A 55973-nucleotide genomic window follows, 5' to 3' on the forward strand; every position below is an offset into this window, starting at 1 on the left:
GCGTCGGCCTGAGCCAGACCTGCAATGCCGGTTCGCGGCTCCTCCGCTCCGCTCCGGACCGCTCACGCCGGGATCCCCAGCAGCGCGCGGGCGTCGGACGGGGTCATCGGCGGGCGCTGGGCGAGCCGGGCGAAGGCGGAGGCCCGCGCGACGAGCTGCGCGTTGCTCTCCACCGGCGCGCCCTTGGCGTAGGTGACGGTGTCCTCCATGCCGACCCGCAGGTGCCCGCCCGCCGACAGCGACGCGAGCAGGACCGGCAGCGTGCCGCGGCCGATGCCGGTGGCCGAGAACGTGGTGCCGGACGGCAGGTCGCGCATCGCCTGCACGCAGGCGACCAGGGCCTCGGCGGTGGCGGGCATCCCGCCGGGCACGCCCATGACCAGGTCGAGGTGCACGTGCCCGCCGGCGGGCAGCCCGTGCTTGTCGAGCAGGCGGCGCAGCGTGGTGAGCTGGCCGAGGTCGAAGATCTCGTACTCGGGGACGATCCCCCGGTCACGCATGCGGGTGTGCAGCTCGACGATGAACGACCACCGGTTGAGGAACACGTCGTCGCCGAAGTTGACCGTGCCCATCGTGCAGGAGGCCATGTCGGGCCCGGCGTCGAGGACGCGGAGCCGGTCGGACTCCGGGTCGGTGACCGCGCCGCCGCTGGAGAGCTGGACGATGAGGTCGGTCTCGGCCCGCAGCGCGGCGACTGCGTCCTTCAGCCGGCCGAGGTCGAGGGTCGGCCGGGCGTCGTCGTCGCGCAGGTGCACGTGGATGATCGAGGCGCCCACCGCCTGGCACTCCTTGCCGGTCGTGACCAGCTCGTCCAGGGTCACCGGCAGCGCTGGCACGTCGGCCTTGCTCGATTCGGCGCCGGTGGGCGCCACCGTGATCAACGTCGTTGTTGTCATGGCTCTTTCTACAGCGGGTCGATCGCGGCCGTGGACGGGCCCACCAGCAATTGACCCCCGTCTTCGTTGACGTTCTGCCGGACGACGGCGAGCGCGATCTGGCCGAGCTCGTAGTGGCGGGCGGCGGTGCCGACGAACCCGACCGCCCGGCCGTCCCGAATGACCTCGGTGTGCGGCGCGGGGAGCTCGTCGGTGGCGATGCCGTCCAGGTGCAGCAGCACCAGCTTGCGCGGCGGCCGGCCGAGGTGGTGCACCCGGGAGATCGTCTCCTGCCCCCGGTAGCAGCCCTTCTCCAGGTGCACGGCGTGCGCCGTCCAGCCGACCTCCGCGGGCAGGGTCTTGTGGTCGGTCTCGAAGCCGAACCGGGGGCGCCGCGCCGCGACCCGCAGCGCCTCGTAAGCCCAGATCCCGGCCGGCGGGAGCTGCGCGGCGGCGACCAGGTCGGGCACCGCGGACCGCGGCACGATCAGGTCCGCGCCGCCCTCCACCCGGCGGACCAGCCCGTCGAACGCCGGCAGCGCGGCCGCCGCGTAGCGCGCGGTCGGCCGGGGCGGCACCACCCCGGTCGCGAACTTCGCCGGCGGCACGGGCACCACGTCGGGCGCGGCGAGCGAGACGCCGAGCACCCGCAGGGCCTCGTCGGTGTGCGGGCCGACGATCGACAGCACCGCCCGGTCGGCGGTCACGTCGGCGGGCTCGACCCGCATCATGAAGATCATCCGGGACAGGAACGTCAGCAGGCCCGCGCCGGCGCCCGGCTCCAGGTCCAGCCACGTGGTCGTGCCGTCGTCGACGAGCATCGCGTGGTGCTCCACGTGCCCGTGCGGCGACAGCACGAGCAGCTCCGAGCCGCTCATGGGGTCCAGGCCGGTCAGGTGCTGGGTGGTGAGGCTGTGCAGCCAGGTCAGCCGGTCGGCGCCGGGCACGGCCAGGACGTCGCGGTGCGAGCGGTCGACCAGCCCGGCCCCGGTGTCGAGGATCTTCTGCTCGCGGGCAGGGTCGCCGTAGTGCGCGACCGCGGCACCGTCGGCGGCCGAGGGATCGATGGACGCCACAGTAACTGGCTTCACGGGACTACTCCTCTTTGGAACCGCAGCTGCCGCACACGCCGAACAGGGCCACGTGGCCGATGTCGAGGCGGAAGCCGCGGGTGGTGCGCAGGTCCTCGGCGAGGCCCTCGAGCATGGGTGGCGGCAGCTCCTGCACGTCGCCGCAGCCCCGGCACACGAGGTGGGCGTGCTGGTGCTCGCCGAGCGGGTGGTAGGTGGGCGCGCCGTGCGACAGGTGCGCGTGCGTCACCAGCTGGAGCTCCTCGAGCAGCTCCAGCGTGCGGTAGACGGTGGTGATGTTGACCCCGGCGGCGCGCTCGCTGACGTCTGCGTGGATCTGGTCGGGCGTCGCGTGGCGCAACCGGTAGACCGACTCGAGCACGAGCTGCCGGGGCGCGGTCAGCCGCAGGCCCCGCGACCGGAGCACTGCGGCCAGATCATCGAAACCCACGACGTTCAGATTAACGCGCGACTCAGCCCGCGACGCGCTCCAGGCGGGCGGACAGGTGCGGCTGGAGCGGCTGGCCGACGGCGGCGAGGTCGAACGCGTAGAGCAGCGCCCCCTCGACGATCCCGTAGAGCCGCTTGGCGCCGCGGACCTCCTTGGCGGTCGACGTGCGCACCACCGCGTCGGTGGCCATGTCCCACTGCGTGGTGCCCTTGGCCTGGCCGATGTAGAGCTCCATGATCCCGGTCGGCTGGCTGAGCAGCACCTCGACCTCGTCGGTCGCCTTGCCGTCCGCGAGCACCGGCCGCCACCAGCCGGTCTCCCGGTTGCTGGGCTTGATCGGGTTGCCGTCGACGTCGATCACCCAGGCGCGCGACTCGTAGAACAGGAACGGCCGCCCGTCGTGGCTGAAGCGGATCTCCTGCGCGTAGTGGAAGCCCTCGATCGTCGGGTAGTCGCCCTGGCCGCGCCCGCGCCACACCCCGACCAGCGGCAGCAGCCCCAGCAGCGCGGGATGGAGGTCCGGGCCGACCCGCAGGTCGTGCGTCTCCTCGTACGGGTACTCCCCGACCTGGGCCAACCCGGCCCATGGCGGCTGTTCGTCTGTCACCAACGCCCCCTCGACACCCTCACCGCGAGATAGATCAGCCCGCCTGCGAGGGCGCCCATCCCGGCGACCAGCAAGCTGACGAACCCGATCTCGGTAACCATCCCCCGAATCCTATGCTGCGAGGCATGGCACGCTCTCTGGTCATCAAGACAACCGCCGGCTCGGACGCCCCGGAACGCTGCTCGCAGGCCTTCACGGTGGCCGCGACCGCCCTCGCCGGCGGCGTCGCCACCTCGCTCTGGCTGACCGGGGAGTCCGCGTGGTTCGCGCTGCCCGGCCGGGCGGCGCAGTTCGAGCTGCCGCACGCGGCACCGCTGGCCGACCTGCTGGACGCGGTGCTGGCGGGCGGCACGGTCACGCTGTGCACCCAGTGCGCCGCCCGGCGCGGCATCGGTCCCGACGACGTCATCCCCGGCATCCGCATCGCGGGCGCGGCCGTCTTCGTCGAGGAGGCCCTCGAGGAGGGCGCGCAGGCGCTCGTGTACTGAGGGCTAGCAGCCCGCCGTCGAGGTGATGTGCAGCTCGCTGCCGTCGACGCGCAGGGCGACACCCGCCTCGCCCGCGCGGAAGGCGAAGAGCTTCGGCTCGTCGAGGACGACCGCGGAGGCCGGGACCGTGGTGCGGGACGCGGCGCCGTCGCCGGTGGTGACGGCCTCGACGGTCCACAGGGCGCCGCCGCCGGGGCAGGTGACCCGGTGGGTCCGCCACTGCGACGGGGTCTGCTTGAGGGTGTCGAGGACGGCCTGGACGGGCGCGCGGTTGGCGGTCTGCGACTGCGGGGTCGCCTCCTCGACCGGGGCGTCCTGCACCCGGCAGCCGGTGTCGGCGGTGAAGCGCAGCTGACCCGGCTGGATGACGCTGCCGCGCACCGCGACGAACCCACCGGCGTCGGCGGTCATCGAGTGGCTACTCGGGCCGCTCACGAGGTGGACGTCGTACGACGCGGGCAGGGCCGCCCTGATCCGGTCGAGGACGTCCGGCTCGGTGCCCTTCTTCACGTACACCAGCAACACGCGCTCGAAACGGGTGCCCTCGCGGGCGGAGGTGACCCGGCAGCTGCGGTCGACGCGCGTGTAGCCGCCGAGCACCGGGACGGAGGTGGCCGGGTCGACCGCGGCGGCGATGCGGCCGAGGGCCTGGTCGGCGATGGGCAGGCCCTGCGCGATGGTGGTCTGGTCGCGGGAGGTCGGCGTGCCGTGGCGCGAGGAGTAGTAGGCGAATCCGGCCACCACGAGGGCCCAGGCCACCGTTGCGGCGATGATCCAGCGACGTTTCACGGCGGCAATCCTCGCAGCCCACCACAGTGCCGCCAAATGCCGCCGCCCCCCGGGGTTGGGCCCGGAGGGCGGCGGCACGGTGCGTGCGAAGGTCAGGCGACCGCGACCGCGACCTCGTTGATGCCGCGGGCGGCGGCGAGGCTCGCGTCGCCGTTGCCCTGGCGGGACAGGGCGCGCAGCGTCCAGTTGCCGGGCGTGGCGAAGAACCGGAACTGCCCGGCCGGCGAGGTGACGACCTCGGCGGTGAACTCGCCGGTCGCGTCGAGCAGGCGCACGTAGGCACCGCCGACGGGGCCGTCGCCGGAGCTCACGACGCCCGTGATGACGGTTTCCTTCTCGACGTCGACGGAAGCGGGGATCGGCGCGCTCTGCTCGGGGGCGCCGCAGCTGTCAGCAACACTCATGATGCTCTGCCTTTCACGCGTTGCCGGGCTCGTCGCCGACGGCGACGGGGACACCGACAAGGGAGCCGTACTCGGTCCAGGAACCGTCGTAGTTGCGCACGTCGCTGTGCCCGAGGATCTCCTTGAGGACGAACCAGGTGTGCGAGGAGCGCTCGCCGATGCGGCAGTAGGCGATGGTCGCCTTGCTGTCGTCGAGGCCTGCGGCGGCGTAGATCTCGCGCAGGTCGTCGTCGGACTTGAAGGTGCCGTCCTCGTTGGCCGCCTTGCTCCACGGCACGGACACGGCGGTCGGGATGTGGCCCGGGCGCTGCGCCTGCTCCTGCGGGAGGTGGGCGGGGGCGAGGAGGCGGCCCGCGTACTCGTCGGGCGAGCGGACGTCGACGAGGTTCTGCACGCCGATCGCCTTGACGGCGTCGTCGCGGAACGCGCGGATCGACAGGTCCTGGTCGTGCGCCGCGACGTAGCTGGTGGCGGGGCGGCTGACCTCGTCCTTGGTCAGCGGGCGCCCGTCGAGCTCCCACTTCTTGCGGCCGCCGTCGAGCAGCTTGACGTCGCCGTGGCCGTAGAGCTTGAAGTACCAGTACGCGTACGCGGCGAACCAGTTGTTGTTGCCGCCGTAGAGGACGACCTTGTCGTCGTTGCCGATGCCCTTGCTGGACAGCAGGGCCTCGAACTGCTCCTTGTTGACGAAGTCCCGGCGGACCTGGTCCTGCAGCTCGGTCTTCCAGTTGATCTTGACCGCTCCGGCGATGTGGCCGCCGTCGTAGGCGGCGGTGTCCTCGTCGACCTCGACGAAGACCACGTTGTCGGCACCGATGTTCTGCTCGGCCCAGTCGGCCGTGACCAGTGCGCTCTCGCGACTCATGAGTGTTTTCTCTCCCAGGGACGATTTTGGGGTGGGTCGAGTCGGCACACGGGTCGGGGTGTGCACCACGCCGCGCGCGACCCGAGGGGACGGATCACGGTTTCGGCGATGGGTCTGAGAACTGCCGCGGACTGGGAATCGCCCGCCAGACCCATCGGTCTGGGGCGCCGCTGCCTCGAGCCGTTAGTCGAGCACGCTGCAGGGCCGCACCACTAGGGGCGGCAACACAGGCAGGTGGCCACGCGGCACAGGTCGACCGCGCGCCGTCTGGTGAGCAGCATGCTCATGGTCAGGCAGCCTAGCACCGCTGGAGGTGTCATCCCAGGGTCCGCTTGGTCACTGTCCGCCTGTTGGACCTGATCACTGCCCGGAAGGGGCACGATCACCGGCCGGAAGGAGACCTGATCACTGCTCGGACAGGGGAACGTCCTTCGCGGAGGCGGTGACGCGCAGGCCCGAGTCGGTCGTCTCCGCGGAGTTGATCACCAGGTTGTACGGCAGGCCCGGCAGCTTGACGGTGACCTGGAGCCGGCTCTTGTTGGCCTGGATGAAGTCGTTGACGAGCTTCGGCAGGTTGCCCTGGTCGGTGGTGACCGAGTCGAGCTTGAGCCGGACCTTGCCCGACTCGACGACCATGCTGCCGTTGGCGATGATCGTGACCTTGAACCCCTGGTACACGAACGGGATCCGCATCTCGATCTTGTTGTTGACCACCTTCACGTCGACGGCGGAGGGGTCCACACCCTGCGGCAGGTTGGTGAACTCCAGCAGCTTCCGGACGTTGTCCCAGGTCATGGTGGCCTGGCCGGTGACCTCGCCGGCCACCACCTCGCCCCGGCCGTTGATCAGGTCGCGCGCGTCGGCCTTGACCGACTTGGCGTCGACGTTGAGCGTCTCGAGCTTCACGTTGTCGATCTGCGGCTTGCTCAGGGCGATGCTGATCTTCTCGTACTCCCCCGCGAGCACCTGGGTGAGGAACGGGAAGCCGGCGATCTTCACCGAGGGGTCGCCCTCGTAGGTGACGGAGTTGGCCGCGAGCTGCTTGCGGGTCTCGTCGGTGATGCGGTCCTGGGCGGTGCTGGCCGCGATCCGGTCCGCGACGAAGAGCACTCCGACCAGGATGACCGCCAGCACGACCAGCACGATGCTGACCTTGGCACCTCTGCTCGCCACAGCTCTCCTTCCGCGCCCCGGGGTGGGTGTTACCGGACGTACCCAGCCACCAGGATTTCCTACCCTCGCAACCGCGGGGCCCTACAGCAGTACTAGAGCAGTAACAGCGTGCTGGCGACGTAGGCGGCGGGCGCGGCGAAGGCGAAGGCCCCCATCGGCCCCTGGATGTGGCGGGCGAGGTACATGGCGGGCTCGTCGCCGTCGATGACGCGGCTGGCCTCGGCATATCCGACGGACAGGTCCACCATGACGGCGACGATGGCGGTGGCCAGGCCGGCCAGGGCGCTCGGCAGCGGCGTGATGCCGTCGAGCAGGTTGCCGATCGCGCCGGCGGCGGCGGTGCCGACCATCGCGCCGAGCACGACGCCGGCGCCGCCGCGCGGGACCTGCGGCGCGATGCGGGGCAGCGCGACGATCGCGTCGGTGAGCCGGGCGATCACGATGGCGATGCCGGCGGCGGCGAGGCAGGCGACGATCGCCTGGGTGCCGCGCGGGATCCGGCCGAGGACGATCACGCTGGCGAAGGCCACGACGCCGAGGGTGACCACGAGCGAGGAGCCGAGCGACTCGGTGACCCGCTGGCGCCCCGCGGGGCGGGTGAGCTGGCCGACGACGCCGACGATGAACCCGGCCGCGGTGACATACGCCAGCGGGGCGAGGGACGCCGGGCGGGTGAGCACCGCGGCGACGTCGGTGCCGACGGCGACCGCTATACCGACGGCGGCGACGACGCGCGGGGCCGGCGGCCGGCCGGCGATGATCCACACGCCGACGAACAGGACCTGCACGCCGAAGATCACCACGGCGTAGGACTCGTGCCTGGTCTGCGCGCCGACGACGAGCCCGACGGTCATCAGGGCCGCGAACCCTGCGATGCCGAGGGAGACCATGCGCCGCACCGGGGGGATCTGTCCCGGCGTTTCGGGATTGTCCGGGACGTCGGCCTGCTCCCGGCGCCGGCGCCGGGGCGCCTCGTCGGCGGCCGAAGGCCAGGCGCCGTGGTCCTCGGCGTGGTTCTCGGCGGAGGGCGGGGTAGCGGGCACGCCCCGATGGTGCCAGAACTCCCCTCACCCGACCCCCACCGGGATGACCAAATCGCGCATAGCACGCGGCGGGGAACGGTGGAGTGTGGCTCAGCCGACTGTCCCGATCTGGATTGCCGCTGGTCGCAAACGATGAATACTCCGATATTCTTGGGCTGAGATACCCCCACAACCTCCCGTCAGTGTGGCCGGGACGAAACAGAGCCGCGGAGGTGACTCGTGGAGATCTTGCTGCTGACCGCGGCTCCCGCGGGCCAGGTGGTCTTGCCCGGCCTCGACCTGCTGCCCCACACTGTGCGCACCGCCCCGCGCGATGTCCGCACACTGGTGAACGGTCCGAGCCCCGACGCGGTGATCGTCGACGCCCGCACGGAGCTTGCCGACGCCCGCGCGACCTGCCGGATGCTGCACGCGACCGGCCTGGGTGTGCCCCTGCTGGCGGTGGTGACCGAGGCGGGCCTCGTCGCGCTGCACGCCGACTGGGGCCTCGACGACGTCGTCCTGGCCAGCGCCGGCCCCGCCGAGATCGAGGCCCGGCTGCGGCTGGGCGTCGGCCGGCTCAACTCGGCCGCGGCCGCGAGCGGGGGCATGATCAAGGCCGGCGAGCTGACGATCGACCCCGACACCTACGCGGCGAAGCTCAAGGGCCGCCCGCTCGACCTCACCTACAAGGAGTTCGAGCTGCTCAAGTTCCTCGCCCAGCACCCCGGCCGGGTCTTCACCCGCGACCAGCTGCTGCGCGAGGTCTGGGGCTATGACTACTTCGGCGGCACCCGCACGGTCGACGTGCACGTGCGGCGCCTGCGCGCGAAGCTCGGCTCGGAGTACGAGTCGATGATCGGCACGGTGCGCCAGGTCGGCTACAAGTTCGTGGTCCCGCCGGCCCGCCCGCTGCACGAGTCCGAGCCGGTGCGGGTCTGACCGCCGCACAGGGCCGACACACAGGGCCGACGCACAGGCCGCCGCACGGGCCGATCCCGGTAAGGGTCTGCTCTAGGCTTGGCCCGTGACCGTCGAGCAGCTGGACCGCCTCTCCACCACGCAGGTCGACCAGGTGCTCGCGCTGAGCCAGGCCGCCGGCGACACCGACGGGGCGCTGCCGCTGTCGGAGCACGTGGTGCTGCACCTGCGGCACGGGGGCGAGACGCAGGCGGTGCACCTGCTGGCGCGCGACGCCGCCGGCACCGTCACGGGGTATGCGCACGTCGACACGACCGACGCGGTCGCGGGCGCGTCGGCCGAGCTGGCGGTGCACCCGCAGCACCGGCGGCGCGGGATCGGGCGGGCGCTCGCCGAGGCGGCGATCGCGGTCGCCGACGAGCGCTCCGGCGGCCGGCTGCGGCTGTGGGCGCACGGCGACCACCCGTCGGCCTCCGCCCTCGCGATCCGGCTCGGCTTCGACCGGGCCCGGGTGCTGCTGCAACTGCGGCGGTCACTGTTCGCGCCGCTGGACGAGGTGGCGCTGCCCGACGGGGTGACCCTGCGCGGGTTCCGCCCGGGCGAGGACGAGGCCGCCTGGCTCGCGGTCAACGCGGCCGCCTTCGCCGACCACCCCGAGCAGGGCAGGTGGACCCTCGACGACCTGCGCGTGCGGATTCAAGAGCCCTGGTTCGACCCGGCCGGCTTCCTCCTAGCGTTCCGCCAGGATCCGCCGGAAGAGCTCGTCGGCTTCCACTGGACCAAGATCCACGGCGATCCCGAGGATCGCTCGCACGACCCGATCGGCGAGGTCTACGTGCTGGGCGTCGCGCCCGGCGCGCACGGCGGCGGGCTGGGCCGCGCGCTGACCCTCGCCGGCCTCTGGCACCTGCGCTCCCGCGGGCTTTCGCAGGTCATGCTCTACGTCGACGAGGAGAACCGGCGGGCCGTGTCGCTCTACCAGCGGCTGGGGTTCGTACGCTGGGCGATGGACGTGAGCTTCCAGCGGTCCGGGCCGCGGGACGGCGCCACGACGCGCTGACGCAAAACGGGCACCGGCTATCTCCACTGGGCAGTTCACCCATTGGCAAACTGGCCTCCGACCAGGCGTCACCTTCCCCGAAGCACCTGTTCACCGTGCGTTCACCCGCCTCCGGAGGACCGGTTACCTAGCGCTCTTAGCGTCGCTTTCAGTCGACGACCCCCGTCGGCAGTACCCCGACGAAGGGACCGCAGTGAACTTCAAGCGGCACGGCATCATGGCCGGCATCGCGCTCACCGCGACGCTGGCGCTCACCGCGTGCGGCTCGGATAACAACGAGACCCCCAGCACGCCGGGCACCGGCGGTGGCAGCACCGCGGCGTCCGACATCACCTGCGCCAAGGGCTCGCTGACGGCCCAGGGCTCGTCCGCGCAGAAGAACGCGATGGACGAGTGGATCAAGGCGTACCAGCAGAAGTGCACCGACGCCAAGATCGACTACCAGGGCACCGGTTCCGGTGCCGGTATCACCGCCTTCTCGGGTGGCACGGCCGACTTCGCGGGCTCCGACTCGGCCCTCAAGGACGGCGACGAGACCACCAAGGCCACCGCGCGCTGCGGCGGCAACCCGGCGCTCAACCTGCCGATGGTCACGGGCCCGATCGCGATCGCCTACAACCTCGACGGCGTGAAGGACCTCCAGCTCAAGCCGGAGACCCTCGCCAAGATCTTCGGTGGCTCGATCACCAAGTGGGACGACGCCGCCATCAAGGCCGACAACCCGAGCGCGACGCTCCCGTCGACCCCGATCAACGCCATCCACCGCCAGGAGTCCTCGGGCACCACCGAGAACTTCACGGGCTACCTGGACAAGGCCGCGGCCGGCACCTGGACCTTCGGCAAGGACAAGGTCTGGAAGGCCACCGGCGGCCAGGCCGAGAAGGGCTCCGACGGCGTCGCGGGCGCGATCAAGAAGGCGCCCGGCGCGATCGGCTACGTCGAGTGGTCCTTCGCCAAGGTCAACTCGCTCTCGACCGCCAAGATCTTCAACGGCGCCGGTGAGTACACCGCGCTGACCGGTGCCGCGGCCGGCAAGACCGTCGCGGGCGCCAAGATCACCGGTACCGGTGACGACCTGAAGCTCTCGATCGACTACGCCACCAAGGAGGCCGGGGCCTACCCGATCATCCTGGTGACCTACGAGATCGTCTGCAGCAAGGGCACCCCGGCCGACAAGCTCGACCTGGTCAAGGGCTTCCTCGGCTACACCGTGAGCGCCGCCGGCCAGGCTCAGCTCGAGAAGCTGGGCTACGCCCCGCTGCCCGAGTCGGTCCAGACCAAGGTCGCTGCCTCCATCAAGAACCTGGCCTGACAGGACTCTCCTTGAGCCAGCAGACGCTGCCTGCCACCTCCGCCGGTTCGCCCGGCGGAGGTGGCGGTCTTCCGAGGAAGCGCCGTCTCGGCGCTGACATGATCTTCCGTGGCACCGCGACAGCTGCCGGCTCGATGGTGCTCGTCATCATCGCCGCCATCGCCGTCTTCCTGATCGTCAAGGCCATCCCGGCGATCAACAAGGACACCGAGAACTTCTTCACCTACAAGTCGTGGTTCACCGACGGCGACACCCCGCAGTTCGGTGTCGCGGCGACGGTCTTCGGCACGGTGCTCACCGGTGCGCTCGCGCTGCTGCTGGCGGTGCCGGTGGCCCTCGGCATCGCGCTGTGCCTGTCGCACTACGCGCACCGCCGGGTGGCCACCAGCCTCGGCTTCGTGATCGACCTGCTCGCCGCCGTCCCCAGCGTCGTGTTCGGTCTCTGGGGTCGCGACTACTTCTACGAGCCGATCACCAACTTCTCGAAGTGGCTGCACGACACGCTCGGCTGGCTGCCGATCTTCGGCAGCGAAGGCCCCTACGGCAAGTCGATCCTGCTCGGCTCGATCGTCCTGGCGATCATGGTCCTGCCGATCGTCACCTCGCTCTCCCGCGAGGTCTTCATGCAGACCCCGCCGGAGAACCAGGAGGCCGCGCTCGCGCTCGGCTCCACCAAGTGGGAGATGATCCGCACCGCCGTGCTCCCCTACGGCAAGGCGGGCATCATCGCCTCGGTCATGCTGGGCCTGGGCCGCGCGCTCGGCGAGACGATCGCCCTCGCGCTGACCCTCGGCGGCGTCTACGACATCAAGTGGGACTTCCTCGGCCCCGGCGGTGTCACCATCGCCTCCAACATCGCCAACCGGTTCGGTGAGGCCAACGACACCGGTCGCGGTGCCCTCATCGCCTCCGGTCTGGTGCTGTTCGCCATCACGCTGGTCGTCAACATGGCCGCGCGCGCGATCATCTACCGGCGCCGCGAATTCGTCGGGAGCGCATGATGAGCGTCGAAACCCCTGAGCGCGTCGTCGGGCTGAGCAGCGGCCAGCAGCTGCGCAGCAAGTCCCTGCCGTCGTGGTCGGCCTGGGCGGCGGCCGCCGCCGCGATCGCCGTGGCGTTCGTCCTGATCTACCTGACCTCCGCCGGCGGTCTGGTCCTCACCGGGGTCGTCGCGGCCGTGCTGTTCGTGGCGTTCTTCGCGATCGCCGCCTCGATCGTCGAGGGCGGCCGCGCGGCCCGCAACCGGATCGCCACCACGCTGATCTACGGCGCGTTCATCCTGGCCCTGGCCCCGCTGATGTCGGTGGCCTGGACCCTGGTCAGCAAGGGCACCACCCGCCTCGACGGCAACTTCTTCGGCACGTCGATGAACAACATCGGCGCGTTCGACAGCAACGGCGGCGCCTACCACGCGATCATCGGCACGCTCGAGCAGGCCGGTCTCGCCACGCTGATCACGGTGCCGCTGGGCATCCTCGGCGCGATCTACATCGTGGAGTACGGCCGCGGCTTCCTGGCCAACGCGATCCGCTTCTTCGTCGACGTCATGACGGGCATCCCGTCGATCGTGTCGGGCCTGTTCATCCTGTCGTTCTGGGTCTTCACGGTCACGCCGCTGTTCAACGACGGCCGGGCCGCCTACTCGGGCTTCGCGGCCGCGCTCTCGCTGAGCGTGCTGATGCTGCCGACCATCGTCCGCTCCACCGAGGAGATGCTGCGGCTCGTGCCCAGCGCGCTGCGCGAGGGCGCCTACGCGCTCGGCGTGGCCCGCTGGAAGACGATCGTCAGCATCGTGCTGCCGACGGCACTGCCGGGCATCGTCACCGGCGTCATGCTGGCGGTGGCCCGGGCCGCGGGTGAGACCGCGCCGGTCCTGCTGGTCGCCGGCGGCCTCAACTCGATCAACTTCAACGTGTTCAGCGGCAACCAGTCGTCCCTCTCCCTGTTCGTCTTCGAGCAGGCCGGGGTCGCCTCGGAGTTCGCGCCCGGCCGCGCCTGGACGGCGGCCCTCACGCTGGTCGTCCTCGTCCTGGTCCTTACCGTCGCGGCGAAGCTTCTGGCCCACCGAAACAAGCTCGCCCGATGACCCTCTCTGGAGCGCCCCACATGGCAAAGCGCATCGAAGCCCACGGTGTCACCTCGTACTACGGATCCTTCAAGGCCATCGACGGCGTCTCGATGACGATCGAGCCGAAGTCGGTCACCGCTCTCATCGGGCCGTCCGGCTGCGGCAAGTCGACGTTCCTGCGGTCGATCAACCGGATGCACGAGGTCCTGCCCAACGCCAGGATCGAGGGGCAGCTCCTCATCGACGGGCAGAACATCTACGACAAGGACGTCGACGTCACCGCCGTCCGCCGGATGATCGGCATGGTCTTCCAGCGGCCCAACCCGTTCCCGACCATGTCGATCTTCGACAACGTCGTGGCCGGCCTGCGGCTCAACGGCGTGCGCAAGAAGTCGGTGCTCGAGGAGGTCGCCGAGAAGGCGCTCCGCAGCGCCAACCTGTGGAACGAGGTCAAGGACCGGCTCGGCCGCCCGGGCGCCGGCCTGTCCGGCGGTCAGCAGCAGCGCCTGTGCATCGCCCGCGCCATCGCGGTCGAGCCGCAGGTCGTGCTGATGGACGAGCCCTGCTCGGCGCTCGACCCGATCTCCACGCTCGCGATCGAGGACCTGATCACGGAGCTGAAGAACCAGTACACGATCGTGATCGTCACGCACAACATGCAGCAGGCGGCGCGCGTCTCGGACCGCACCGGCTTCTTCTCGATCGACAAGACCGGCGACCCCGGCCGCCTCATCGAGTACGACGACACCGCGAAGATCTTCACCAACCCGTCGGTGAAGAAGACCGAGGACTACATCACCGGCCGGTTCGGTTAAGCGCGTGGGTCAGACAGGGCGGATGGCGTCGGCCGGGTCACGGTCCGACGCCGCCGCCAGGGCCGCCTCGATGCCGCCCGCCCCAGCCGCCTCCGCCAGCTCGACGAGCGTGTGCATGGTGGGCGGCAGCATCGTGAAGCGGCCGTCGGCGGCCTCGGCCGGCGAGCACCACACCGTGTCGTCGGCCTCGCCGCCGACGTCCCTCGTGACCTGACCCTCCGGCAGGGCGGCGAGGAAGAAGTACGTGTCGAAGCGCCGCGGCTCGAACTCCGGCGTGATCCAGCGCGACCAGGGCGCCAGCAGGTCGGAGCGCAGCACGAGACCGTTGTCCGTGAGGAACTCGGCGAAGCCCAGCTCCCGCTGGATCAGCGCGATCCTGGCCCGCTCCCAGTCGGGCCCGCTCACGTCCCCGACCACGGTGTCCACGTCCGCGCCCGCCAGCAGCACGCCGGACTCCTCGAACACCTCCCGGACCGCCGCGCAGACCACCGAGCGCGCCACGGACTCCGGCAGCCGCAGCCGCGCCGCCCACTCCGCCGGCGACGGGCCGGCCCAGCCGGGCTGCACCGCCGCGTCCCGCGGGTCGACGCCGCCGCCGGGGAACACGTACATCGACGCGGCGAAGGCCATCGTGGGGACCCGGCGCAGCAGGTACACCTCGAACGGCGCCCGCAGGAGCACCACGGTGCTGGCCAGGCGGGGCTCCACCGGTGCAGCACCCGACGCCGCGAACTGACGGGCCTGCTCGGCGAGGGCGGGTGGCAGACGGAACTCGACCATCAGGCCACACTAGGGCCTTGCTCGTGCCCGGGACGGCCGTGGGTGCGGCGCCGCTCCTTCATCTCGGCCTCGTAGAGGTGCCGGCGGCCCTGGACGAGCTCGTCGCGGGCGGTCCGGTCGAGGTCCTTGAAGGTGGCGTAGTAGTCGTCGTCGAAGTCCTCGACGATCTGGAACGTCCAGTGGCCCGCGATGACGTTGCGGCCCACCAGGTCGGTCTGGATCCGTTCGGCGAGCTTCGGGTGGCCGGCCTCGCGGAAGAGCCTGACGGCCTCGTCCAGCATCAGGTCGGCGTGGCCGATCAGCTGGTGCAGGTCGTAGAGGCGCCCGCGGGCTCGCTCGACGCACTCCAGGGCCTCGCTCAACTTGCCCAGCGCCTCGACGGTGGCGTCGGAGACACCGTCTGGCCTGCGGTGCTGCTCATCTGCTCCCACGACGGTCCGGGTACCCCGCCGAGCACTAGATTGAACGCCATGGCCGACCGCATTCGCTGGGGCATCCTGTCCACCGGCAGCATCGCGAGCACGTTCGTCGAAGACCTGCGCCTGCTGCCCGACGCGGAGGTCGCCGCGGTCGGCTCGCGCACCGCGCAGAGCGCCGAGCGGTTCGCGGCCAGGCACGGGATCCCCCGGGCGCACGGCTCCTGGCAGGCGCTGGCCGACGACCCGGAGGTCGACGCGATCTACGTGGCGACGCCGCACACCGCGCACTACGACGCGACGATGCTGTCGCTCGCGGCGGGCAAGGCGACGCTGACGGAGAAGCCCCTCACGCTCGACGTCGCGTCGTCGGAGGCCCTCGTGGCGACCGCCCGCGAGCGCGGCGTGTTCCTCATGGAGGCGATGTGGATGCGCTGCGTCCCCGCCGTCCGGCGGATGGTCGAGCTCGTCGCGGCCGGCGCGATCGGCGACCCGACCGCCGTGCACGCCGACTTCGGCATGGCCGGTCCGTGGGACGAGTCGCACCGGCTGCTGTCCCGGGCGCTCGGCGGCGGTGCGCTGTTCGATGTCGGGATCTACCCGGTGACGTTCGCGCACCTGTTCCTCGGCGCGCCGTCCAGCGTGCAGGCGTGGGCGCGGATGACCGCGGGCGGTGTCGACGAGAACACCGGCATCCTGCTCGGTTACGACTCCGGCGCGCTCGCCGCGCTGACCTGCTCGCTGGTCGGCGACAGCGCCCGCCGGGCGACCGTGACCGGCACGACCGGCCGCATCGAGGTGGCCCGCGAGTTCTTCCACCCGTCCGGCTTCACGATCTGGCGCGGCGGCGAGGCCGAGACGGTCGACCTGCCGTTCGAGGGTGCCGGCTACCACTTCGAGGCCGCCGAGGTGCACCGCTGCATCCGGGAGGGCCGCACCGAGAGCCCGCTGGTCCCGCTGTCGGAGACGCTGGACATTTTGACGGTTTTGGATGTTGTACGGGTAAAGGTCGGTCTTGACTACTCGAGCTGAACGGGGCCATCCGTTCGTCGTGTCACCATTACCGTGCGCGATATGGCGAAGGAGATCCGGGCCGATCCCGGCGCGCTGAGCGACCTGGCCGACGCGAGCCTGGCCGCGGCCGCGCACCTGGGCGACCACTTCCGCGGCGGCTACCGCGACCTGCCGGTCCCGGCGACGGCGTTCGGCAACCTCGGCGGCGGCGCCGCCCTGCACGGCACCTGCACCATGGTCCTGCGGGACGCCCAGTCCGTGATCAGCGGGCTGGTGGCGGTCCTGGAGGGCGACGCCGAGCGCCTGTGGCGCACCGCGTTCGCGTATCACGAGGCCGACCGCCTCGCCGACCAGCGCATGGGCGGCTCCCGCGGAGCGCCGGCATGACGAACGCGGGGCTGGTCATGGACGCGGTCACCGTCGACGACCTGTGGCGGCTCGAGGCGCGGCCCGCGCTGCTCGACGCGGCGGCCGTGGTGTGGCGGCAGGTGGGGCGGGACGCGGACGCGGCGCGCACGGCGCTCGACACGGCGGCGCGGCGGCTGGTCTGGGCGGGCGACGCGGCCGACAGCTTCCAGTCGCACCGGGGCAGGCTAGGCCGGGACCTGGACGCCGTGACGGGGCTGGCGCCCGAGGTCGCCTACCGGTACGAGGCGATGGCGGCGCTGCTGCGGCGGGGCCAGGACCTGCTCGACGACGCGTGGCGGGCGATCGCCGCCGTGCCGCACCGGCGAGGGCTGGACGGGGTCACGTTCAGCCCGGCGGATCCGGTGCAGGCCACCGCGGTCGGGCGGGCCGTCACCGAGGCCGCGACGATCCGGTCGGAGATCGCGCAGGCGCTGGTCGTGCACGACGCCGCGCTTCGATCGGCACGACCGCGGTGGGCGGCGGTGGCGGCCGGTTGGAGCGAGATCGCGGCGGGGCGCGTCGAGGGCTGGCTGGCGGCGGCCGAGGCGTCACACGCCGTCGACGTGATCGTGGCCGGCAGCGTCGTGGTGGACGCCGGCGCCGGCGACGACGTCGTGACGGTGCGCACCGAGGCCGACGGCAGCAGGATCGTGCTGGTCGGCGGGGTGCCGGTGCGCGTGCCGGCGGGTGCGCGGCTGGTCGTGCGGGCCGGGTCGGGCGACGACACCGTCCGCGTGGAGGGCGGCGGCGCGGTCACCGTGCTCGGCGGCTCTGGCGACGACACGCTGGAGGGCGGTGCCGGCGACGACACGCTGCTCGCCGGCGCGGGAGCGGACACGGTGCGCGCGGGCGACGGCGACGACCTGGTGAGCCTGGGACCGTGGCGGGGCGGCGACCAAAAGGCCGAGACGGCCGCGCTCGGCGGCGGCGACGACCGGCTCTGGGGCAGCGGCGGCGTGGCGCGCGTCGACGGCGGCGACGGCGACGACCTGCTCTTCGGCGGCGACGGCGACGACGTGATCAGTGCCGGGGCCGGCGCGGACACCGTCGACGGCGGCGCCGGCGAGGACCGGCTGGCCGGCAACGGCGGCGACGACACGCTCTTCGGCGGCGACTCCGGCGACCACCTCGACGGCGGGGCGGGCGACGACCGGCTCGACGGCGGCGAGGGCGCGGACGTGCTCTACGGGCTCTCCGGCCGGGACATCCTGACCGGCGGCGCCGGCGGCGACTACCTGGAGGGCGGCACCGGCGACGACGTCCTCGACGGTGGCGACGGCCGGGACGTGCTGTCCGGCGGGCAGGGCGACGACACGCTGACCGGCGGGGCGGGCGACGACGTCGTCTACTCCGGTGCCGGCGCCGACGCCGTGCGCGGCGGTGAGGGCGACGACCTGCTCTACGGCCAGGGCGACGACCGGGCCGCCGGGGTCGAGCACATGACCGGGGTCGCGACGGCCATGGACGCGTTCATCCGGATCGACGGCGACGCGGAGTTCGCCGAGCGGGTCCGGACGGACCTGGACCTGCTCGCCGCCTCCCCCGCCGGCCGGCAGATGCTGGCCGCGCTGCAGGCGACCGCGGTGCCGATCACCATCCGGCCGGTGGCGGACGACAACGGCTACGCCGCCGCGGGGCCGTGGCCGGTGATCCGCTACAACCCGGCGTGGGGTGCCCTGCAGGACGGCCGCCCGCCGCTGTCGACGCTGTTCCACGAGCTGGCGCACGTGTACGACTTCACGCACGGGACGGCCGACGAGCACCCGTACAACGGCGCCAGCGGACGCGACGTGGACGGTCTGGGCAACCCGGTGCTCAACCTCGAACGGCAGGCGACCGGGCTGCCCATCGACGATGACGGCGACCCCGCGACCGCCAACCGCATCGACCCGCGGCACCCGATCGAGCTCACCGAGAACGGCCTGCGCACCGAGATGCGCCTGCCGCTCCGGGACACGTACGGCCGCCCCTAGGGCCTATGGGGCTCAGAACATCCAGCGGGAGATCGCGTAGGCGAGGACGGCGATGGCTCCCGCGGCCGGGAAGGTGAGGACCCAGGCGACCAGGATGTTGCCGGCCACGCTCCACCGGACCGCGGAGAGCCGCTTCGTCGCGCCGACGCCCATGATCGCCGAGGTGATCGTGTGGGTCGTCGAGATCGGCACGCCGAGCCACGAGGTGGTGAAGAGCACGCCCGAGGCGACGGTCTCGGCGGCGAAGCCCTGCGGCGGGTCGAGGTCGATGACCTTGCGGCCCAGGGTGCGGATGATCCGCCAGCCGCCGGAGTACGTGCCGAGCGCCAGCATCGTGGAGGAGGTCCAGAACACCCACTCGGGGATGTGGCTGGTGTTGTCCTGGTAGCCGCCGGCGTACAGGGCGAGGACGACGATGCCCATGGTCTTCGCGGCGTCCTGCATGCCGTGGCCGACCGACATCGCCGCGGCCGAGGCGGTCTGCGCGTAGCGGAAGCCCTTGTTGAGCTTGCGGGGGTTGCCGTTCCGGAAGATCCACATGATGGCGATCATCGCGACGCCGCCGAGCGTGAAGCCGACCAGCGGCGAGGCCACCATCGGGATGACGACCTTCTCCACGATGCCGCCCCACAGGACGGTGGCGTCGTCGACGCCGAAGAGCATCGCGCCGAGCGAGGCGCCGACCAGGCCGCCGACCAGAGCGTGCGACGAGGAGGAGGGGATCCCGAAGTACCAGGTGATGAGGTTCCACGCGATGGCGCCGACGACGCCGGCGAACACGATGCCGAGGCCGCTCATCCCGCTCGGCGGGTGGATGATGCCGCTGCCGACGGTCTTGGCGACCTGGCCGCCGAGGTGCGCGCCGGCGAAGTTGCCGAGCGCGGCCATGATCAGGCCCGTGCGCGGGCTGAGCGCGCGGGTGGAGACTGAGGTCGCGATCGCGTTGGCCGCGTCGTGGAACCCGTTGGTGTAGTCGAACACCAGTGCCACGAGAATGACGGCCAGCACCGCGATGAGCTGCGCGCTGATGTCACGACTCCTTGACGACGATGGTCTCGACGGTGTTGGCCACGTGCTCGAAGGCGTCGCACGCGGCCTCGAGCTCGTCGACGACCTCCTTCATCTTGAGCACGGTGAGCGCGTCGTACTCACCGGAGAAGAGCCGCACGAGCAGCATGCGGTAGGCGTTGTCGCCCTCGTTCTCCAGGCGGTTGCACTCGACCCAGTACTCCTCGAGGTTCTTCATCGTCTTCAGCCGCGGCATGGCGTCGGCGGTGAGGCGGGCCTGCTGGTCGAGGACCTTGACGATCTCGTGCAGCTCGCGGGGCAGCGACGGCAGCTTGGTGAGGCCGTACAGGTACAGCAGGCTGCCGACCGCCTCGAGGTGGTCCATCACGTCGTCGAGCAGCGAGCCGAGCCGGTAGATGTCCTCCCGGTCGAACGGCGTGATGAAGCTGGAGTTGATCTTCTTGTACAGCTCGTGCGTGATGGCGTCGCTGTCGTGCTCGACCTCGACCAGTCGCTCGCTGACCGTCTGCACGTCGACACCCGGGAGCGCGAGCTCGGAGAGCAGCTCCGTGCCCTTCACCAGGTTCCCCGCCGCACGGGTGAAGAAGTCGTAGAACGAATCGTCGCTGGGACGCAGCCTCAAACGCACAGCCTGACCTCGAGACGTGAACGAAATCCGCGAGGGCCGGTTGGTCCTCGGCGGGAATGCTAGATCCCGCCACTGAGCTCGGCAGAACCGCAGTCCTGTGACCTTGTGCAGTTCATCTTCCGTTCAGCATTTGTTCATCTTGTACGGCCAGCCGCCGGGGCTCGGCCCGATGCTTTCGCTCGCGATCGACCGGTTTGCGGAGAAACCTTGCGAGTTGGGCCCTGTGACGGCTGGCGATGAGGTCGGCGCCCGCGGCGCGCAGCTCCTGCCAGAACGCCGTGCGGACGTGCCGCGGCTCCTCGGGGACGCCGACGAACCGGATCCGGCGGCCGCCGGCGTGCGCGGCGGCGACCAGCGACCGCAGGATGTGCCGCGCCTCCGCGGGGAACTCGGGCCACTCCTCCTGCGGGTCCCAGCCGATCCGCGCGCCGAGCGCCTCGGTGACCAGCGGCGCGACCGTGACGGGCAGGCCGCCGGGCTCCAGGTCGCTGAAGCGGCCCTCCAGGAACGCGAACCGCTCGTAGGCGCCGAGCAGGTCGGCGCGGGACCAGTACGGGCCGGTGAGCACGACGGTGATCGCGCCGGGCACGACGCGGCCGCCGAGGAACGTGGTGAGCAGCTCGGCGCGCGGGCGCAGGAGGAGGTCGAGGGCCTCGTACTCCGGGCGGGCGGCCTGCAGCAGCAGCGCGGCCCGCTGCTGCGGCGCCGTCATGCGCGGCGGCGGACCCGGCTCCGGGTCGGCGTGGACGAGCAGCAGGAACGGCTCGGCGCGGCGCGGGTGGACCCGGCCGAGCGGGCTCTCGTCGACCAGCGCCGCGAGGGGCTCCAGGACGGCCTGCTCGAAGGTCGGCGCCGGCTCGCCGTCGGGCATGGCGCAGTCCAGGCGCAGGACCGGCGGCGCGGTGTCGGTGTCGAGCCGGACGGCCACCTCGACGCCCGCGAAGCCGGCGCGGACGGCGGCCGCGACGGGGTCGGCGGGGCCGTCGACCGCCACGAGAAGGCCGTCGGCGAGGTACGGCCGGCCGCGCCGCGCCCGCGCCGCGGCCAGTGCGCCCATCGCCGCGAGGCCCACCATGCCGCTGGCGACCGTGGCAAGACCATTGCTCATCCCTAAATGGTATGTAACACGCATATCGCCCGGGTGGGAAACGCCCTGCTTGAATGGGTGTCGTGGTGGATCAGTTCAGCGCGCACCGTGACCATCTCTTCGGCGTGGCGTACCGGATGCTCGGCAGCCGGGCCGATGCCGAGGACGTCGTGCAGGACGCCTGGCTGCGGTACGCCGGGGCGGACACCTCCGGGGTCACCGACCTGCGGGCCTGGCTGACCACCGTCACCGGACGGCTGTGCCTCGACCAGCTGCGGGCCGCGAAGGTGCGCCGGGAGGCCTACGTGGGGCCGTGGCTGCCTTCGCCATTGGTGGAGCGTCTCCCCGACCCGTCGCAGGTCGACCCGGGCGAGCGGGTGTCCTTCCGGGACAGCGTGAGCATCGCGCTGCTGATGGTGCTCGACGCCCTGACCCCCGAGCAGCGGGTGGCGTTCGTGCTGCACGACGTGTTCGCGGTGCCGTTCGCGGAGGTGGCGGCGACCCTCGGTACAACACCCGAGAACGCCAGGCAGTTGGCCTCCCGCGCGCGGAAGGCGGTCGCCGACGGGGAGCGCCGCCACACGACGGACCGGGCGCTGCAGGCTTCGGTGCTGGCCGCCTTCACCGCCGCAGCGGCCGGCGGGGACATGGACGCGCTGCTCAAGCTGCTCGCCCCGGACGTCGTCGCGATCGGCGACGGCGGTGGCGTGGTGTCCGCGGCCCGGCGGCCGATCCTCGGGGCCTCCGCCGTGGCGCGCTTCGTGCTCGGGCTCATCGGCAGGAACGCCGACGCTTCACTGGAGGTGGCGCTCGTCAACGGCGACCCGGGGCTCGTGGTCCGCTTCGGTGATGCCGCCGCCGTCGCCTGCCTGTCGATCAGCCCTTCGGGCCTCGTGACCGCGCTCTACAACCAGCTCAACCCCGCGAAGCTGTCACTGGACGAGGTCTAGCCAGTCGCGGTACTTGTCGCCGAACGGCTCGATGCGCTGCGAGACGGCGCCGAAGAGCCAATCGGCGCTGGCCTGCGCCTCGGCGATCACGTCGGCCGGGTAGGCGTACCTGACCTGGTGCGCGGCGAACTCGTCCTCGTCGAGCAGCTCGACCGCGCCCGTGCGCCGGCGCCGGACGTCGAGGTCCAGGTCGATCATTGTGACCTCCGTCTCCTCCACCCAATGGGGGACGGTGGTGATGTCGCAGTAGATCTCGGTGCGGTGCGGTGCCGCGTTGAAGCACGCGGTCCACCAGGCCTGGCGCGGGAAGAGCAGCACGTGCGGCGCCTCGACCGGGCCGGTCCTCGTCGGTCCGCGGTGCACGATCGTGCCGGTGTCGGCGCCGACCCAGATGCCGTGGTCGTCCTCGCCGAGGATCCTGGTCTCGTAGTTCCAGTGCAGTGAACCGTCGAACTTGCGGTAGACCACCTTTGGCATGCGCCCACAGTACTGATCGTGTTGGTGCCCGCGGGTTTCTGTCGTACCGAGGCGGTAGCTTCTTGGTCGTGACTGCCACGCTTGCGACCGCTGATCTGCTTTCCGCTGCCGTCGGTGCCGTGCCCGGCGGCATGGAGCGGCCGGGGCAGCAGCAGATGGCCGAGGCGATCGCCGCGGCCGTCTCGAGTGAGGAGCATCTGCTCGTCCAGGCCGGCACCGGCACCGGCAAGTCCCTGGCCTATCTCGTGCCGTCCCTGCTGGTCGACGGCCCCGTCGTGGTGTCCACCGCCACCCTCGCGCTGCAGTCGCAGCTCGTCGACCACGACCTGCCCCGGCTCGCCGACGCGGTGGAGCCGCTGCTGCGCCGGCGCCCGACCTTCGCCGTGCTCAAGGGCCGGCACCACTATGTCTGCCTGGCGCGGCTGGAGGGCACCTCCGCCGACGAGCCCGACGACGCGCTCTTCGACGTCGGCGAGGCCCGGCCGACCCGCTGGCTCGGCGAGGCGGGGCGGATCGGCAAGCACATCGAGCGCCTCCGCGACTGGGCGATGGAGACCGAGACCGGCGACCGCGACGAGCTCGACCCGGGCGTCGACGACTCCGCATGGAAGCTGGTCTCGATGCCCGCCCGCGAGTGCGTCGGGGCGGCCCGCTGCCCCTATGGGTCGGAGTGCTTCGCCGAGGCCTCCCGCGCCCGCGCCCGCGAGGCCGACATCGTCGTCACCAACCACAGCCTCCTCGCCGTCGACATGCTCAGCGGCCGCATGATCATCCCGCCGCACAAGCTCCTCGTCGTCGACGAGGCGCACGAGCTCGCCGACCGGGTCAGCTCCGCCTCGCAGGCCGAGCTGACCCCCGAGCTGCTGGAGCGCGCCGCCCGCCGCTGCCGCCCCTATGTCGACGACGACGTCGCCGACCGGCTCATGGAGGCCGGCGACACGCTCACCGTCGCGCTCGCCGACGCCCCCGCGGGCCGCATCACCGACGGCCTGCCCACCACCCTCGGCGAGGCGCTCACGCTCCTCGACGGCGGCGGCCGCAAGGCGGTCGACGCGATCGGCGAGGTCAAGGCCGACGACGCCGACCCCGTCCGCAAGCAGCAGGCCAAGACCATGGTCGCCGACCTCACCAAGATCGCCCAGCGCATCCTCTCCGACTCCGAGCACGACGTCACCTGGATCGAGCGCGACGACCGCGGCCGCCGCGCGGTGGTCGTCGCCCCCCTCTCGGTCGCCGGCACGCTCAACACGCACCTGTTCCACGAGCGCACCGTCGTCGCGACCTCGGCCACCCTGGCGCTCGGCGGGCAGTTCGACACCGTGGCCCGCTCGCTCGGCCTGCCTGTCACGGCCCCGGCGCCGGTCCCGGCTCAGCCCTCGTCGCCGGGGGCCGCCGCCCGCGACGCGGTCATGCGCGCCTCCGCCGCCCGCGACGAGGCCGACCTGGCGTGGAGCTCGCTCGACGTGGGCTCCCCGTTCGACTATGCCAAGCAGGGCATCCTCTATGTCGCCGCGCACCTGCCCCGCCCGCAGACCTCCGGCCTGTCCGAGCCGGCGGCCGACGAGATGGTCGAGCTCGTCCAGTCCCTGGGCGGCCGCGCCCTCGGCCTCTTCTCCTCCCGCAAGGCCGCCGAGCGCGCCGCCGAGGTCCTCCGCGCCCGCGCCCCCGGCATCACGATCCTCCTGCAGGGCGAGGAGGCGCTGCCGATCCTCGTCCGCAAGTTCCGCACCGACCGCAACAGCTGCCTGCTCGGCGTCATGTCCCTCTGGCAGGGCGTCGACGTGCCAGGCGACGCCTGCCAGCTCGTCATCATCGACCGCCTCCCCTTCCCCCGCCCCGACGAGCCCCTCGCCGCCGCCCGCTCCGCCGCCGTCGACTCCGCCGGCGGCTCGGGCTTCGCCGCCGTCAGCGTCCCGATCGCCGCGGTCCGCCTGGCCCAGGGCGTCGGCCGCCTGATCCGAGCCCGCACCGACAAGGGCGTCGTGGCCGTCCTCGACTCCCGCCTGGAGACGGCCCGCGGCTACGGCCCTTACCTGCGCGCCTCCCTCCCCCCGTTCTGGTACACCACAAAGCCCGACGTCGTCCGCGCCGCCCTCCGCCGCCTGTCCACCACCTGACGCACCCTCTCCACCCTCGCCCTCTCGCGGACCGCACCCCCTCCGCCAGTCCCCACCCACCCCCGACAGCGGTCACGTCCGCCACCGCACCGAACCTGCCCTACCGCTCCGCCCACCACCTGGCTGCCCGCTCCGCCCTCTCGGACCGCGCCGCCTCAGCCGGTCGCCAACCCACGAACAGCTCACACCACCCCAACAGCAATCACGTCCGCCACTGCACCGAACCTGCCCTACCGCTCCATCCACCACCTGACCGCCCGCCCCGCCCCCTCTCAGACCGCACCGCCTCAACCGGTCGCCAACCCACGAACAGCTCACACCACCCCAACAGCAATCACGTCCGCCACCGCACCGGTACTGCTTCGTTTCCGGATCGGCCCACGTCCCCGCCGACTGCCGTCCAACCGTCGCCGCTGCCGCCGCACCCTCGACGCGCCCTCGACGCGCCCTCGACGCACCAGCCGAGCCCAACAAACCCAGCCCACCGCACGACACCCACCACTGGCCAACACCGCCGTGCCGACCGGCACAACGCTGATCGAAACGGCCGCCATCCGCCGCCTGACCACCCGCTCCGGGCCTGACCAGCACTGGGACCGGACCGCCTTCGTCGGCCGCCAGTCACACAACCAGTCCCACCGCCAGACTCCCGACAGCAGTCACATCCGCCGCCGCGCCGGACCTGCCTCGCATCCCCGCTCGACCCACGTCCCCGCCGGCTACCGTCCAACCGTCGCCGCTGCCGCCGCACCGCTCGACACACCAGCCGAGCCCAACAACCCAGCCCACCGCACGACACCCACCACCGGCGTGCCGACCCGATACAGCGCCGATCGAAACAGTCGCCATCCGCCGCCTGACCGCCGCTCCAGGCCTCACCAGCACTGGGACCAGACCGCCTCCGTAGGCCGCCGCCAGTCCCACCGCCAGACTCCCGACAGCGGTCACGTCCGCCACCGTGCCGGAACTGCCTCGCATCCCGGATCGGCCCACGTCCCCGCCGACTGCCGTCCAACCATCGCCGCTGCCGCCGCACCGCTCCACACACCAGCCGCGCCCAACAACCCAGCCCACCGCACGACACCCACCACCGGCGTACCGACCCGATACAGCGCCGATCGAAACAGTCGCCATCCGCCGCCTGACCGCCGCTCCAGGCCTCACCAGCACTGGGACCAGACCGCCTCCGTAGGCCGCCGCCAGTCCCACCACCAGACTCCCGACAGCAGTCACGTCCGTCACCCCGCCGGAACTGCCTCGCATCCCGGATCGGCCCACGTCCCCGCCGGCTACCGTCCAACCATCGCCGCTGCCGCCGCACCGCTCGACACCCGCAGAGCCCATTGCACGACACCCACCACCGGCCAGCACCGCCGTGCCAACCCGATACAGCGCCGATCGAAACGGCCGCCATCCGCTGCCTGACCGCCGCTCCGGGCCTGAACAGCACTGAGACCGGACCGCCTTCGTCGGCCGCCAGCCCCACAAACAGGCCCACCGCCGGACTCCCGGCAGCGGTCACGTCCGCCGCACCGCCGGACCTGCCTCGCATCCCGGATCGGCCCACGTCCGCGCCGGCTGTCGTCCAACCATCGCCGCTGCCGTCACGCCGCTCGACACACCAGTCGGGCCAACAAGCCCAGCCCACCGCGCGGCACCCACCACCGGCCAACACCACTGCCCGGTCCAGCGGCACCGCCCACCGCACCTCAGCCCGTCACCGGCCAGCACCGCGCCGTGCCGACCGACACAATGCCGATCGAAACGATTGTCATCCGCCGCCTGGCTGCCCGCTCAGCCTGGCCCCGCTCGGGCCGCGCCGACTTCGTGGGTCACCAGGCCCCCACAACTCCGTCCGCCTTCTGAACGTCTGCTCCGCCCCGACGTCCTCGCAGACCGCACCAACTTCACTCACCGCTGGCCCACGCGCTCGCAGTGGCCTTCTCCTGTGGCTGGTTGATCCATGGACAGGGCTGGCTGTCGGCGCGGCCGGGGCTGGACTTCGATCACCACGTCGACCGGCGTCACCTCGCTGTGGGTGGAGTGCCACCCGGTTGGTGCGCCGGCCTGGTTCGAAGGGCAGGCCTGGCCGGTGGCACGAGCAGGGTCAATCTGCGGAGATGATGACCGAGTCGGGGGGTGGTTCGTGGCGGTGTTGGACCAGGTGGCGGATGCCGGTGTTGAGGACGGCTACCAGGGGGACGGCCACCAGGGCGCCGATGATGCCGGCCAGGACGACGCCGGTGGAGATGGCGACGATGACGGCCAAGGGGTGGACGGAGACGGCGCGGCCCATGATGAGGGGCTGGAGGACGTGGCCTTCGAGTTGTTGGACGGCGATGACGCCGATGAGGACGACCAGGGCGCTGATCGGGCCTTCGTCGACGAGGGCGACGAGGACGGCCACGGCGCCTGAGACGGTGGCGCCGACGATGGGGACGAAGGCGGCCAGGAACACCATTGTCGCCAGGGGGAACCAGAAGTCCACGTCGATGATGACCAGGAGCAGGCCGATGCCGAGGGCGTCGATGAAGGCGACCAGCACCGTCGCGCGGACGTAGGCGACGAGGGTGTGCCAGGCGGCCTCGCCGGCGCGGCGGATGGGGTCGCGGGCGGGGGTGGGCAGGACGCCGGTGAGGAAGAGCCAGATGCGGTGTCCGTCGCGCATGAAGAAGAACGTGACGAAGAGCACCAGCAGGAGCAGCGCGAAGAACTCGATGGTGGCGGTGGCGGTGGAGACGGCGCTGTCGGTGAGGCTGCCGCGGTTGTCCTTGAGCCAGTTGGTGGCGGCGTCGAAGGTGGCGTCGAGCTGGCTGCCGTTGAGGTGCAGCGGGCCGGTGGTGAGCCAGTCCTGGATCTGGTTGACGCCGGCCGAGGCCTTGTCGGCCAGGTTGGGGAAGCCGTCGACGAACTCGGTGATGACCAGCGTGAGCACGCCCGCGACGGCGGCGAGGCCGGTGACGAGCACCAGGAACGCGGCCAGGGACGGCGGGAGCTTCACGCGGCGGCGCAGGAACTCCATCATCGGCGCGAGCAGGGCGGACAGCAGCAGGGCGATGCTCAGCGGGATGAGCACCGTGTCGAGCCGGCTGACCAGCCAGAGCAGGACCGCGAGGGCCGCCACGAGGACCAGCAGGCGCCACGACCAGGCGGCGGCGAGCCGCAGGCCACGCGGGATCTCGGCGTCGTCGCGGCTCATCGTCGACGAGTGGATCACGTCGAGCTCGACCGGCGGTGGAGGCGGCAGCACCTCGGCCTCAGCCACTTCCGCGGCGATCGCCTCGCGTTCGAGGCGGGCGTTTTCGAGACGCTGCTCGTACGCCCGCCGGAGATTGGCGCGCACCTGATCGAACCGGCCCACGAAACCCCCTGTGACTGCCTGCGAACCGACCGGACGCTTCACCGTAGTCCGGGTCCCGCGGCGATCGCACGTACCCAGGCGGTAGCGTCGCAACCGTGACAGCCCAGCCAGCCGCCGGTTACCCGCCGGCCACCACCCCGCCCGTCGTGTCCGATGTGGAAGGGGGCCTGCCGATCCGGTTGCTGCACGACCGGGTCCTCGTCCGGCTCGAAGGGGCCGAGGGCGAGCGCCGGCACGCGTCCGGCATCGTGATCCCGGCCACGGCGTCGGTGGGGCGGCGCCTGTCGTGGGCCACGGCCGTCGGGGTGGGGCCCAGCGTACGGTCGATCGTGGCCGGCGACAGGGTGCTGTTCGACCCGGAGGACCGCTCCGAGGTGGAGCTGCAGGGCCGCGACTACGTGCTGCTGCGCGAGCGGGACGTGCACGCCGTCGCGGCGCGGCGGGTCGAGCCGGACTCGACGGGGCTCTATCTGTAGGTGTACGGGTAGGGGTATCCGGCGTACATCGGCGGCGGGGGCGGAGGCGGCACGACGACCGGGACGGGCACGACCGGGGTGGGCGGAGCGGCGAGCACCCGGACCATCCCATCCGGGAAGGTGATGTGGTACCTGCTGCCGTCCCACACCGCCAGGGGCGCCTGCGGATCGCGCCCGACGAAGACCTGCCGGTAGGCGGCGAGCGCCGTCAGCAGCTGGCGTTCCTCGGCGAGGGCCTCCATCCGGCGGGCCGGCGTGTTGTCCAGGCCGCGGCGCATGCCGTCGCGGAGCAGGGCGAGCTTCGTCGCGTCGAACTGGAAGGCTTTCATCGCCTTGGCACCCGGGTCGCCGGCGACCCGCTTGGCCCACCGGCGGGCGGACAGCCGCCTGCCGAGCGTGCCGAGCGACGCCACCTCCGGCGGGGAGAACCAGCCGGCCCGCGCGTACTCGGTGAGCATCCGCTCGGTCAGCCTGCCCTCGGCCGCGCGCTGCCACAGCGCGAAGCCGACCATGCAGAGGAAGATCGGCATCATGACGGAGAAGTAGCCGTACAGCAGGATGATCGGCTTCGCGGCGGCGATCACCGACATGAGGTTCCACGAGCCGTGCAGCAGCATCGCGAGCAGCAGGCCGGCGAGGGGTGCGAGCCACTTGACCGCCTTCGTCGAGCTGCGCGACGCGGTGCCGAGCCCGATCGCGGTCATCGACGTGAAGAGCGGATGCGCGAACCCGGTCATCAGGATGCGCACGATGAAGATGCCGACGAGCGCCGCCGCGCCCTTCACCGCGCCGCCCTGCTCGGCGGTGTCGGCGTAGCCCTTGTACCCGAGGTACAGGATGTTCTCCACCATCGCGAACCCGGTCGCGGACAGCCCGCAGTAGACGATGCCGTCGATCAGGCCGGAGAACGCCCGGGGGCGGCGCCACAGCAGCAGGACCGGCCCGAGGGCCTTCATGCTCTCCTCGATGAACGGCGCGACCACGACCGCCACGATCGCGTCCGACAGGCCGAGCTTGTCGGCGAGGACCCCGCCGGCGGTGTTGACCACGAGCGCGACGCCGGTGGCCACGCAGGCGCCCCAGCCGAAGACGAAGACGAGATAGCGGACGGGCTCCGGCTCGTACCGGTCGAGCCACAGGAAACAGGAGACCAGCAGCGGCACCGGGATGACGGCCGCGCCGACGCCGATGACGAGGGCGGTCCATCCGCCGCTGAAGCCGAAGAACGCCAGCAGCGCGACGCCGCACGCCGCGATGCCGCCCATGACGCCGATGAGCGTCCAGAGGCGGCGGCGGTCGGAGCGCTTGGCGGGCGGCGCGGCGGCCAGGGCGAGGGCCGCGGTCGGGTAGCGCTGCTCGCCGGTGTCGGGGGCGGCGTCCTCCGTCACGTTGGGCACGACGTCGGCGCCGGCCGCGTCCCACCCCTGCGGCGCGGCCATACCGGCGGCCTGCCCGGCCGTTCCACCAAGATCTCCGCCCGAAGCACCGCCCGAAGCACCGCCGGAAGCACCGGTCGATGCGTCGGGCCCCTTGTCCAGGGCGACCGGCTCGCCGCTGGACGGGACCGGACCGCCGCTCAACGGGGCAGGTGCGGGGATCGGAGCTGCCCAGGGTGACCGTTCCTCGGGCGCGGCAGAGGCGGCCGCTGGTCGTACATCACCCGACGACGGCGACAAGGTGGCGTCACGGTTACCCGGATCCTGAGGCGTCCCAGTCGGCGGGAGATCGGTCATGGGCCAACCATATCCGCGCTACGGTGAGACCAGGTCATGAGTGCCAGCGCTAAAGCCCCGGCTTGCTGGCCGGCAACCCTCGCGTTCGCGGCGGGGTGCCCCGGGTGATGACACGGTCCGGCACGCGGTGTGTCCGGGCAAGCGCGAGCGGAGGACTCTGCCATGTCCACGATCCTGTCCCCCGGTGACGTGAAGCTGCGCGACGGCCGCAGCGTCGACTTCGCCAACCTCGACATCGCCGCGACCGCCCCGTGCCTGCGGGTGGTCGCCGACGCGGTCGCCGAGCTCCTGCCGTTCTACGGCAGCGTCCACCGCGGCGCCGGCGCGCTCTCGGAGCGGTGCACGCGGGAGTACGAGCAGGCCAGAGAGACCGTCGCGGACTTCATCGGCTGCCGCGACGGCGACACGGTCGTCTTCACCCGCAACACCACCGACGCCCTGAACCTGCTGGCCAGGGCGGTGCCCGAGGGCACGACGGTGCTCACGTTCGACGGGGAGCACCACGCCAACCTGCTGCCGTGGCAGCGGAGCCTCCACCTGGACGCGCCGCGCTCGCCGCAGGAGGCGGTGGAATCGCTGGAGTGGGCGCTGCGCCGGCAGCCGTGCGGCCTGGTCAGCGTCACGGCGGCGAGCAACGTGACCGGCGAGGTGTGGCCAGTGGCGGCGCTCGCCGAGGTGGCGCACCGCTACGGGGCCCGGCTGGCGGTCGACGCGGCGCAGCTCGCCCCGCACGCCCCGGTCGACCTGACCGCACTGGGCGCCGACTACGTGGCGTTCTCCGGGCACAAGGTCTACGCGCCGTTCGGGGCCGGGGTGCTGGCCGGACGGGCGGACTGGCTGGACGCCGCCGAGCCGTACCTGGCCGGGGGCGGCGCGAGCGCCAGCGTCGGCGACGACCTCGACGTCCGGTGGGCGACCGGGCCGGCGCGGCACGAGGCCGGCACGCCCAACCTGCTCGGCGCCGTCGCGATCGCGGCCGCGTGCCGGGCGCTCGCCGCCGCCGACCACTCCGCGGAGCGGGCCCTGGTGGCACGGCTGCGGGCGGGCTTGGCGCGGCTGCCGCACGTGGAGGAGCTGCGGCTGTTCGAGGCGGACGCGGAGCGGGTCGGCATCGTGTCGTTCGCGGTGCTGGGCGAGGACCCCGGCGCGCTGGCCACGACGCTCGGCCGGGACCACGGGATCGGGGTGCGGACGGGGCTGTTCTGCGCGCATCCGCTGACCCGGCGGCTGCTGTCGGAAGCGACGGCCAGGATCGCCCCGTCGGCGCCGGTGCCGCCCCAGGCGGTGCGGGCCAGCTTCGGCCTCGGCACCACGGAGGCCCACATCGACCGCCTCCTGGAAGCCCTGCGCCGCTGAGCCACCAGGCCCGCCGCCGCGGTCCCGCGGTACCGACGGCCCGCCGTCACGACCCGGCGGTGGTGCGGTCCAACACGACGGAAGGGGTGAGGTCGGCGATGGTCAGCGCGCCCTCGGCGACCTCGTCCCAGGTCAGCGGGGCCGAGACCGTCGGCAGGGCACCCGCGCGCAACGAGAACGGCGCGACCGTCGTCTTGAAGGCGTTGTTCTGACTCCAGTCGATGAAGACCTTCCCCGGGCGGAGCTGCTTCGCCATCCGGGCCACGATCAGGTCGGGCCGGAGGCGGGCGAGCTCCTCGGCGACGTCCTTGACGTACGCGCTGATCTCGTCGGCGGTCTCCTCGCCGGACAGCTCGGCGGTCAGCTGCATGCCCTTGCGGCCGGAGGTCTTGGCGGCGGGCTCCAGGCCGTCGGCGGCGAGCCGGTCCCGGACCAGCAGGGCCACCTCGTAACAGTCGGCGAGCGTGGCCGGCGGGCCGGGGTCGAGGTCGATGACGAGCAGGTCGGGGTTGAGCGGCGAGCCGTCGGCGGCGACGCGCCACTGCGGGGTGTGCAGCTCGAGCGCGGCGAGATTCGCCAGCCAGACCAGCGTAGCCAGCTCCTCGACGACGATGAAGTCGATGGTCTCGCGGCCGCGGCTGGAGCCGGGCACCGGCAGCCGGACGGTGCGGACCCAGTCGGGCGTGCCGGCCGGCGCGTTCTTCTCGAAGAAGCTGATGCCGTCGACCCCGTTGGGGTAGCGGATGCGGGTCAGGGGCCGGCCGGTGAGGTGCGGCAGGAGGACCGGTGCGATGCGGGTGTAGTAGTCGATGACCTCGCCCTTGGTATAGCCGACCTGCGGGTACAGGACCTTGTCGAGGTTGGTCAGGTCGAGGTGCCGCCCCTCGACCTCGACCCGGACCTTGTCAGGCATCGACGCCGCCCGAAGCAGCGACGTCCGCAGGGGTGAGGTCGGGCCGCAGGCGCAGGAAGCGGGGGAAGCGGAGCCGCCCGTCGCGCGTACGGTGGCTGAACTTCACCTCCACCACCAGCGTCGGCGTGACCCAGGTCGCGCCGCGGGCGTCCTCGCGGGGCACGGTGCCGGCGAAGGGCGGCTGCGGCACCGACAGGTCACGCAGCGCGTCCAGCAGTGCGCGCTCGGCCGCGTTGGAGATCCCCCCGCCGACCCGGCCGCTGAAGGCGAGCAGCCCACCGGCCGCCGGCACCCCGACGAGCAGGGCGCCGAGGGCGCGCTTGCCGGGCCGCCAGCCGCCGACGACGAACTCGCAGCTCTCCTCCAGCTTGACCTTCACCCAGTCCGGCGAGCGGAGGCCGGGGTGGTAGTGCGATCCGGCCCGCTTCGCCACCACGCCTTCGAGGGCGTTGTTGCGGCTGGCGGCGACGGTCGCCGGGCCGTCGTCGAAGCACGGCGGGATCACCGCCCGCGCCCCCAGCGCGAGCCCTTCGAGGATGCGTCGGCGGCTGGTGTACGGCGATGCGAGCACATCCTTGCCCGCGGCCCTCAGCACGTCGAACGCCAGGTAGGACACGGGCAACGCGACCGCCAGCCGCGCGGCCCGGGCCGGCTCGCGCACGTGCATCCGCTCGGCCAGCAGCTGGAAGGACGGCCGGCCGGCCTCGTCCATGGTGACGACCTCACCGTCGAGGACGGTGTCGTCGAGGCCCTCGCCGATCGCCGCGAGCTCCGGATAGGCGGCGGTCACCTCGACCCCGCTGCGCGCGTAGAGGCGGGTGACGCCGGCGGTGACGACGGCGATCGCCCGGATGCCGTCCCACTTGAACTCATACGACCAGCCCGGCCCGGTCGGAAGCGGGCCGGTCGAGGCGAGCATCGGTGCGGGCGGCCCGGTCCCCATCACCCCACGATAGTTCGCCGCCGACTTCCTCGCGTGGAGGTCGATTCGATGCGAAGCTGGTGTTCCGAGGTCAACACGCTGCGGAAAGGGATCCCCTAATGCGCGCGATCTGGAAAGGCGCGGTCTCCTTCGGGCTCGTGTCGATCGCCGTCCGGCTGTATTCGGCGACGGAAGAGAAGGACATCCGCTTCAACCAGGTGCACCGCGACGACGGCGGCCGGATCAAGTACAAGCGGGTGTGCTCGATCGACGGCGAGGAGGTCGCGTATGACGACATCGCCAAGGGGTACGACCTCGGCGGCGGCGAGATGGTGATCCTCACCGACGAGGACTTCGCCGACCTGCCCCTGACCACGAGCAGGGCGATCGAGGTGCTGGAGTTCGTGCCGGCCGAGCAGGTCGACCCGATCCTCTACAACAAGGCGTACTACCTGGAGCCGGACAAGACGGCCGCGAAGCCCTACGCGCTGCTGCGCGACGCGCTCACCAACACGGAGCGGGTCGCGATCGTCAAGGTCGCGCTGCGGCAGCGGGAGCAGCTGGCGACGCTGCGGGTCCGCGAGGACGTGCTGGTCCTCAACACGATGCTGTGGCCCGACGAGATCCGGGCCGCGAAGTTCGACATCCTCGACGAGGACGTGTCGGCGCGCCCGGCGGAGCTGGCGATGGCCGGCTCCCTGATCGAGTCGATGGCCGCGGACTTCGACCCGTCGACGTACACGGACAACTACCGCGAGGCGCTGCAGGAGGTCATCGACGCGAAGGTGGCCGGCCGGGAGGTCGTCCAGCCGGAGGAGACCGAGGAGGCGCCGGCCGCGGCGGTCGACCTGATGGCGGCGCTGCGGGCATCCGTGGAGCGGGCGAAGGCGGCGCGCGGCGAGCCGGCCCCGGCGCCCGCGAAGAAGGCCGCGAAGACCGCCGCCACGAAGGGCACCGCCGCGAAGGACGACGACGTGGCCGAGGCGACCCCGATCAAGCGGGCCCCGGCGAAGAAGGCGCCCGCGGCGAAGAAGGCGACGCCCGCGAAGAAGGTCACCCCAGCGAAGGCGAGGAAGTCCGCCTAGCTGGTGGTACGGGTGAAATAGACCGTCGAGGAGGCCTTGTCGAGCAGCAGGTCGGTGCCGTCGACCCGCAGCCATGCGGCACCGGCGGGCGCGAAGGGGCGGAGGTCCTCCGGCACGTCCGGAGCCTCCGCCGCCGTGGTCGCCGGCAGCGCCTGGGCCCGCTCCGCGGTCAGCACCGCGAACCCGTCCATCGTGTAGTCCATCGGCCCGATCTCCGGGCAGGACCGCGCCCTGGCCTCGTGCTCCTGCCAGTGGACCTGCTGGATCGGCGCGAGCTGCGGCCACTGCTGCTCGATGCGGGTCGTCGAGGTGATGATCCCGGTCTTCGTGGGCTTGTCGAGCTCGTCGCAGCCGGCGAGTCCCGGCACCAGGTCACTCAGTGCCAGGACCACGCCACAGGCCGCGATCACGCAGGCGAGGACGGCGCCGGAGACGACAAGCGCGATCTTCGCCGTGCGGTTCACCCGTTGATCTGTACCACCTCGAGGCCACCATCCGCATAGTCGGCGCGGACGCGCTTCTTGTCGAACTTGCCGACGCTCGTCTTCGGCACCGCCTCGATGAACGACCAGCGCTCCGGCAGCTGCCACCGCGCCACCTTGTCGCCGAGGAAGTCGCGCAGCGTCCCGGCGTCGGCGCTCGCGCCCTCCCTGAGCACGATCGTGGCCAGGGGTCGCTCGCCCCACTTGTCGTCCGGCACGCCGACGACGCACGCCTCGAGCACGGCGGGGTGCGCCATGAGCGCGTTCTCCAGGTCGACGGAGCTGATCCACTCGCCGCCGGACTTGATCACGTCCTTGGCCCGGTCGGTGAGGGTCAGGTAGCCGTTGGGCGAGAGGGTGCCGACGTCGCCGGTACGCAGCCAGCCGTCCTCGAACTTGTCGGGGTCGGGGCCGTCCTCGCCGATGTACTGCGCGGTGATCCACGGGCCGCGGACCTGCAGCTCCCCGACGGCCGTGCCGTCGTTGGGCATGACCTCGCCGGTGGGCCCGACGATGCGGCCCTCGACCCCGGCCGGGAGCCTGCCCTGGGTGTACCGGTAGGCCCACGCCTCGGCGCCGTCGACGCCGGAGGGCTCCCGGGCGACCGAGCCCAGCGGCGACATCTCCGTCATGCCCCAGGCGTGGATGACCTCGATGCCGTGCCGCTCGGAGTACGCGTGCATCAGCGCCGGCGGGCAGGCCGAGCCGCCGATGACGACCTCCTTGAGCGACGAGGTGTCGGTCGGGTTGGCGTCCAGGTACGCCAGCAGGTCGGTGAAGATCGTCGGCACGGCGCCGGCGAACGTCGGCTTCTCCGTGGCGATCATCTGCGCGAGCGGGGCCGCCTGCAGGAAACGGTCGGGCATGATCAGCGAGGCGCCGCTCATCATCGCCGCGTACGGCAGGCCCCACGCCATCGCGTGGAACATCGGCACGATGCACAGGTCGCGCACCTTCGGCCCGAGCCCGAAGCTCTCCGCCATGCAGACCTCCATCGAGTGGAGGTAGATGGAGCGGTGCGAGTAGGCGACGCCCTTCGGGTTGCCCGTGGTGCCGCTGGTGTAGCAGAGCGCGGCGGCGTCGTGCTCGTCGACGGCGGGCCAGTCGTACGTGTCGGGCTTGCCGTCCAGCAGCGCGTCCCAGCGGTGGACCTCGACGCCGTCCTTGCTCAGCTTCGACGCGTCGCCGTCGCCGACGACCACGATGTGGCGGATCGTGGTCAGGTGCGGCAGCACGCCGGCGAGCAGCGGGATCAGCGTCGAGTCGACGATGACGACCCGGTCCTCGGCGTGGTTGGCGATGTAGATCAGCTGCTCGGGGAAGAGCCGCAGGTTGAGCGTGTGCAGCACGGCGCCCATGCTCGGCACCGCCAGGTACGCGATCAGATGCTCGGCGTTGTTCCACATGAGCGTGCCGACGCGCTCGTCGCCGGTGACCCCGAGGTCGTCGTGGAGGGCGTGGGCGAGGCGGGCGGCCTGGCGGCCGACCTCAGCGTATGACGTGTGCCGGCCGTCGGCACCGGTCCAGGTGACCACCTCGGAGTCGCCGTGGACGGTGGCCCCGTGCTGCAGAATTCGGGAGATCAGGAGGGGTGTCTGCATCATCGTGCTGCGCATGTACTGCACGCTAATGTGCGGTGGCTCACAACGGAACCCCGGAGCTACTGGTGAGTAGCTCCGGGGTTCCTGTGTCAGAACGCGGCGGCCTTGGCTTCCATCTCGGCCGCGGCTTCCTCGCTGTCGGTCTGCTGCGGCGCCCCGCCCTGCAGCGGCTTGTCCGGCAGCGCGATCGTGATCACCGTGCCGACGAACGCGACGACCGCCGCGGCGAGGAACACCGGGTGCAGCGCGTTGACGAACACGTGCTCGACCGCCTCCAGGACCTGCGGCGGCAGCTTGCGGACCTCGGCCGGCGCGTTGATCGACACGCCCTTCATGCCGCTGTCGCTCATCTGCGCCGCCAGCTTGTTGTTCATCAGCGCGCCGAGCGCGGCGACGCCGACCGAGCCGCCCAGCGACCGGAAGAACGTGGCGGCACTGGTGCCCGCGCCCATGTCACGCAGGTCGAGCGCGTTCTGCACGGCGAGGATGAGCGGCTGCATGGCCATGCCGAGGCCGACGCCGATCACGGTCATGTAGATGAACGCCTGCCACAGCGGCGTGTCGACCTGCAGCGTCGTGAACAGCAGCAGCCCCGAGCCCATGATCACGGTGCCGGCGACCGGGAACCACTTGTACCGGCCGATCCCGCTGATGACCCGCCCGGCGACGATCGAGGTCACGATGACGCCCGCCATCATCGGCAGCATCAGCAGGCCCGAGCGCGTCGGCGAAGCACCCTTGACGATCTGCAGGTACAGCGGGACGTAGATGATCGAGCCGAACATCGCGAACCCGAGGATGAAGGTCGCGGTGTTGGCGAGGGAGAACGTCGCCCGCTTGAACAGGCGCAGCGGCAGGATCGGCTCCTCGGCGCGGCCCTCGGCGACGATGAACAGCGCGGTCAGCACCGCACCGCCGGCCAGCAGCCCGAGGATGGTGGGCGAGCCCCACGCGTACTCGTTGCCGCCCCACGACAGCGCGAGCAGCCAGGCGCTGACCGCCGCGACCATGAGCGTGGCGCCCAGGTAGTCGATCTTGTGGTCCCGCCGGACGTGCGGGACGAGGCGCAGCACCCGGCTGCACACGAACAGCGCGAACACGCCCAGCGGCACGTTGATGTAGAAGATCCAGCGCCAGTCCGTCTCGGCGAAGTAGCCGCCGACGAGCGGGCCGGCCACCGAGGAGATGCCGAACACGGCGCCGAAGAGCCCCTGGTACCGGGCGCGCTCCCGCGGCGCGACGACGTCGGACACGATGGTGAACGCGAGCGTCATGAGACCGCCGGCGCCGATGCCCTGCAGGGCGCGCGTGGCGATCAGCTGGGTCATGTCCTGCGACAGGCCGGCCAGCAGCGAGCCGACCAGGAACGTCGAGATCGCGAACAGCAGGACCGGGCGGCGGCCGTACAGGTCGCTGATCTTGCCGTACAGCGGGGTCGACGCGGTCGAGGCGAGCAGGTACGCGGTCACGACCCACGAGTAGTGGTCGAGCCCGCCGAGGTCACCGACGATGGTCGGCAACGCGGTGCCCACGATGGTCTGGTCGAGCGCGGCCAGCAGCATTCCGGTCATGAGACCACCCATCAGCAGCATGATCTGCCGATGGGCGAGTTGCGGCCGGGCCTGTTCCGGCGGCGCGACGGTGGTCATCGAGCGTCCCTTTCGGAGCTTGTTCCTGGCAGCTTCTCGGCCAGCGTCTGGTTCAGTTGCGTGAAAAGGGCGGCGAAGATCTGCCGCTCCTCGGGCGTCCATCCGGCGAGCAGCTCCTGCCACATGGCGAGCCAACGGGCCTTGTTCTCCGCGAACACGTCGCGGCCGAGGTCGGTGACCTCCACCAGGCTGGCACGGCGGTCGGTCGGGTCCGTCGCGCGACGCACCAGCCCCGCCGACTCCAGCGCGGCGACCTGCCGGCTGACCGTGGACAGGTCCAGCGCGACCTCGGTGGCGAGCGCCGACAACCGGAACGGCCCGTCGACCGCGATCCGGCTCAGCAGCACGTACGCGGGGCGCTCCAGCCCACGGCCCGCGTCGCTCCACTTGAGCGTGGCGAACAAGCGCTCGGAGAGGCGGATGAACCGCCCCACCTGCCGCCCGATGGCGGCGTGCTCGGCCAGCTCGGCGTCGTCGTCCACGGATCCTCGTCCCTGCGTCGCGATACTTGCTTGCCACAAGCATCGGTTCGCGGGGCAGAGTTCACCAACTCAATAACGGGTGATCCGCGTTACGGCTGGCTTTGCTTCAGTGGCCGGCCTTGTGCTAGCCGCGCTACTCTCGCCCGAACTCGAAGCGGTCCGCCGGGAACGACTTGTCGCCGACGACCAGGACAGGCACGCCGTCGCCGAGGCCGTGCTCCTTCTTCTCCTGCGGGGTGGGCATACGGGCCCAGACGACCTCGCCCTGGTGCAGCCAGATCCGCTCCCGCGGCGCGTTGGACCGCACGCGGCTGCGGTAGCCCCGCTTGCTCTCCACGAGCCCTTCGCCGCGCAGGTACGCCATGGCGTCGCGAATCGTGTCGCGGCCGACGTCGTACTCCTCGGCGAGGTACTTCTCCGAGGGCAACAGGCTCCCCGGCGCCATCTCACCGCTGTTGATCTTCTGTCGGATCGCGTCCGCGACCTGCAGATAGAGAGCCAGGCCGGAACTCCGGGAGATCATGACCGCGACCATATGAAGGTCTATCGGCGGGAGATATTGTGGCCTTATGGCCATTGGGCTACTATCTGAGTCAGGCGCGGGGCCGGGCTGGGCGGTCCGGTTCCGTGCCACCAGATCAGGGGTGCGGCGCCGTTACCACGACGCTGCGAGCCGCGCGGCGCCGTACCCCACCTTCATGTGCGCAGCTGACCAATCGGAGCCAGCCATGGACGACGACCTCTTCCCCATCGTCACCCTCGACCTGCGCGCCATCCGCGCCGTCCTCACCGAGGACGAAGGCGACCTGATCCTCCTGGTCGACGACGGCGACGTGCAGATCGAGTTCAGCTCCGGCCTCTGCGGCACCTGGGAGCAGGCCATCCTGGGCGCCGAACGCGTCGCCTCCGCCGCCACCGACTTCGCCGCCGCACTCCGCCGCGCCCACACCCCGACCCCCCTCGCCGCCTGACCCACCGGTTGCCTGTGCACCGGACTGGTTCCCCAGAACTCCCTGATCACCAGTCCGCTGCAGAAGAAACCGATGGGCGCCACGGCCCGACTTCGTCCGCCTGCCCGACCCACCCGTGATCCAAGGACAACAGCGGCCGCCCAGACGACCACCAAGCGACTTCGATCACAAGCAGACGAACACAGGCAAGACAGTCGGCACGCGGCAGACACGGGCACGGGCTCCCCCCAGCTCACCCGACCACCAGCCCACTGCAAAAACCGCCCAGCATCACGGCCCAACCGATCCGTCTGCCCGACCCACCCGTGATCCAAGGACAGCAGCGGCCGCCCGAACGACCACCACACGACTTCGATCACACGAAGACGAACGCGAGCGAGACAGGCGACGCGCGGCGGATGCGGCGCGCAGGCGCGGAAGCCGCCGCCCCGCGCCGAAGGCGCGTAGTAAGCGCAGCGTGGCAGGCGGTGCGAGCGCAGCGAGCATTGGGGCGCGGGTAAGAATCCCCGCCGGGACCCGCCGCGACAGCGGTGGGGCGGAAGCACAGCACAGACAGCGCCGCCCGGGCAGCGGGCTCGCCGGGGAAGGGCGGGCGGCGCTGCACGGGCGGCGAAGGGGTCTCAGGCGGACCTGCGGCGCGCCAGGATCTGCAGGAGGCGGCCACCCACGACGAGGAGGACGCCGCCGCCGAGCATCAGGGCCACGTTGTTGCCGGTGACCGGGAGGCCGCCGCCGGTGCCGCCGGTGCCGCCACCGCCGCCGCCGTAACCGTCGTCGTCATCGTCGTCGTCGGGGCCGTAGCCGCCGTCGGAGTCGCCGCCGGGGCTCTTGGTGGGGGTGCCGGGGGCCTTGGGGGCCGCGGCGGCCGCCTCGAGGGTGCAGATGCCGAGGTCGACGAGGGCGGTCTTGTCAGCCGGGCCGGAGTCGCCGTGGCCGTAGCCGCCGCTGGACTTCCAGGTGTTGCGGGCGATCAGCTGGACGCGGACGGAGGCGGCCTTGGCGTAGACGCCGGTGGAGCTGAACTGCTTCTCGACCACGCCGAGCTCGACCCGCAGGACCACCACGCCGCGCTTCGAGGGGGCGGTGCTCTCGGTGGAGGCGGCGGCCGGGGCGGCCGTGGAGGAGCCGAGCAGGCCGCCGACGGCGGGGAGGCCGGGCAGGCCGCCGAGCAGGCTGTTGAGGTCGGCGCCGGGCAGGATGGCCGTGGCGCCGCCGACCACGCCGGAGACGGCGGAGGTGATGCCGGTCAGCAGGTCGAGCAGCGGGATGCCGGACAGGATCGGCAGGCCTTCGGTGCGGGCGAGGTCGAGGGCGGCTTCGGTGCTCGCGGCGTCGACGGGCACGACCACGTCGACGTGGGACCCGGCGGACGAGACGCGGACCGGGGCCTGGCCGGGGATGGTGACCTCGAGGACGGGGGCGGTGTAGTCGACCGTCTTCTTGCCGCCGGCGAGGACGCGCAGGGTCGGCGGGCTGACGACCCGGACGCCGATGGCGGAGGGGCCGTTGTCGAGCAGCTTGAAGTCGGCGATGCCGCCGGTGGCCGTGGCGGAGGCGGCCGGGCGGCTGCCCGAGGAGTCGACGCCCGCGACCGTGGCGCTCTCGACGGCGTTGATGCGCAGCAGCGCGCGGCCGTTGCGGCCCGGCAGGACGGTGATGCCGGCGAGCTTCGCCTCACCGGCGGCCCGCGGGCCGTCGGCGCTGGTGCAGCGGCCGGCGTTCTTCCAGGACGCCTGGGCGCGCAGGCCGCCGGTGCCGAGCCGCAGCGCGCCGAGGTCGACGCCGGCGACGTTCACGACGTCGGGCTGGTCGTGGGTCGGGGGCGCCTGCTGGTACGCCCTTGGCCCCAGCACCCCCGCGGGCAGGTCGCCGCTGCTGCGCAGGTAGCGGGAGTCGGCGGCGGCGCGCAGGGTCCCGCCGGCGATGCCGGAGTGGGTGGTGGCGACGCGGAGCTCGGGAAGGACCGTGCCGGACAGGCCGGCGGCGCGCAGGTCGACGCGGCCCAGGGCGAGCGTGTTGCTGGCGGCGGTGGCACCGAAGCCCTCTGGGCAGGCCGCGTCGGCCGGTGCCGCAGCCGCGGGCGCCGCGAACGCGACCGGGCTCAGCGCTCCGACGATCGCCGTTGCGGCGAGGGCGGCGAGGGTCCGGGCTGTTTTTGGGCGTGCGGAAGCAACAGGAGACGTCATGCTTGAGGTCCTCCGAGACCGGGAGTACGGGGGTAGCTCGCCGGGGGGCGTGCCACTGCTGCCCCCAACGAGCCCTTTCCGGCCGGAGTTACGGCCCACTTAGCGGGCTCATCCGCACTAGCAACGACGAAGTAGTTGGAATAGCTACGGGGTACACCAAAAGAGTCAAACTGGACTTTTGACCGATAAAGCCGCAGGCCATATGGAACTGGCAGTGGGCCGCGTTACTGTGCACCCATGGGCATGCTGTGCGCGGTGAGCTTCAATCGCTACGGGCGGCTGTTCTACTTCGACCCCGGCGAGTTCCGCCCGGAAGTTGGCGACCGGGTGCTGGTCCCGACCGACGACGGGCCCGAGGTCGCGGAGTGCGTGTGGGCCGCGCAGTGGGTCAGCGAGGAGACCGAGGGCTTCCCCCGGCTGGTCGCCATGGCCGCCGACGCCGACCTGCGCCGCGACGAGCTGCTGCGCAAGCGCAAGGCCGAGGCGAAGGTCGCCGCGAAGAAGCTGATCCGCGATCACGAGCTGCCGATGAAGGTCGTCGCGGTGGACCACGTGCTGGACAGCACCGGCGGACAGGGCGCGCGGACCACGATCTACTTCACCGCACCCCACCGGGTGGACTTCCGTTCGCTGGTGCGGGATCTGGGCGCCACCCTGCACTGCCGGGTGGAGCTGCGCCAGCTCTCCGCCCGCGACTCCGCCCGCGTCCAGGGTGGCATCGGCTCGTGCGGGCGCGACCTGTGCTGCGCGACGTTCCTCAACGACTTCGAGCCGGTCACCATCCGGATGGCGAAGGACCAGGACCTGCCGCTCAACCCGCTGCGCATCTCCGGCGCCTGCGGGCGGCTGATGTGCTGCCTCAAGTACGAGCACCCGCTGTACCAGCAGTTCCAGGCCACCGCGCCGGCCGTCGGCACGCGGGTGTCCACGCCGTCGGGCGAGGGCCGGGTCGTCGGGCACAGCGTGCCGCGCGACTCCGTCACCGTGCGGATGGACGCCGACGGGTCCCGCTGCTCGTGCAGCCGCGCCTCCGTGTGCGGATCCCGTCAGGCGTACGAAGAGCGCTACTGAACCGCCACGGGCGGGTGACGCGAAACCGCGCCGCCCGCCCGTGACCGGTCAGACATCAGGCCGGCAGGACACCCCAGGCGAGGGCGCCGCCGATGAACGCCGGCACAGTGGCCGCGTCCGCGAAGGACGTGCCCGCCCCGCGGCTGTAGTCGTTGGCCTCGTTGACCGGCTGCCAGTCGGTGCGGCTGACCCGCAGCTGGAGTTCGCCGCTGTTGCCGCCGGGCGCCACGCTGCCACCGGTGAAGGTGACCTCGATGTACGCGTCGGCGCCGTTGACCGCCGACGGCAGGTTCACGACCCGGGTCGCGAGGTTGCCACAGCCGACGACGGCCCAGTCACACCAGATGGCGTAGCTGCCGCCGTCGCGGGTGAAGTAGTAGCGGACCGCGACGGTGTTCAGCGCGAGCGCCGAGGTGCCGCCGTTGACGACCTGGAGGCCGGGCTTGATCTCCTGGTCGTTGGTCGGGACGCTGTTGTTGCGGTACTGCACCCGCACCACCCCGGTCGGGTTGGCGGCGGTCTTGCCGGTGACCGCGGCGGACACCGCGGACGCGTTGCCGCCCGCGTCGAACGCCCGCACTGTGTAGCTGTAGGTGGTGTTGGCGGCCAGGCCGGTGTCCACATAGGTCGTGCCGGTGGCGGTGCCGACCTTCACCCCGCCCCGCAGCACGTCGTAGCCCGCGACGGAGCCGCTGTTGTCGGTCGACGCGGTCCATGAGAGCGAGACGCTCGACGTGGTCGTGCCGGTGACCGCGAGCCCGCCCGGGACCGACGGCGGGGTGGTGTCGACCGGCGTGCTCGACGTGGTGGCGGCACGGGCGGCCGACGCCGCGGACACGTTGCCGGCCGCGTCGAAGGCCCGCACGGTGTAGCTGTACGTGGTGCTCGGCGTCAGGCCGGTGTCCGTGAAGGACGCGGTGGCCGAGGTGCCGACCTTGGTGGCGCCGCGGTAGATGTCGTACCCGGCGACGGTGCCGCTGTTGTCGGTGGACGCGGTCCAGGTCAGCGAGACGCTGGTGCCGGTGGTGCCGGCGACGGTGAGCCCGGCGGGCACCGACGGCGCGACGGTGTCGGAGACGCCGCCGTAGCGGTCGTTGAGGCTCATGCCGTTGGCGCCGAGCTTGACGTCGTGGTCGAGGCCGACGAACTTGTTCTGGTACTGCCACAACGCGGGCTTCAGCATCGCGTACTTGGCCTCGTCCCACGTCTTCCAGTCGTCCAGCAGCAGGCCGCCGGTGTCGCCGGAGTTGGGGTTGAGCACCCAGAAGGTCTGGCTGATGCGCTTCTCGATGATGGTGTCGCGCAGGGCGTACATCCACTTGTCCTGGCGGGCGTCCTGGCCGAGCCGGCCGCCCCACTCGCCGACGAGCAGCGGCGCGGTGTCCTCGGTGTGGATGTAGAGCCAGTTCGGCTGCCACACGTCGGTGGTCAGCGACGCCTTGTCGAACGGCTTCTGGAACCACGGCTGCTCGTAGACCAGCGGGCCGTAGTCGTGCGGCGAGTAGACGATGTGGTTGCCCAGGTTGACCGGGTAGTTCTTGACGCCGCGCAGGTTGCCGCCCCACCAGTTGCCGTAGTAGTCGGCCTCGGCGGTGGAGGACCAGTTGGTGCCGTTCTTCGGGAAGATCTCGATGCCCTCGCAGAGGATGAGCATGTTGGGGTTCTTCGCGAGGATCCGGTTGCCGGCGACCTGGCAGGTGTTCTTGAAGTTGTCCTGGTCGGTGGAGTTGTCCCACTTCGCCCGCGGCGACTCCGACCACTTGCCGTGCGGCTCGTTCTTGATGTCGGCCGCGACCAGGGTGTCGTCGTTCTTGTACCGGTCGATCACCCACTCCCAGCCCTGGTAGAACAGCTCGGGCGTGATCGAGCCCTTCCACCACACGGGGTAGATGTGGCCGGAGTTGTCGGCCTCGGCGGAGTGCACGTCCAGCATCACCTTGATGCCGTTCTGCTTGCACAGCTGCAGGAAGTAGTCGAAGACCTGCAGCGTGGTCTTGCCGAGCAGCTCGGGGTTGGCGTAGGTGTTGACGCCGCTGGGCACGGCGGCCTGGCCGGCCTTCCACTCCAGCAGCAGCTGGGTCGAGATCGGCACCCGGACGATGTTGATGCCGCGGTCGGCCATCGACTTGGTGATCTCGGTGATGTTGCCGCTCCACAGGCCGTGGAAGACGCGCTCGGTGGCGTTGAAGCCGAACCAGTTGGTGCCGGTCAGCCAGACCTCGTTGCCCTGGCTGTCGACGATCTTGTTGCCGGCGGTGTGCAGCCAGTCCGCGGTGTCGGCGGCGGTGGCGGGGCTCGACGACACGAACGGCGCGAGCGGGACGAGCAGCGCGGCCGCGGCGGCGGCCAGCAACCTGCGATGGAGGCGCATGCTGACGTTCCTTCCAGATGGCGGTCCAGAACAAAACCGGGGGCGCCCCCAGCGTGGCGGCGCGTGGGAGCGCTCCCGGTGACGGGTAGCGTAAGCATGTCGACACCGTCGCGAAACAATGGCGAACATCGTTGGCACGCTTGTCCCGCGGCACGCCGGGACCCGCGCAAGGAGGTCCCGGCATTGACCACAGTCCTCATCGCCGACGACAACAGCGTGGTCAGGGCGGTCGTCAGGGAGATGCTCACCGGTGACATCGCGGTCGTCGCGGAGGCGGCCAACGGTGCCGAGGCGCTCGAGCTGGCCCGCCGGCACCGGCCCGACGTGACGCTGCTCGACCACCGCATGCCGGTCCGCGACGGGCTGTCGGTCGTCGGGGCGATCAGCACGCACAGCCGGGTGCTGATGCTGACCCGCAGCGCCGACGACCGCACGGTGCTGGACGCCGTGCGCTCCGGCGCGATCGGGTTCCTGGTGCACGGCCAGTTCGGCCCGGCGGAGCTGCTGCACGCGGTCCGGGCCGTCGCGGGCGGCGAGTCGCACCTGTCGCCGAGCGCCGCGCGGGTCCTGGTCGCCGCCGTGCGCCAGGCGCCGCCGCGGCACGGGCTGTCGCAGCGCGAGGCGGAGGTGATGGATCTGATCGCCCGCGGACTGTCCAATGGGGACATCGCCGGGACCCTGGTCCTTTCGTCGAAGACGGTCGAGAACCATGTGAACCGCATCTTCGCCAAGCTCGGCGTCACCAGCCGGGCCGGCGCCATCAGGCGTTGGGACACCTGACTTTCGGGGGACGAGCACCCAAATCCGCTGGGTGCGATCCGGTGCGAATCGCTCCTGAGATGCGCAAACGCACTCAGCGGGAGTTTCGGGAAACGTTGCCAACACGCCGCGCCCGTGGTGTCGTGACGGGCATGCGGGTCCTGGTCATCAGCTCCACCGGTAACAGCCTCGCCGAGCTGCTGCGCCCGTGCGCCGGCGCACTGGACGTGCGCCCGCTGCTGCACGTGCTCAACGGCGGGCGGATCGACGCCGATCTCGTCGTGCTGCACACGCACGCGCCGATCCGCGAGCTGACCGCGCTCGCCACGCTGCCGCCGCCGCGCCCGCCGGTGCTGGTCGTCGCCTTCGCGGTGGTGCCCGGCGACGTGGTGCCGATGCTGCGGGCCGGCGCGCGCAGCCTGCTGGTCGAGGGCCAGTACACCCGGGCGGACCTGCTCGACGCGGCCCGCGCGACCGCCGACGGGCACAGCCGGCTCTCGCCGGTGCCACTGTCCATCGTGGTCGATCACGTGCAGCACCGCACCGCCGACCGGGCGCCGGCGCTGCTGCACCAGCCGCTGACCCGCCGCGAGCACGAGATCATGGAGCTGATCGCGGCCGGCGAGCCCAACGCGGCCATCGCCACGCGCCTCGACCTGGCGGAGAAGACGGTCCGCAACCGGGTTAGCCAGATCTACCTGAAGCTGCGCGTCAACAACCGCACCGAGGCGATCGTGCAGTGGCTCAGCCGCACCGAACGCCGTTCAGGGTGAAGACGGTCGGCGCCGGGTTGGCCCCCTGCCAGGTGCCCTGCAGCCCGAACGTGACGGTGCCGCCCGCGGGCACGGTCGGCTTGACCCCGCCGTCCTCGACGACGACCGCCGGGCCCGTCTGGGTGGCGATCGCGCCCCAGTAGCTGATCAGCTGCTGGCCCGACGAGTACTCGAACCGCAGCGACCAGCCGTCGATCGTCCGGGTGCCGGTGTTGGTGAGGACCACGTCGGCGACGAAGCCCGGGTTCCACTCGTTGCGTTTCGAATACCGCACCGTGCAGGTTTTCGCGGCGTCGGTCCCGGTGGGCGGTCCGGCGACCGGCGGCGACGGCTGGCCGGAGGCGCCGCCCGGCGACGCCTTCGGCGACTTCGTGACGGCCGGCGCGACGCCCGGCGACGCCCCCGCCGGCGAACCGGACGGCCCGGCGGGCGTCTGTCCACCCGGGACGGACGGCCCTGCATCCGCGGGCAGCGCGCCGGCGGACGCCCCGGCGACGCGCTCGCCGGGCGGATCCGCCGCCCCGGTGAACGGCGGGACCCCCGTGAACGGCAGGATCAGCGCCACCGGCAGGGCCACCGCGGCGGCGCCGACGAGCAGCCGCAGCCGGCGCGACGGCGGTGACGCGGGCGTCGCGGGCTCGGCGAGGACGACCGCGGTGACCCGGCTGCCGCCGCCGGGCCGGGACCACACGGTCAGCGTCCCGCCGCACAGCCGGGCCCGCTCCTGCATGCCGACGAGGCCGTGGCTGCCGGCCCGCTGCAGCAGGCTCAGGTCGTCGGGCACGGCGAAGCCGGCGCCGTCGTCGCGGACCTCGAGGGTCACCTCGCCGCCGGCCCGGGTCAGCGTCACCGCGACCAGCTCCGCCCCCGCGTGCGCGGCCACGTTGCGCAGCGCCTCGCGCAGGATCCAGCACAGCTCGATGCCGACCTCGGGGGCGGCGTCGACGTCGGCGTTGTGCAGGATCACGCCGACGCCGCTGGTCACCGACCACTCCCGCCCGATCGCGGCGACGACGTCGGACAGCGGCGCGTCGGCCGGGTTGGACCGCAGCTCGTCGATGAGCACCCGGGCGTCGCGGGCCGCGTCGAGCGAGCCGTCGCGCAGCGTCGCCGCCAGCCGGCTGGCCCGGTCGGGCTCGGCGAGCGTGCCCGGCAGCGCGGCCGCGCCGAGGGCGATCGCGTCGAGCGTCTTGCTCAGCGAGTCGTGCATCTCCCGGGCGAGCCGGGCGCGCTCGGCGGCCGCGGCGGCGGCCCGGGCCTCGATCCGCATCCGCTCGCCGCGCGCCGCCCACGCCCGCCGCACCCGCATGGCGAGCACCGGCAGCAGCCCGGCGGCGACGACGGCCGCGACGGCGACGACCGGGTGCGGCTCCGGCGCGGCGGCCACGGCGCCCGTACCGTCGCCGGAGCCCGGACCCGGAAGCAGCCACAGCAGCAGGACCGCCGCCGGCAGCCAGATCGCCGCGGCGGCGAGGCCGAGCAGGGTGCCCCCGAGGGCCGCGGCCACCGCCAGGGGAAGCGTCGCGAGCCCCTCGGGGAGGGCGCCGGCCACCCCGAGCACGACCGCTCCCGTGGCGGTGAGGAGTGCGACGGCCGCACGAAGACGCACTGAGTCACGCATGGTGCGACGAGTATCACTCGCAGCGCGGCAACCCGCTACTGTCCCGTGGGAGCGCTGTCATCGGGGCGACGCGGCCGCCGGCAGCTGGCGCTCCAGGTCGGCGGCGGGGACGGGGCCGGAGAAGTAGATGCCCTGGGCCTTCTCGCAGCCCAGCAGGGTCAGCTCGCGCGCCTGGGCCTCGCCCTCGACACCCTCGGCGACGGTGTCCAGGTGCAGCATCTGCCCGAGCCGCAGCACCGCCTGCGCGACCGCCGAGCCCTTCGACGTGCCGTCGAGCTCGGCGACGAAGCAGCTGTCGAGCTTAAGCGCGTCGACCGGCAGCCGGGTCAGATAGCGCAGCGACGAATACCCGGTGCCGAAGTCGTCCAGCGCGACCCGGATCCCGGCCGTGGTCAGTGCCTCCAGCTGCGCGATCGGGTCGGCCTCGGCGGTGTGCCCGGCACCGTCGGCGGCGCCGCCGACGACCGCGCTCTCCGGCACCTCCAGCACCAGGTGACCGGGGAAGAACCCGGCCCGGTCGAGGATCTCCAGCACCTCGCCGGTGAAGCCCTGGTTGTCCAGCTGGCGGGGCGAGATGTTGACGTTGAGCTGGAGCGACGGCACCCGCCGCTGCCACGCCTTCGCCTGCGCGCAGGCCTGCTCCAGCACCCAGCGGCCCAGGTCCTCGATCACGCCGGCGCGCTCGGCGAGCGGCACGAACGTCTCCGGGCGGAGCAGCCCGTGCCTGGGGTGCTCCCAGCGGACGAGCGCCTCCACGCCGGCGATCTCGCGGTGCGGGAGGGTGACGATCGGCTGGTACAGCAGCCGCAGCTGGCCACCGGCGATCGCGCCGCGCAGCTCGTGCTCCAGCGACAGCTCGGCCTCGTCGGTCAGGCTGCGGTCCCAGCACCGCCAGCGGGTGCCGCCATCCCGTCGCTTCGCCTGGTGCATGGCGAGGTCGGCGCGGTGCAGCAGCTCGTCGGCAGTGCACTCGCCGGGGCCGGCGACGGCGACGCCGATGCTCGCCGACGCGCGCAGCGTCTGGTCGCCGAACGGGATCAGCTGCTCCGTCGCGGCCGCGATCCGCCGGGCGACGGCGACGGCGTGGTCGACCCGGCCGATGTCGTGCAGCACCGCGGCGAACTCGTCGCCGCCGAGCCGGCCGACCAGGTCGCCGCCGAGCACGCTGCGGCGCATCATCTCGCCGAACTCGACCAGCAGCCGGTCTCCCGCCTCGTGCCCGAGGGCGTCGTTGACCTGCTTGAAGCCGTTCAGGTCGAGCAGCAGCACGGCGGTGCTCCCGCCGGTCCGCCCGCCGCGGGCGAGGGCACGGCCGAGGACCTCGTGGACGCGGGACCGGTTCGCCAGCCCGGTGAGCCCGTCGGTGACCGCCATCTCGCGGCTCTCCTGCTGCACGAGCGCCTGGCGCAGCACGACCAGCCCGGTGATGCCGGCCGCGCCGGCGACGAGCCCGGCCCACGGGTACGCCGGCCCCTGCCGGACCGCGGCGAGCACCAGCAGCGCGTAGCCGACGCCGATCCCGGCGTACGGCAGCAGCCGCGTCCTGCCGGGCCGCGCCGCGCCGCGATCGGCGGACCGCCGGGTCGCCCGGCGGTGCTGCTCGACGGCGGCGGCCGCCAGCAGGAACAGGGTCGTGCTCCAGCAGGCGAGCTGCCAGGCGGTGCGCCCGACCTGGTCGGCGTGGGCCCGCAGGTGGCCGAGGTGGCCGTCGCCCACGGTGTACACGAGCATCCCGGCGGCCACGATGCCCAGCGGGCGGCGCGACGTCGGGTCGGCGCCGCGCAGGAGCACCGTGGCGAGCCCGGACAGCAGGGCGAGATCGGCGGCGGGGCGGGCGGCAGCGGCGAGGACCGTGCCGGTCGAGGCGCCCTTCGCCGCGATGTACGGCCCGACCACGAAGTACCACATCGTCGTGGCGGCGCCGGCGACGACGATGGCCGCGTCGAGGACGTGCCTGTGGCGCTCGCCGCGGGTCTCGGGGAGCAACGGAAACGCCCGCACCGCGAACAGCAGCACCAGCACGAACGCCAGGTGCGCCGCGTCGCCGGGCGACGGGAAGGGCCCCGTGCCGGTGACGGTGGCGACGACCGGCACGCCGAGCGCGAGCCCGTAGCCGAAGGCCATCAAGCGCCAGGCGCGCCGGGTCCGCCGGTCGAGCCAGTTGTGGCGGGCCGCGCACACGGCGCAGACCAGGCCGATCACGCCGGAGACGAGGATGCCGGCGACGGTGAGCGCGCCGGCCGAGGCGACGATGCCGGCGACGGTGAGCGCGTACAGGCCGCCGAGCACCCAGAGCACGGCCGCCCAGCGCCGCGTCCGCCGGTCCGCTCCCACCGCCCTGGCAACCTCCGCCCGACACCGTCGTCAACCACCCATTCGGCGGCGGAGGGCCGCGGCTGAGCCAAACGGCCCGCTTGCCCCGGCGGCCGCTCGGGCCCGGTCCCGACCTCAGGCGGCGACCACCTCGAACACGGCCGCCTGCTGCGGGGCCAGCAGCGGCGCCGGCAGGCCCACCTCCGCCAGCAGCCGGCCCGGCAGGGTGATCCCGCCGTCGAGCAGCCACGCGGGCGGCCGGTCCTGCACCGTCCTGGGCGGGCCGCCGAGGGGCCGCGGGCCGCGGGCGTCCAGCACCAGGCTGGTGCCCGCGGCCTGGAGGTGGATCAGCAACGCTGTCACCCCTCCATCATCGACCGCGGGGTGTCGAGCAGGTCCCCCGTTGCGTCCCTGCTCGACACCCCCGTCGTGTGGCGCTCCCGGCCTGGTCACCACCGGGAAGCGCGGGCGCGCCGGCCCGGAAGCCGGCGCGCCCCCTGTGTCAGGACTGGACGTTGACGATCTCGCGGCCCGTGTTGGCGTAGAAGTACTGGTAGCCGGGGCTGCGGACCTGGATCTCACCGAGGGCGTACGCGTCGCCCACCTTGAACGGTGCCGGCGAGGCCGTCACCGGGACCTTGACCTTCTGGGTGTAGCCGGTGCAGGCGACCTCGGACGTGCGGTTCGAGCCACCGGTGGTGATGTTGCCGACGGCCTGGGTGACGCTGACGTAGCCGGTGAAGAGCCAGCCGGCCGGGCAGCTGACGTTCAGGGTCACGACGGTGGCCGCGCCATTCGCCTTCAGCTGGGCCTGCTTGGCGATCTTCACCGTGCCGTGGCCCGGCGACTCGGACTGGAGGTTGACGGCCGCGCCGGCCGGGACGGCGAACGCGAGCACCCCGCCGACCGCGAGCGCGGCGACGCCGAGCTTGGATTTGGTGACCTTCATGATGTTTCCTCCCCGTTGGGTGGTGGTGCGGACTCTTCGCCGTGGGAGGGACCCGCGATGCCCACCAGGACACCGACGAGCAGCGGGACGACCGCCAGCTCCCACAGGAAGTCAAAGGCGCTGTGCAGCGCGAGCGCGGCGATGGCGGCGACCGCCCCGGCCCACAGCGGGATGGGCACGCCGGCGCGCCTGCCGGCGCGGACGTGCAGGATCAGGGCCGCGACGAACGCGAGCAGCAGCACGAGGCCGATCGCGCCCAGGTCGACGAGCCACTGCAGGTATTCGTTGTGGACCCACCGGCTCACGACCAGCTGGCCGGTGTGGTCGATCCAGAAGTACCGCCCCTGCCCCGGGCCGCTGCCGGCCAGCGGGTGGGCGGCGACCAGGTCCAGCGCCGAGGACGTCGCCCCGAACCGCCCGCGGGAGGCGAGGGTCGCCCGCCGGGCGAGCAGCGCGTCCAGCCCCGCCACGTGCCGCAGGCCCAGCAGCGCCGCGACCGCGAGCACCGCGCCGGCGACCGGCAGCACGAAGGCGGGCAGCCGCGGCAGGACCAGCGCCACGACGGCGCCGGCGACCAGGCCGCCGACCGCGAGCAGCGGCCGCGGCGACGCGCCCGCCGGGAACGACGGGATGAGCGCCGCCAGGGCCACCCCCGCGCCCAGCAGGGCCGGGACGGCGTGGCGGAGCACGGTCTGTACACCGGCGGCGGCGGCGAGCACGACCAGCCCGGCGGCGAACGCGAGCGCACCCGCCCGGCTCAGCGTCGCGGCCAGCCCCACCTGCGTGAGATAGACGGCGCAGGGCCGCCACCAGACGTGTGGATCGTCGACCGTCAGCGCCAGCGCCAGCAGCGCGGCGGCCGCGAGGACCGCCGCCGCGGCGTTGGAGTAGGTCAGCGTGGACGCGGCGCGCCACATCGTCGACTCGACCAGCACCGACCAGCGCTCCAGCCGCCACGCGACGCCGGCCCAGCCGGTCACCGCGACCAGCGTGCCGAGCCCGACCAGGCCCGACATGAGCCACTGCCGGGCAGCCGGGCCGGTCAGGCGCACCGCCGCGAGCGCCGCGACGAGCGTGGCCAGGCTCGCCGCGACCGCGGCCACGACCGGCAGCCCGCCGCTCACGACCCCCCGCAGCAGCGCCCACGCGACGACGGCACCGGCGGTGCCGAGGATCGCGACGAGCCCCGTGAGCAGGTCCCGCCGGGCGTGCAGCGCGAGGCCGAACGCGACCGCGGCCAGCACGGTCACCAGCGTCCTGCCCGGCAGGTAGAAGCCACCCTGAGCGACGACGCCGGCGGTCGCCGCGGCGACCAGAGCGATGTGAGACAGGACCGGATCCTGTTTGAGCACAAGCGTTTCCACCAGCACCACCCTTCCCCGTCAGGGTGCCTGTGCCGGAAACAGTATCGACGTCCGCGAAGATTCGCAGACCCCTATCCGATACAACCTTTTGGGCCGCCCAGGCGTTACAGGACCCCGGCCGGCGGGCGCTGGGCGGCGGCGAACAGCAGGCCGAGCGCCGCGAACGTCACGACGAAGCTCGCCCCGTCGGCCGCGAACGGCAGCGTGGTGAGGGTCGGCGGGGCCGGCAGCCGGAGCACCCCGACCAGCAGCGGCGCGAGGAGCGACGCGAGGACCTGGCCGCCGAGCGCGACCGCCCACACCCGCTGGAACGCGTGCCGGTCCGGCAGCTCGGCGTCGGGGCGGGCGGCCCGCGCCGCCAGCAGCCCCACCTGCAGCGCGAACACCAGGACCAGCAGCGTCAGCACCAGTTCGCCGGCCCGCCCGCCGACGTCGGCCAGCGACACGGCCCCGGCCGTCTCCCGCGCGACCCCGACGAGATCCCGGGCGGGTGCCGGCTCCCTGACGGCGACCTTCCACGGGTCGAACAGCCACAGGACCGTCGTGACGGCCGCGACCGCGGCGACGCCGGTGCCGATCGGCCGGAAGGTCGCGGTCCACGACGACCGCCACAGCACCCGTCCCGCGCCGAGCACCGCGCCGGCCGTGGCGCCGCACACGAGGGTCGCGGCGCCCGGGTCGCGGGTGAACGCGTAGACGGCCAGCGGCGGCACGGCGACGACGTGGGCCCTGACCGCCTCCCGCATGACCCGGTCCCGGCGCCACATGCACCCGAGCACCACGGCGCCGGACACGGCCGCGGCGAGGACGGCCGCGGGGAGGGCCTGCCGCCAGTACAGGCGCGGCTCGAGCACGCCGTGCGGGGTCGCGACGACGGCGGCGACCGACCCGGCGAGCAGCACGCCGACCGTGGCGATCCAGAGCATCTGGTGCACCGGCCGGCGGGCGACCTCGTACGCCGCGAGGAACAGCAGCGCCGAGATCATGAAGACGACCCATTCGAGGCCGGGCACCACCGGCTCGCGGGCACTGAGCCGCAGCACGAAGCCGATCTGCGCGAGCAGCATCGCGACCAGCAGCAGGCCCCGCAGCTCGCCGGCGCCGGTGGCGGCCAGGCGGGCGGAGCGGGCGGCGGTGATCAGGAACAGCCAGCCGCACAGGCCGACGCCCGCGAACGCCGCCCAGGCGACGCGCGGCAGGTCGGGGTCCCTGGCCGCCCACGCGAGGGTCAGCAGCAACGCGGCGAGCGCCTGCAGGCCGGCGCCGGCCGCGTCGCGGTACCAGTGCGGGTCCCGCAGCACTGCCCGGACGGCGCTCACAGCGCCGCCCCCAGGTACATCAGGAGCATCACGAACAGCGCCGACCCGATCGCCAGGCTGAGGACGAACACGGCGTACTCGCTCTCCTCGGTCCGCAGCTCCGCCTGATGGCGGGCATCCGGGGACCCGGACGGCGCCCCCACCGGCTCCGGCATCGGCGGCTGCTGCGGTACGGGCTGCGGCCCCGAACTCGGCACCGGCTGCGGCACCGGACTCGGCACCCCCTGCGGTATCGAATGCGGCACCGGCTGCGGTATCGAATGGGGCACCGCCTGCGGCAGCGGGTGCGGCACCGGCGGCCGTCCGTTGTGGGCGGTCCGGTGCGGGACGGCGACGCGGTACAGCGCGTCGTCCACGACCCGCGCGGCATGGTCGCGCGCCAGCGGGTCGACGTACTCGGGCCGGTTGACGTCGATCCACGACAGGTCGTCGCCGCCGTAGCCGCGCGACGACGCCTCGGACGGGACGAACACGATGCGCGGCAGGTCGGTCCCGGCCACGCCCGCCTCCGCCGTCGAGAACGTCCACGGTGGACACTCGTCGGGCCGGAAGCAGCGCTGCGCGCCCCACAGCAGCGCCCGCCGGTACTGCTCGGGCGCCACCACCGCGAAGCGCCCCTCGGCGCCGTCGGTGAGGAGCCCGGCGACGAAGGTGACCAGCCGATCGTGGCACTCCTCGAGCGCGGCGAGGATCGTGGCGTCGTCGTCGCTCACCGCCCGCCATCCCGGTGGCATCCCCGGGAACGGGCCTTCGCCGTCGGTCCCCTCGACCGGCTCGGCGTCGGTGCGGACCCTGACCGCGTCGGCGAACGTGAGCAGCCGCGGCGGCCCGAGCAGGGCCCGGGTGCGGGTCGAGGCGCGGTGGTGGCCGTCCTTGGCGGGCCAACGGTGCAGCAGCGCCATGACGTCGTCGTACTGCAGGTAGCAGGTGCTGCCGGTGTCGTACTGGCCCTGCGGCAGCGACAGCCGGGGCAGCAGACGGTCGTACCAGAGCTCCTGCTCCGGCCTCGGCAGCGAAGAGCGGGCGGTCATGAAGCCCTTCGCCTCCGACCACTGGAACAGCATCGTGTGCACCTGGCCGCTCACTGCGCACCCCGGTGCAGCGTCCCGGCGGGCAGCACGTCCAGCTGCGCCAGCAGCGAGAGCAGCGGCTCCAGGCAGCGCTGCGGCCGGGCGCCCCGGGGGAAGCGCCCACCGGAGTCGGCGCCGCCGCCGGTCGCCGAGGCGAAGTGCAGCGTGCAGTCGCGGAAGCGGGCGAATGGCGCGAGCAGCCCGGTGCGCCCCCGGCGGTGCAGATACGCGTAGGCGTCCCGGCTCTCCTCGACGACCCGGTCCCAGTCCAGCGGCGGGACGGCCGTCGAGCGGGCGCGGATCCACCGGTCGACCGGCTCCTCGAAGCGGCCCAGGTCGCTCTTCGT

At 72.4% G+C, this 55973-nt stretch carries 55 protein-coding genes, 1 pseudogene and 1 riboswitch (1 of these 57 running past the window's edge); of the genes and pseudogenes, 19 read left to right on the forward strand and 37 right to left on the reverse strand.

Features of this window, described 5'->3' with window-relative positions:
• Nucleotides 1-62: 62 nt before the first annotated feature.
• The 5 genes from AB0I21_RS33515 to mtfM are packed head-to-tail and all read right to left on the reverse strand — an operon-like array spanning nucleotide 63 to nucleotide 3104.
• Nucleotides 63-896: a 3-keto-5-aminohexanoate cleavage protein gene (locus tag AB0I21_RS33515; RefSeq protein ID WP_344511523.1), complete on the reverse strand. Its 834-nt coding sequence runs from the start codon at nucleotides 894-896 to the stop codon at nucleotides 63-65.
• A gap of 8 nt (nucleotides 897-904) precedes the next feature.
• On the reverse strand, nucleotides 905-1966 hold the full coding sequence (locus AB0I21_RS33520; RefSeq protein WP_360567181.1) for a glycine cleavage T C-terminal barrel domain-containing protein: 1062 nt from the start codon (nucleotides 1964-1966) through the stop codon (nucleotides 905-907).
• A 4-nt stretch (nucleotides 1967-1970) separates the two neighbouring features.
• Nucleotides 1971-2396: a transcriptional repressor gene (locus AB0I21_RS33525; RefSeq protein ID WP_344511519.1), complete on the reverse strand. Its 426-nt coding sequence runs from the start codon at nucleotides 2394-2396 to the stop codon at nucleotides 1971-1973.
• 22 nt (nucleotides 2397-2418) lie between these two features.
• Complete coding sequence (locus AB0I21_RS33530; protein ID WP_344511517.1) at nucleotides 2419-3003, reverse strand: FABP family protein; 585 nt, start codon at nucleotides 3001-3003, stop codon at nucleotides 2419-2421.
• Entirely contained in the window at nucleotides 3000-3104 is a 105-nt protein-coding gene (gene mtfM, locus AB0I21_RS33535; RefSeq protein ID WP_033363477.1) for a small membrane protein MtfM, read from the reverse strand. Before mtfM ends, AB0I21_RS33530 begins: the two co-directional genes overlap by 4 nt.
• Nucleotides 3105-3116: 12 nt before the next feature.
• Between mtfM and AB0I21_RS33540 the strand changes: the two genes are divergently transcribed.
• Complete coding sequence (locus tag AB0I21_RS33540) at nucleotides 3117-3491, forward strand: DsrE family protein (protein WP_344511515.1); 375 nt, start codon at nucleotides 3117-3119, stop codon at nucleotides 3489-3491.
• 3 nt (nucleotides 3492-3494) lie between these two features.
• Here AB0I21_RS33540 and AB0I21_RS33545 read toward each other — a convergent pair whose 3' ends face one another.
• From AB0I21_RS33545 to AB0I21_RS33570, 6 genes are all read right to left on the reverse strand, one after another.
• On the reverse strand, nucleotides 3495-4280 hold the full coding sequence (locus AB0I21_RS33545) for a hypothetical protein (RefSeq protein ID WP_360567184.1): 786 nt from the start codon (nucleotides 4278-4280) through the stop codon (nucleotides 3495-3497).
• Nucleotides 4281-4372: 92 nt separating this feature from the next.
• A complete protein-coding gene (locus AB0I21_RS33550) occupies nucleotides 4373-4684 on the reverse strand; it encodes a DUF1416 domain-containing protein (protein ID WP_360567186.1) in 312 nt (103 codons plus the stop codon).
• 13 nt (nucleotides 4685-4697) lie between these two features.
• The gene (locus AB0I21_RS33555; RefSeq protein ID WP_360567188.1) at nucleotides 4698-5549 is read right to left on the reverse strand and encodes a sulfurtransferase; all 852 of its coding nucleotides are present in this window, start codon (nucleotides 5547-5549) and stop codon (nucleotides 4698-4700) included.
• Nucleotides 5550-5761: 212 nt separating this feature from the next.
• A complete protein-coding gene (locus tag AB0I21_RS33560; protein WP_354901066.1) occupies nucleotides 5762-5869 on the reverse strand; it encodes an Ms5788A family Cys-rich leader peptide in 108 nt (35 codons plus the stop codon).
• Nucleotides 5870-5954: 85 nt separating this feature from the next.
• A complete protein-coding gene (locus tag AB0I21_RS33565; RefSeq protein WP_360567190.1) occupies nucleotides 5955-6722 on the reverse strand; it encodes a DUF2993 domain-containing protein in 768 nt (255 codons plus the stop codon).
• Between the two features lie 92 nt (nucleotides 6723-6814).
• Nucleotides 6815-7765, reverse strand: a complete 951-nt coding sequence (locus AB0I21_RS33570) for a hypothetical protein (protein ID WP_360567192.1) — start codon at nucleotides 7763-7765, stop codon at nucleotides 6815-6817.
• A 219-nt stretch (nucleotides 7766-7984) separates the two neighbouring features.
• On the opposite strand from AB0I21_RS33570, the gene AB0I21_RS33575 reads away from it, so the two are divergent.
• The 6 genes from AB0I21_RS33575 to pstB all read left to right on the forward strand — a co-directional run bounded on the left by AB0I21_RS33575 (nucleotide 7985) and on the right by pstB (nucleotide 13920).
• Nucleotides 7985-8686, forward strand: coding sequence for a response regulator transcription factor (locus AB0I21_RS33575; RefSeq protein ID WP_344511503.1), 702 nt, complete (start codon nucleotides 7985-7987; stop codon nucleotides 8684-8686).
• Between the two features lie 85 nt (nucleotides 8687-8771).
• Complete coding sequence (gene mshD, locus AB0I21_RS33580) at nucleotides 8772-9725, forward strand: mycothiol synthase (protein WP_360567194.1); 954 nt, start codon at nucleotides 8772-8774, stop codon at nucleotides 9723-9725.
• Between the two features lie 193 nt (nucleotides 9726-9918).
• A complete protein-coding gene (pstS, locus tag AB0I21_RS33585; RefSeq protein WP_360567195.1) occupies nucleotides 9919-11037 on the forward strand; it encodes a phosphate ABC transporter substrate-binding protein PstS in 1119 nt (372 codons plus the stop codon).
• Nucleotides 11038-11135: 98 nt separating this feature from the next.
• Nucleotides 11136-12038, forward strand: coding sequence for a phosphate ABC transporter permease subunit PstC (gene pstC / locus AB0I21_RS33590; RefSeq protein WP_354901072.1), 903 nt, complete (start codon nucleotides 11136-11138; stop codon nucleotides 12036-12038).
• Nucleotides 12038-13123 (forward strand): phosphate ABC transporter permease PstA, encoded by a 1086-nt coding sequence (gene pstA / locus AB0I21_RS33595; RefSeq protein ID WP_360567197.1) that lies wholly within the window; start codon nucleotides 12038-12040, stop codon nucleotides 13121-13123. The genes pstC and pstA overlap by 1 nt, the downstream gene beginning before the upstream one ends.
• Before the next feature lie 20 nt (nucleotides 13124-13143).
• Nucleotides 13144-13920, forward strand: coding sequence for a phosphate ABC transporter ATP-binding protein PstB (pstB, locus tag AB0I21_RS33600; RefSeq protein WP_344511493.1), 777 nt, complete (start codon nucleotides 13144-13146; stop codon nucleotides 13918-13920).
• Between the two features lie 9 nt (nucleotides 13921-13929).
• Here the strand turns inward: pstB and AB0I21_RS33605 are convergent, their stop codons facing one another.
• Nucleotides 13930-14700, reverse strand: coding sequence for an NUDIX hydrolase (locus AB0I21_RS33605; protein WP_360567199.1), 771 nt, complete (start codon nucleotides 14698-14700; stop codon nucleotides 13930-13932).
• On the reverse strand, nucleotides 14700-15131 hold the full coding sequence (locus AB0I21_RS33610; RefSeq protein WP_360567200.1) for a hypothetical protein: 432 nt from the start codon (nucleotides 15129-15131) through the stop codon (nucleotides 14700-14702). The genes AB0I21_RS33605 and AB0I21_RS33610 overlap by 1 nt, the downstream gene beginning before the upstream one ends.
• Before the next feature lie 39 nt (nucleotides 15132-15170).
• On the opposite strand from AB0I21_RS33610, the gene AB0I21_RS33615 reads away from it, so the two are divergent.
• From AB0I21_RS33615 to AB0I21_RS33625, 3 genes are read left to right on the forward strand one after another with little or no spacing between them, the layout of a single operon-like run.
• A complete protein-coding gene (locus tag AB0I21_RS33615) occupies nucleotides 15171-16148 on the forward strand; it encodes a Gfo/Idh/MocA family oxidoreductase (RefSeq protein ID WP_360567202.1) in 978 nt (325 codons plus the stop codon).
• Between the two features lie 42 nt (nucleotides 16149-16190).
• Nucleotides 16191-16517, forward strand: a complete 327-nt coding sequence (locus tag AB0I21_RS33620) for a hypothetical protein (protein WP_344511485.1) — start codon at nucleotides 16191-16193, stop codon at nucleotides 16515-16517.
• Entirely contained in the window at nucleotides 16514-18511 is a 1998-nt protein-coding gene (locus AB0I21_RS33625) for a M91 family zinc metallopeptidase (protein WP_360567204.1), read from the forward strand. The genes AB0I21_RS33620 and AB0I21_RS33625 overlap by 4 nt, the downstream gene beginning before the upstream one ends.
• Before the next feature lie 12 nt (nucleotides 18512-18523).
• Here the strand turns inward: AB0I21_RS33625 and AB0I21_RS33630 are convergent, their stop codons facing one another.
• The 3 genes from AB0I21_RS33630 to AB0I21_RS33640 all read right to left on the reverse strand — a co-directional run bounded on the left by AB0I21_RS33630 (nucleotide 18524) and on the right by AB0I21_RS33640 (nucleotide 21276).
• Nucleotides 18524-19540 carry an inorganic phosphate transporter gene (locus AB0I21_RS33630; protein WP_360567294.1) on the reverse strand — a complete coding sequence of 339 codons (1017 nt, stop codon included), beginning with the start codon at nucleotides 19538-19540 and terminating at the stop codon, nucleotides 18524-18526.
• Between the two features lies 1 nt (nucleotide 19541).
• Complete coding sequence (locus tag AB0I21_RS33635) at nucleotides 19542-20168, reverse strand: DUF47 family protein (RefSeq protein WP_360095910.1); 627 nt, start codon at nucleotides 20166-20168, stop codon at nucleotides 19542-19544.
• A gap of 112 nt (nucleotides 20169-20280) precedes the next feature.
• A complete protein-coding gene (locus tag AB0I21_RS33640; protein ID WP_360567206.1) occupies nucleotides 20281-21276 on the reverse strand; it encodes a hypothetical protein in 996 nt (331 codons plus the stop codon).
• A 65-nt stretch (nucleotides 21277-21341) separates the two neighbouring features.
• On the opposite strand from AB0I21_RS33640, the gene sigJ reads away from it, so the two are divergent.
• Nucleotides 21342-22205, forward strand: a complete 864-nt coding sequence (gene sigJ, locus AB0I21_RS33645) for an RNA polymerase sigma factor SigJ (protein WP_360567208.1) — start codon at nucleotides 21342-21344, stop codon at nucleotides 22203-22205.
• Here the strand turns inward: sigJ and AB0I21_RS33650 are convergent.
• On the reverse strand, nucleotides 22188-22682 hold the full coding sequence (locus tag AB0I21_RS33650) for a DUF402 domain-containing protein (RefSeq protein ID WP_360567210.1): 495 nt from the start codon (nucleotides 22680-22682) through the stop codon (nucleotides 22188-22190). The genes sigJ and AB0I21_RS33650 overlap by 18 nt on opposite strands.
• Before the next feature lie 131 nt (nucleotides 22683-22813).
• On the opposite strand from AB0I21_RS33650, the gene AB0I21_RS33655 reads away from it, so the two are divergent.
• A complete protein-coding gene (locus AB0I21_RS33655) occupies nucleotides 22814-24799 on the forward strand; it encodes an ATP-dependent DNA helicase (RefSeq protein WP_360567295.1) in 1986 nt (661 codons plus the stop codon).
• A gap of 2107 nt (nucleotides 24800-26906) precedes the next feature.
• On the opposite strand, the gene AB0I21_RS33660 is transcribed toward AB0I21_RS33655, so the two are convergent.
• On the reverse strand, nucleotides 26907-28160 hold the full coding sequence (locus AB0I21_RS33660; RefSeq protein ID WP_360567212.1) for an AI-2E family transporter: 1254 nt from the start codon (nucleotides 28158-28160) through the stop codon (nucleotides 26907-26909).
• Nucleotides 28161-28306: 146 nt separating this feature from the next.
• On the opposite strand from AB0I21_RS33660, the gene AB0I21_RS33665 reads away from it, so the two are divergent.
• Entirely contained in the window at nucleotides 28307-28636 is a 330-nt protein-coding gene (locus tag AB0I21_RS33665; RefSeq protein ID WP_360567297.1) for a co-chaperone GroES, read from the forward strand.
• On the opposite strand, the gene AB0I21_RS33670 is transcribed toward AB0I21_RS33665, so the two are convergent.
• On the reverse strand, nucleotides 28627-30075 hold the full coding sequence (locus tag AB0I21_RS33670) for a PrsW family intramembrane metalloprotease (RefSeq protein ID WP_360567214.1): 1449 nt from the start codon (nucleotides 30073-30075) through the stop codon (nucleotides 28627-28629). The two genes, AB0I21_RS33665 and AB0I21_RS33670, sit on opposite strands and share 10 nt — an antisense overlap.
• A 326-nt stretch (nucleotides 30076-30401) precedes the next feature.
• Nucleotides 30402-30519, forward strand: a riboswitch (SAM riboswitch).
• 12 nt (nucleotides 30520-30531) lie between these two features.
• On the opposite strand from AB0I21_RS33670, the gene AB0I21_RS33675 reads away from it, so the two are divergent.
• The gene (locus tag AB0I21_RS33675; RefSeq protein WP_360567216.1) at nucleotides 30532-31725 is read left to right on the forward strand and encodes an aminotransferase class V-fold PLP-dependent enzyme; all 1194 of its coding nucleotides are present in this window, start codon (nucleotides 30532-30534) and stop codon (nucleotides 31723-31725) included.
• Between the two features lie 46 nt (nucleotides 31726-31771).
• Here AB0I21_RS33675 and ligD (AB0I21_RS33680) read toward each other — a convergent pair whose 3' ends face one another.
• Nucleotides 31772-32638 carry a non-homologous end-joining DNA ligase gene (gene ligD / locus AB0I21_RS33680; protein WP_360567218.1) on the reverse strand — a complete coding sequence of 289 codons (867 nt, stop codon included), beginning with the start codon at nucleotides 32636-32638 and terminating at the stop codon, nucleotides 31772-31774.
• Nucleotides 32631-33581, reverse strand: a complete 951-nt coding sequence (gene ligD / locus AB0I21_RS33685) for a non-homologous end-joining DNA ligase (RefSeq protein ID WP_360567220.1) — start codon at nucleotides 33579-33581, stop codon at nucleotides 32631-32633. Before ligD (AB0I21_RS33685) ends, ligD (AB0I21_RS33680) begins: the two co-directional genes overlap by 8 nt.
• A gap of 98 nt (nucleotides 33582-33679) precedes the next feature.
• Here ligD (AB0I21_RS33685) and AB0I21_RS33690 point away from each other — a divergent pair, with 98 nt between their 5' ends.
• Nucleotides 33680-34645: a Ku protein gene (locus AB0I21_RS33690; RefSeq protein WP_360567222.1), complete on the forward strand. Its 966-nt coding sequence runs from the start codon at nucleotides 33680-33682 to the stop codon at nucleotides 34643-34645.
• Here the strand turns inward: AB0I21_RS33690 and AB0I21_RS33695 are convergent.
• The 5 genes from AB0I21_RS33695 to AB0I21_RS33715 all read right to left on the reverse strand — a co-directional run bounded on the left by AB0I21_RS33695 (nucleotide 34642) and on the right by AB0I21_RS33715 (nucleotide 39382).
• Complete coding sequence (locus tag AB0I21_RS33695; RefSeq protein WP_344511462.1) at nucleotides 34642-35109, reverse strand: hypothetical protein; 468 nt, start codon at nucleotides 35107-35109, stop codon at nucleotides 34642-34644. The genes AB0I21_RS33690 and AB0I21_RS33695 overlap by 4 nt on opposite strands.
• Complete coding sequence (locus tag AB0I21_RS33700; RefSeq protein ID WP_360567224.1) at nucleotides 35106-36743, reverse strand: fatty acid--CoA ligase; 1638 nt, start codon at nucleotides 36741-36743, stop codon at nucleotides 35106-35108. The genes AB0I21_RS33695 and AB0I21_RS33700 overlap by 4 nt, the downstream gene beginning before the upstream one ends.
• A gap of 74 nt (nucleotides 36744-36817) precedes the next feature.
• A complete protein-coding gene (locus tag AB0I21_RS33705) occupies nucleotides 36818-38377 on the reverse strand; it encodes an MDR family MFS transporter (protein WP_344511458.1) in 1560 nt (519 codons plus the stop codon).
• Nucleotides 38374-38859 (reverse strand): MarR family transcriptional regulator, encoded by a 486-nt coding sequence (locus AB0I21_RS33710; RefSeq protein WP_344511456.1) that lies wholly within the window; start codon nucleotides 38857-38859, stop codon nucleotides 38374-38376. The genes AB0I21_RS33705 and AB0I21_RS33710 overlap by 4 nt, the downstream gene beginning before the upstream one ends.
• A 133-nt stretch (nucleotides 38860-38992) precedes the next feature.
• Entirely contained in the window at nucleotides 38993-39382 is a 390-nt protein-coding gene (locus AB0I21_RS33715; protein ID WP_344511454.1) for a winged helix-turn-helix domain-containing protein, read from the reverse strand.
• 205 nt (nucleotides 39383-39587) lie between these two features.
• Between AB0I21_RS33715 and AB0I21_RS33720 the strand changes: the two genes are divergently transcribed.
• On the forward strand, nucleotides 39588-39830 hold the full coding sequence (locus tag AB0I21_RS33720) for a hypothetical protein (protein ID WP_360567227.1): 243 nt from the start codon (nucleotides 39588-39590) through the stop codon (nucleotides 39828-39830).
• Nucleotides 39831-40450: 620 nt separating this feature from the next.
• Here AB0I21_RS33720 and AB0I21_RS33725 read toward each other — a convergent pair.
• Entirely contained in the window at nucleotides 40451-42016 is a 1566-nt protein-coding gene (locus tag AB0I21_RS33725; RefSeq protein WP_360567229.1) for a hypothetical protein, read from the reverse strand.
• 237 nt (nucleotides 42017-42253) lie between these two features.
• Between AB0I21_RS33725 and ricT the strand changes: the two genes are divergently transcribed.
• On the forward strand, nucleotides 42254-43087 hold the full coding sequence (gene ricT, locus AB0I21_RS33730) for a regulatory iron-sulfur-containing complex subunit RicT (RefSeq protein ID WP_344511448.1): 834 nt from the start codon (nucleotides 42254-42256) through the stop codon (nucleotides 43085-43087).
• A 55-nt stretch (nucleotides 43088-43142) separates the two neighbouring features.
• On the opposite strand, the gene AB0I21_RS33735 is transcribed toward ricT, so the two are convergent.
• Entirely contained in the window at nucleotides 43143-43631 is a 489-nt protein-coding gene (locus AB0I21_RS33735; RefSeq protein ID WP_360567299.1) for a cellulose binding domain-containing protein, read from the reverse strand.
• A pseudogene (locus AB0I21_RS33740) lies at nucleotides 43626-45458 on the reverse strand (cellulase family glycosylhydrolase); the annotation flags it as partial. The gene AB0I21_RS33735 and the pseudogene AB0I21_RS33740, both read right to left, overlap by 6 nt.
• A gap of 183 nt (nucleotides 45459-45641) precedes the next feature.
• On the opposite strand from AB0I21_RS33740, the gene AB0I21_RS33745 reads away from it, so the two are divergent.
• A complete protein-coding gene (locus AB0I21_RS33745) occupies nucleotides 45642-46238 on the forward strand; it encodes a response regulator transcription factor (RefSeq protein WP_360567231.1) in 597 nt (198 codons plus the stop codon).
• Nucleotides 46239-46369: 131 nt separating this feature from the next.
• On the forward strand, nucleotides 46370-46990 hold the full coding sequence (locus tag AB0I21_RS33750; RefSeq protein ID WP_344511440.1) for a LuxR C-terminal-related transcriptional regulator: 621 nt from the start codon (nucleotides 46370-46372) through the stop codon (nucleotides 46988-46990).
• On the opposite strand, the gene AB0I21_RS33755 is transcribed toward AB0I21_RS33750, so the two are convergent.
• The 8 genes from AB0I21_RS33755 to AB0I21_RS33790 form a co-directional block, all read right to left on the reverse strand.
• Nucleotides 46962-48611, reverse strand: coding sequence for a cellulose binding domain-containing protein (locus AB0I21_RS33755; protein ID WP_360567233.1), 1650 nt, complete (start codon nucleotides 48609-48611; stop codon nucleotides 46962-46964). The two genes, AB0I21_RS33750 and AB0I21_RS33755, sit on opposite strands and share 29 nt — an antisense overlap.
• A 57-nt stretch (nucleotides 48612-48668) precedes the next feature.
• Complete coding sequence (locus tag AB0I21_RS33760) at nucleotides 48669-50945, reverse strand: bifunctional diguanylate cyclase/phosphodiesterase (protein WP_360567235.1); 2277 nt, start codon at nucleotides 50943-50945, stop codon at nucleotides 48669-48671.
• 114 nt (nucleotides 50946-51059) lie between these two features.
• A complete protein-coding gene (locus AB0I21_RS33765) occupies nucleotides 51060-51287 on the reverse strand; it encodes a hypothetical protein (protein WP_360567237.1) in 228 nt (75 codons plus the stop codon).
• Nucleotides 51288-51426: 139 nt separating this feature from the next.
• The gene (locus AB0I21_RS33770; protein ID WP_360567239.1) at nucleotides 51427-51873 is read right to left on the reverse strand and encodes a hypothetical protein; all 447 of its coding nucleotides are present in this window, start codon (nucleotides 51871-51873) and stop codon (nucleotides 51427-51429) included.
• The gene (locus AB0I21_RS33775; RefSeq protein WP_360567241.1) at nucleotides 51870-53237 is read right to left on the reverse strand and encodes a hypothetical protein; all 1368 of its coding nucleotides are present in this window, start codon (nucleotides 53235-53237) and stop codon (nucleotides 51870-51872) included. Before AB0I21_RS33775 ends, AB0I21_RS33770 begins: the two co-directional genes overlap by 4 nt.
• 104 nt (nucleotides 53238-53341) lie before the next feature.
• Nucleotides 53342-54556 (reverse strand): hypothetical protein, encoded by a 1215-nt coding sequence (locus AB0I21_RS33780; RefSeq protein ID WP_360567243.1) that lies wholly within the window; start codon nucleotides 54554-54556, stop codon nucleotides 53342-53344.
• Complete coding sequence (locus tag AB0I21_RS33785; RefSeq protein ID WP_360567245.1) at nucleotides 54553-55620, reverse strand: hypothetical protein; 1068 nt, start codon at nucleotides 55618-55620, stop codon at nucleotides 54553-54555. The genes AB0I21_RS33780 and AB0I21_RS33785 overlap by 4 nt, the downstream gene beginning before the upstream one ends.
• 17 nt (nucleotides 55621-55637) lie before the next feature.
• On the reverse strand, nucleotides 55638-55973 hold the end of the coding sequence (locus tag AB0I21_RS33790; RefSeq protein WP_360567247.1) for a hypothetical protein. Its footprint extends 1698 nt past the window's final position; the window shows 336 of its 2034 coding nt (coding positions 1699-2034); the start codon falls outside the window, past its right edge — the gene reads right to left on this strand; it ends in the stop codon at nucleotides 55638-55640.

It is taken from the genome of Dactylosporangium sp. NPDC050588 (genome assembly GCF_040654975.1).
Lineage (GTDB): Bacteria > Actinomycetota > Actinomycetes > Mycobacteriales > Micromonosporaceae > Dactylosporangium > Dactylosporangium maewongense.

What these genes read in the sequence shown, in the direction of transcription:
- pstA (WP_360567197.1), top strand. Translation starts at nt 12,038, where the DNA reads ATGAGCGTCGAAACCCCTGAGCGCGTCGTCGGGCTGAGCAGCGGCCAG.
- ligD (WP_360567220.1), bottom strand. Translation starts at nt 33,581, where the DNA reads ATGGGGACCGGGCCGCCCGCACCGATGCTCGCCTCGACCGGCCCGCTT.
- AB0I21_RS33705 (WP_344511458.1), bottom strand. Translation starts at nt 38,377, where the DNA reads ATGACCACCGTCGCGCCGCCGGAACAGGCCCGGCCGCAACTCGCCCAT.
- ricT (WP_344511448.1), top strand. Translation starts at nt 42,254, where the DNA reads ATGGGCATGCTGTGCGCGGTGAGCTTCAATCGCTACGGGCGGCTGTTC.
- AB0I21_RS33655 (WP_360567295.1), top strand. Translation starts at nt 22,814, where the DNA reads ATGGAGCGGCCGGGGCAGCAGCAGATGGCCGAGGCGATCGCCGCGGCC.
- ligD (WP_360567218.1), bottom strand. Translation starts at nt 32,638, where the DNA reads ATGCCTGACAAGGTCCGGGTCGAGGTCGAGGGGCGGCACCTCGACCTG.
- AB0I21_RS33700 (WP_360567224.1), bottom strand. Translation starts at nt 36,743, where the DNA reads ATGCGCAGCACGATGATGCAGACACCCCTCCTGATCTCCCGAATTCTG.
- pstB (WP_344511493.1), top strand. Translation starts at nt 13,144, where the DNA reads ATGGCAAAGCGCATCGAAGCCCACGGTGTCACCTCGTACTACGGATCC.
- AB0I21_RS33725 (WP_360567229.1), bottom strand. Translation starts at nt 42,016, where the DNA reads ATGACGTCTCCTGTTGCTTCCGCACGCCCAAAAACAGCCCGGACCCTC.
- AB0I21_RS33605 (WP_360567199.1), bottom strand. Translation starts at nt 14,700, where the DNA reads ATGGTCGAGTTCCGTCTGCCACCCGCCCTCGCCGAGCAGGCCCGTCAG.
- AB0I21_RS33550 (WP_360567186.1), bottom strand. Translation starts at nt 4,684, where the DNA reads ATGAGTGTTGCTGACAGCTGCGGCGCCCCCGAGCAGAGCGCGCCGATC.
- AB0I21_RS33615 (WP_360567202.1), top strand. Translation starts at nt 15,171, where the DNA reads ATGGCCGACCGCATTCGCTGGGGCATCCTGTCCACCGGCAGCATCGCG.
- AB0I21_RS33770 (WP_360567239.1), bottom strand. Translation starts at nt 51,873, where the DNA reads ATGAAGGTCACCAAATCCAAGCTCGGCGTCGCCGCGCTCGCGGTCGGC.
- AB0I21_RS33670 (WP_360567214.1), bottom strand. Translation starts at nt 30,075, where the DNA reads ATGGCCGCGCCGCAGGGGTGGGACGCGGCCGGCGCCGACGTCGTGCCC.
- AB0I21_RS33755 (WP_360567233.1), bottom strand. Translation starts at nt 48,611, where the DNA reads ATGCGTGACTCAGTGCGTCTTCGTGCGGCCGTCGCACTCCTCACCGCC.
- AB0I21_RS33620 (WP_344511485.1), top strand. Translation starts at nt 16,191, where the DNA reads ATGGCGAAGGAGATCCGGGCCGATCCCGGCGCGCTGAGCGACCTGGCC.
- AB0I21_RS33650 (WP_360567210.1), bottom strand. Translation starts at nt 22,682, where the DNA reads ATGCCAAAGGTGGTCTACCGCAAGTTCGACGGTTCACTGCACTGGAAC.
- AB0I21_RS33625 (WP_360567204.1), top strand. Translation starts at nt 16,514, where the DNA reads ATGACGAACGCGGGGCTGGTCATGGACGCGGTCACCGTCGACGACCTG.
- AB0I21_RS33715 (WP_344511454.1), bottom strand. Translation starts at nt 39,382, where the DNA reads ATGATCTCCCGGAGTTCCGGCCTGGCTCTCTATCTGCAGGTCGCGGAC.
- AB0I21_RS33555 (WP_360567188.1), bottom strand. Translation starts at nt 5,549, where the DNA reads ATGAGTCGCGAGAGCGCACTGGTCACGGCCGACTGGGCCGAGCAGAAC.
- AB0I21_RS33720 (WP_360567227.1), top strand. Translation starts at nt 39,588, where the DNA reads ATGGACGACGACCTCTTCCCCATCGTCACCCTCGACCTGCGCGCCATC.
- pstC (WP_354901072.1), top strand. Translation starts at nt 11,136, where the DNA reads ATGATCTTCCGTGGCACCGCGACAGCTGCCGGCTCGATGGTGCTCGTC.
- AB0I21_RS33560 (WP_354901066.1), bottom strand. Translation starts at nt 5,869, where the DNA reads ATGACACCTCCAGCGGTGCTAGGCTGCCTGACCATGAGCATGCTGCTC.
- AB0I21_RS33690 (WP_360567222.1), top strand. Translation starts at nt 33,680, where the DNA reads ATGCGCGCGATCTGGAAAGGCGCGGTCTCCTTCGGGCTCGTGTCGATC.
- AB0I21_RS33675 (WP_360567216.1), top strand. Translation starts at nt 30,532, where the DNA reads ATGTCCACGATCCTGTCCCCCGGTGACGTGAAGCTGCGCGACGGCCGC.
- mtfM (WP_033363477.1), bottom strand. Translation starts at nt 3,104, where the DNA reads ATGGTTACCGAGATCGGGTTCGTCAGCTTGCTGGTCGCCGGGATGGGC.
- AB0I21_RS33785 (WP_360567245.1), bottom strand. Translation starts at nt 55,620, where the DNA reads ATGCTGTTCCAGTGGTCGGAGGCGAAGGGCTTCATGACCGCCCGCTCT.
- AB0I21_RS33540 (WP_344511515.1), top strand. Translation starts at nt 3,117, where the DNA reads ATGCTGCGAGGCATGGCACGCTCTCTGGTCATCAAGACAACCGCCGGC.
- AB0I21_RS33640 (WP_360567206.1), bottom strand. Translation starts at nt 21,276, where the DNA reads ATGAGCAATGGTCTTGCCACGGTCGCCAGCGGCATGGTGGGCCTCGCG.
- AB0I21_RS33515 (WP_344511523.1), bottom strand. Translation starts at nt 896, where the DNA reads ATGACAACAACGACGTTGATCACGGTGGCGCCCACCGGCGCCGAATCG.
- AB0I21_RS33750 (WP_344511440.1), top strand. Translation starts at nt 46,370, where the DNA reads ATGCGGGTCCTGGTCATCAGCTCCACCGGTAACAGCCTCGCCGAGCTG.